This window comes from Bradyrhizobium retamae (assembly GCF_001440415.1).
Lineage (GTDB): Bacteria > Pseudomonadota > Alphaproteobacteria > Rhizobiales > Xanthobacteraceae > Bradyrhizobium > Bradyrhizobium retamae.
Genome location: NZ_LLYA01000173.1, coordinates 1 through 57,671 on the forward strand (window position 1 = coordinate 1; position 57,671 = coordinate 57,671).

The 57,671-nt window shown below is 59.9% G+C and carries 51 protein-coding genes and 3 pseudogenes (1 of these 54 running past the window's edge); 19 read left to right on the forward strand and 35 right to left on the reverse strand.

Going from position 1 to position 57,671, the window contains the following annotated elements:
- From CQ13_RS27345 to ku, 8 genes and pseudogenes are all read right to left on the reverse strand, one after another.
- Positions 1-377, reverse strand: a 377-nt coding sequence (locus CQ13_RS27345) for a branched-chain amino acid ABC transporter permease (protein ID WP_245309348.1), incomplete at its 3' end; no start/stop codon positions are given.
- Between the two features lie 77 nt (positions 378-454).
- Positions 455-634, reverse strand: a complete 180-nt coding sequence (locus CQ13_RS41565; protein ID WP_082637663.1) for a DUF2934 domain-containing protein — start codon at positions 632-634, stop codon at positions 455-457.
- A gap of 1,862 nt (positions 635-2,496) precedes the next feature.
- A pseudogene (locus tag CQ13_RS41570) lies at positions 2,497-2,882 on the reverse strand (DUF1194 domain-containing protein); the annotation flags it as partial.
- Between the two features lie 152 nt (positions 2,883-3,034).
- Positions 3,035-4,089: pseudogene (locus tag CQ13_RS27360) on the reverse strand (DNA topoisomerase IB).
- Between the two features lie 156 nt (positions 4,090-4,245).
- On the reverse strand, positions 4,246-5,271 hold the full coding sequence (locus CQ13_RS27365; RefSeq protein WP_197427450.1) for a Ku protein: 1,026 nt from the start codon (positions 5,269-5,271) through the stop codon (positions 4,246-4,248).
- Positions 5,272-5,514: 243 nt separating this feature from the next.
- Positions 5,515-6,132 (reverse strand): hypothetical protein, encoded by a 618-nt coding sequence (locus tag CQ13_RS27370; protein ID WP_057845946.1) that lies wholly within the window; start codon positions 6,130-6,132, stop codon positions 5,515-5,517.
- 22 nt (positions 6,133-6,154) lie between these two features.
- A complete protein-coding gene (locus CQ13_RS27375) occupies positions 6,155-7,060 on the reverse strand; it encodes a ribonuclease Z (RefSeq protein ID WP_057845947.1) in 906 nt (301 codons plus the stop codon).
- Between the two features lie 83 nt (positions 7,061-7,143).
- On the reverse strand, positions 7,144-8,058 hold the full coding sequence (ku, locus tag CQ13_RS27380; RefSeq protein ID WP_057845948.1) for a non-homologous end joining protein Ku: 915 nt from the start codon (positions 8,056-8,058) through the stop codon (positions 7,144-7,146).
- A gap of 1,420 nt (positions 8,059-9,478) precedes the next feature.
- Here ku and CQ13_RS27390 point away from each other — a divergent pair.
- Complete coding sequence (locus tag CQ13_RS27390; RefSeq protein ID WP_082637666.1) at positions 9,479-10,060, forward strand: TerB family tellurite resistance protein; 582 nt, start codon at positions 9,479-9,481, stop codon at positions 10,058-10,060.
- Between the two features lie 3 nt (positions 10,061-10,063).
- A complete protein-coding gene (locus CQ13_RS27395; protein ID WP_057845950.1) occupies positions 10,064-10,783 on the forward strand; it encodes a tellurite resistance TerB family protein in 720 nt (239 codons plus the stop codon).
- Positions 10,784-11,124: 341 nt separating this feature from the next.
- Here CQ13_RS27395 and CQ13_RS27400 read toward each other — a convergent pair whose 3' ends face one another.
- From CQ13_RS27400 to CQ13_RS43495, 5 genes are all read right to left on the reverse strand, one after another.
- Positions 11,125-11,421 carry an HU family DNA-binding protein gene (locus tag CQ13_RS27400; protein ID WP_057845951.1) on the reverse strand — a complete coding sequence of 99 codons (297 nt, stop codon included), beginning with the start codon at positions 11,419-11,421 and terminating at the stop codon, positions 11,125-11,127.
- Between the two features lie 1,115 nt (positions 11,422-12,536).
- Positions 12,537-12,770, reverse strand: a complete 234-nt coding sequence (locus CQ13_RS27405) for a hypothetical protein (RefSeq protein WP_057845952.1) — start codon at positions 12,768-12,770, stop codon at positions 12,537-12,539.
- A 95-nt stretch (positions 12,771-12,865) separates the two neighbouring features.
- On the reverse strand, positions 12,866-13,090 hold the full coding sequence (locus CQ13_RS27410) for a DNA-directed RNA polymerase subunit alpha C-terminal domain-containing protein (RefSeq protein ID WP_197427451.1): 225 nt from the start codon (positions 13,088-13,090) through the stop codon (positions 12,866-12,868).
- A 7-nt stretch (positions 13,091-13,097) separates the two neighbouring features.
- The gene (locus CQ13_RS41585; RefSeq protein ID WP_082637667.1) at positions 13,098-13,289 is read right to left on the reverse strand and encodes a hypothetical protein; all 192 of its coding nucleotides are present in this window, start codon (positions 13,287-13,289) and stop codon (positions 13,098-13,100) included.
- A 66-nt stretch (positions 13,290-13,355) separates the two neighbouring features.
- The gene (locus tag CQ13_RS43495) at positions 13,356-13,538 is read right to left on the reverse strand and encodes a hypothetical protein (protein WP_156433945.1); all 183 of its coding nucleotides are present in this window, start codon (positions 13,536-13,538) and stop codon (positions 13,356-13,358) included.
- A gap of 300 nt (positions 13,539-13,838) precedes the next feature.
- On the opposite strand from CQ13_RS43495, the gene CQ13_RS43500 reads away from it, so the two are divergent.
- From CQ13_RS43500 to CQ13_RS46515, 3 genes are all read left to right on the forward strand, one after another.
- Entirely contained in the window at positions 13,839-14,129 is a 291-nt protein-coding gene (locus tag CQ13_RS43500) for a hypothetical protein (RefSeq protein WP_156433946.1), read from the forward strand.
- Between the two features lie 31 nt (positions 14,130-14,160).
- The gene (locus CQ13_RS27415) at positions 14,161-14,604 is read left to right on the forward strand and encodes an NlpC/P60 family protein (RefSeq protein ID WP_063800158.1); all 444 of its coding nucleotides are present in this window, start codon (positions 14,161-14,163) and stop codon (positions 14,602-14,604) included.
- A gap of 253 nt (positions 14,605-14,857) precedes the next feature.
- Entirely contained in the window at positions 14,858-14,989 is a 132-nt protein-coding gene (locus tag CQ13_RS46515) for a hypothetical protein (protein ID WP_283807526.1), read from the forward strand.
- Positions 14,990-15,363: 374 nt separating this feature from the next.
- Here the strand turns inward: CQ13_RS46515 and CQ13_RS27420 are convergent, their stop codons facing one another.
- Positions 15,364-16,158: an adenylate/guanylate cyclase domain-containing protein gene (locus tag CQ13_RS27420; RefSeq protein WP_057845954.1), complete on the reverse strand. Its 795-nt coding sequence runs from the start codon at positions 16,156-16,158 to the stop codon at positions 15,364-15,366.
- Positions 16,159-16,741: 583 nt separating this feature from the next.
- Here CQ13_RS27420 and CQ13_RS43505 point away from each other — a divergent pair.
- Complete coding sequence (locus tag CQ13_RS43505) at positions 16,742-16,879, forward strand: hypothetical protein (protein WP_156433947.1); 138 nt, start codon at positions 16,742-16,744, stop codon at positions 16,877-16,879.
- A gap of 167 nt (positions 16,880-17,046) precedes the next feature.
- Here the strand turns inward: CQ13_RS43505 and CQ13_RS41595 are convergent, their stop codons facing one another.
- Positions 17,047-17,442, reverse strand: coding sequence for a metallophosphoesterase family protein (locus CQ13_RS41595; RefSeq protein WP_347337061.1), 396 nt, complete (start codon positions 17,440-17,442; stop codon positions 17,047-17,049).
- Positions 17,443-18,972: 1,530 nt separating this feature from the next.
- Between CQ13_RS41595 and CQ13_RS27430 the strand changes: the two genes are divergently transcribed.
- Entirely contained in the window at positions 18,973-19,323 is a 351-nt protein-coding gene (locus tag CQ13_RS27430) for a DUF1007 family protein (protein ID WP_057845956.1), read from the forward strand.
- A gap of 9 nt (positions 19,324-19,332) precedes the next feature.
- Here the strand turns inward: CQ13_RS27430 and CQ13_RS27435 are convergent, their stop codons facing one another.
- The 5 genes and pseudogenes from CQ13_RS27435 to CQ13_RS27455 form a co-directional block, all read right to left on the reverse strand.
- Complete coding sequence (locus tag CQ13_RS27435) at positions 19,333-19,620, reverse strand: nitrate reductase (protein ID WP_156433948.1); 288 nt, start codon at positions 19,618-19,620, stop codon at positions 19,333-19,335.
- A 103-nt stretch (positions 19,621-19,723) separates the two neighbouring features.
- A complete protein-coding gene (locus CQ13_RS27440; protein ID WP_057845958.1) occupies positions 19,724-20,704 on the reverse strand; it encodes a CobW family GTP-binding protein in 981 nt (326 codons plus the stop codon).
- Positions 20,705-20,715: 11 nt separating this feature from the next.
- Positions 20,716-21,438, reverse strand: a complete 723-nt coding sequence (locus tag CQ13_RS27445; RefSeq protein ID WP_197427452.1) for a GTP-binding protein — start codon at positions 21,436-21,438, stop codon at positions 20,716-20,718.
- 4 nt (positions 21,439-21,442) lie between these two features.
- Entirely contained in the window at positions 21,443-22,714 is a 1,272-nt protein-coding gene (locus tag CQ13_RS43510) for a PepSY domain-containing protein (RefSeq protein WP_197427453.1), read from the reverse strand.
- 14 nt (positions 22,715-22,728) lie between these two features.
- Positions 22,729-25,079, reverse strand: a pseudogene (locus tag CQ13_RS27455) (TonB-dependent receptor).
- Positions 25,080-25,336: 257 nt separating this feature from the next.
- Here CQ13_RS27455 and CQ13_RS27460 point away from each other — a divergent pair.
- From CQ13_RS27460 to CQ13_RS27470, 3 genes are read left to right on the forward strand one after another with little or no spacing between them, the layout of a single operon-like run.
- Positions 25,337-26,041 carry an ABC transporter ATP-binding protein gene (locus tag CQ13_RS27460; protein WP_057845961.1) on the forward strand — a complete coding sequence of 235 codons (705 nt, stop codon included), beginning with the start codon at positions 25,337-25,339 and terminating at the stop codon, positions 26,039-26,041.
- 1 nt (position 26,042) lies between these two features.
- Positions 26,043-27,440 carry an ABC transporter permease subunit gene (locus CQ13_RS27465; RefSeq protein ID WP_057845962.1) on the forward strand — a complete coding sequence of 466 codons (1,398 nt, stop codon included), beginning with the start codon at positions 26,043-26,045 and terminating at the stop codon, positions 27,438-27,440.
- 8 nt (positions 27,441-27,448) lie between these two features.
- Positions 27,449-28,924: a DUF3526 domain-containing protein gene (locus tag CQ13_RS27470; RefSeq protein ID WP_082637673.1), complete on the forward strand. Its 1,476-nt coding sequence runs from the start codon at positions 27,449-27,451 to the stop codon at positions 28,922-28,924.
- Positions 28,925-29,089: 165 nt separating this feature from the next.
- On the opposite strand, the gene CQ13_RS27475 is transcribed toward CQ13_RS27470, so the two are convergent.
- The 5 genes from CQ13_RS27475 to CQ13_RS27500 all read right to left on the reverse strand — a co-directional run bounded on the left by CQ13_RS27475 (position 29,090) and on the right by CQ13_RS27500 (position 34,439).
- Positions 29,090-29,482 carry a Fur family transcriptional regulator gene (locus CQ13_RS27475; protein WP_245309349.1) on the reverse strand — a complete coding sequence of 131 codons (393 nt, stop codon included), beginning with the start codon at positions 29,480-29,482 and terminating at the stop codon, positions 29,090-29,092.
- A gap of 506 nt (positions 29,483-29,988) precedes the next feature.
- Positions 29,989-30,762: an SDR family NAD(P)-dependent oxidoreductase gene (locus CQ13_RS27485; protein WP_063800159.1), complete on the reverse strand. Its 774-nt coding sequence runs from the start codon at positions 30,760-30,762 to the stop codon at positions 29,989-29,991.
- Entirely contained in the window at positions 30,759-31,559 is an 801-nt protein-coding gene (locus tag CQ13_RS27490; RefSeq protein ID WP_245309351.1) for an SDR family oxidoreductase, read from the reverse strand. The genes CQ13_RS27485 and CQ13_RS27490 overlap by 4 nt, the downstream gene beginning before the upstream one ends.
- Positions 31,560-31,584: 25 nt before the next feature.
- On the reverse strand, positions 31,585-32,958 hold the full coding sequence (locus CQ13_RS27495; RefSeq protein ID WP_057845968.1) for a transaminase: 1,374 nt from the start codon (positions 32,956-32,958) through the stop codon (positions 31,585-31,587).
- Entirely contained in the window at positions 32,955-34,439 is a 1,485-nt protein-coding gene (locus tag CQ13_RS27500) for an aldehyde dehydrogenase (protein ID WP_057845969.1), read from the reverse strand. Before CQ13_RS27500 ends, CQ13_RS27495 begins: the two co-directional genes overlap by 4 nt.
- Before the next feature lie 265 nt (positions 34,440-34,704).
- On the opposite strand from CQ13_RS27500, the gene CQ13_RS27505 reads away from it, so the two are divergent.
- Genes CQ13_RS27505 through CQ13_RS27515 form a run of 3 tightly spaced genes read left to right on the forward strand, consistent with a single transcriptional unit; the run spans position 34,705 to position 38,000 of the window.
- On the forward strand, positions 34,705-35,967 hold the full coding sequence (locus CQ13_RS27505) for a Tm-1-like ATP-binding domain-containing protein (RefSeq protein WP_057845970.1): 1,263 nt from the start codon (positions 34,705-34,707) through the stop codon (positions 35,965-35,967).
- Positions 35,964-36,629: an HAD-IA family hydrolase gene (locus CQ13_RS27510; protein ID WP_057845971.1), complete on the forward strand. Its 666-nt coding sequence runs from the start codon at positions 35,964-35,966 to the stop codon at positions 36,627-36,629. Before CQ13_RS27505 ends, CQ13_RS27510 begins: the two co-directional genes overlap by 4 nt.
- Positions 36,630-36,647: 18 nt before the next feature.
- The gene (locus CQ13_RS27515; RefSeq protein WP_057845972.1) at positions 36,648-38,000 is read left to right on the forward strand and encodes an aspartate aminotransferase family protein; all 1,353 of its coding nucleotides are present in this window, start codon (positions 36,648-36,650) and stop codon (positions 37,998-38,000) included.
- A gap of 2 nt (positions 38,001-38,002) precedes the next feature.
- Here the strand turns inward: CQ13_RS27515 and CQ13_RS27520 are convergent, their stop codons facing one another.
- The 7 genes from CQ13_RS27520 to CQ13_RS27550 all read right to left on the reverse strand — a co-directional run bounded on the left by CQ13_RS27520 (position 38,003) and on the right by CQ13_RS27550 (position 46,124).
- Positions 38,003-39,580, reverse strand: coding sequence for a gamma-glutamyltransferase family protein (locus CQ13_RS27520; protein WP_057845973.1), 1,578 nt, complete (start codon positions 39,578-39,580; stop codon positions 38,003-38,005).
- A 27-nt stretch (positions 39,581-39,607) separates the two neighbouring features.
- The gene (locus tag CQ13_RS27525) at positions 39,608-40,507 is read right to left on the reverse strand and encodes an ABC transporter permease (protein WP_057845974.1); all 900 of its coding nucleotides are present in this window, start codon (positions 40,505-40,507) and stop codon (positions 39,608-39,610) included.
- Positions 40,507-41,451 carry an ABC transporter permease gene (locus CQ13_RS27530; RefSeq protein ID WP_057845975.1) on the reverse strand — a complete coding sequence of 315 codons (945 nt, stop codon included), beginning with the start codon at positions 41,449-41,451 and terminating at the stop codon, positions 40,507-40,509. The genes CQ13_RS27525 and CQ13_RS27530 overlap by 1 nt, the downstream gene beginning before the upstream one ends.
- Positions 41,452-41,464: 13 nt before the next feature.
- Positions 41,465-42,964, reverse strand: coding sequence for an ABC transporter substrate-binding protein (locus CQ13_RS27535; RefSeq protein ID WP_057845976.1), 1,500 nt, complete (start codon positions 42,962-42,964; stop codon positions 41,465-41,467).
- Positions 42,961-44,052 (reverse strand): ABC transporter ATP-binding protein, encoded by a 1,092-nt coding sequence (locus tag CQ13_RS27540; protein ID WP_063800161.1) that lies wholly within the window; start codon positions 44,050-44,052, stop codon positions 42,961-42,963. The genes CQ13_RS27535 and CQ13_RS27540 overlap by 4 nt, the downstream gene beginning before the upstream one ends.
- Positions 44,049-44,993 carry an ABC transporter ATP-binding protein gene (locus CQ13_RS27545; RefSeq protein WP_057845987.1) on the reverse strand — a complete coding sequence of 315 codons (945 nt, stop codon included), beginning with the start codon at positions 44,991-44,993 and terminating at the stop codon, positions 44,049-44,051. Before CQ13_RS27545 ends, CQ13_RS27540 begins: the two co-directional genes overlap by 4 nt.
- A gap of 297 nt (positions 44,994-45,290) precedes the next feature.
- Entirely contained in the window at positions 45,291-46,124 is an 834-nt protein-coding gene (locus CQ13_RS27550) for a helix-turn-helix transcriptional regulator (RefSeq protein ID WP_245309352.1), read from the reverse strand.
- A 97-nt stretch (positions 46,125-46,221) separates the two neighbouring features.
- Between CQ13_RS27550 and CQ13_RS27555 the strand changes: the two genes are divergently transcribed.
- Together CQ13_RS27555 and CQ13_RS27560 are read left to right on the forward strand one after the other, a co-directional pair.
- Positions 46,222-47,394: a serine hydrolase domain-containing protein gene (locus CQ13_RS27555; protein WP_245309354.1), complete on the forward strand. Its 1,173-nt coding sequence runs from the start codon at positions 46,222-46,224 to the stop codon at positions 47,392-47,394.
- 41 nt (positions 47,395-47,435) lie between these two features.
- Positions 47,436-49,022, forward strand: coding sequence for an ABC transporter substrate-binding protein (locus tag CQ13_RS27560; RefSeq protein WP_057845979.1), 1,587 nt, complete (start codon positions 47,436-47,438; stop codon positions 49,020-49,022).
- A 50-nt stretch (positions 49,023-49,072) separates the two neighbouring features.
- On the opposite strand, the gene CQ13_RS27565 is transcribed toward CQ13_RS27560, so the two are convergent.
- Both CQ13_RS27565 and CQ13_RS27570 read right to left on the reverse strand, forming a co-directional pair.
- On the reverse strand, positions 49,073-49,327 hold the full coding sequence (locus CQ13_RS27565) for a hypothetical protein (protein WP_057845980.1): 255 nt from the start codon (positions 49,325-49,327) through the stop codon (positions 49,073-49,075).
- A gap of 813 nt (positions 49,328-50,140) precedes the next feature.
- A complete protein-coding gene (locus tag CQ13_RS27570; RefSeq protein ID WP_057845981.1) occupies positions 50,141-51,022 on the reverse strand; it encodes a LysR substrate-binding domain-containing protein in 882 nt (293 codons plus the stop codon).
- A 244-nt stretch (positions 51,023-51,266) separates the two neighbouring features.
- Between CQ13_RS27570 and CQ13_RS27575 the strand changes: the two genes are divergently transcribed.
- Both CQ13_RS27575 and CQ13_RS27580 read left to right on the forward strand, forming a co-directional pair.
- Positions 51,267-51,794, forward strand: coding sequence for a nuclear transport factor 2 family protein (locus CQ13_RS27575; protein WP_245309356.1), 528 nt, complete (start codon positions 51,267-51,269; stop codon positions 51,792-51,794).
- 25 nt (positions 51,795-51,819) lie between these two features.
- Positions 51,820-52,656 carry an MBL fold metallo-hydrolase gene (locus tag CQ13_RS27580; RefSeq protein ID WP_283807528.1) on the forward strand — a complete coding sequence of 279 codons (837 nt, stop codon included), beginning with the start codon at positions 51,820-51,822 and terminating at the stop codon, positions 52,654-52,656.
- Between the two features lie 364 nt (positions 52,657-53,020).
- Here CQ13_RS27580 and CQ13_RS27585 read toward each other — a convergent pair whose 3' ends face one another.
- Complete coding sequence (locus CQ13_RS27585; protein ID WP_197427454.1) at positions 53,021-53,758, reverse strand: filamentous hemagglutinin family protein; 738 nt, start codon at positions 53,756-53,758, stop codon at positions 53,021-53,023.
- A 220-nt stretch (positions 53,759-53,978) separates the two neighbouring features.
- Here CQ13_RS27585 and CQ13_RS27590 point away from each other — a divergent pair, with 220 nt between their 5' ends.
- Positions 53,979-55,133 (forward strand): mannosyltransferase family protein, encoded by a 1,155-nt coding sequence (locus CQ13_RS27590; RefSeq protein ID WP_197427455.1) that lies wholly within the window; start codon positions 53,979-53,981, stop codon positions 55,131-55,133.
- Between the two features lie 92 nt (positions 55,134-55,225).
- On the forward strand, positions 55,226-57,671 hold the 5' portion of the coding sequence (locus CQ13_RS27595) for a spermidine synthase family protein (RefSeq protein ID WP_245309358.1). The gene runs 11 nt beyond the window's last position; only the first 2,446 of its 2,457 coding nucleotides appear in the window; its start codon is at positions 55,226-55,228; its stop codon lies beyond the right edge, outside the window.

The following is a 57,671-nucleotide window of genomic DNA, read 5'->3' on the forward strand; positions in this document are numbered from 1 at the left end:
CGGATGTAGTGTGCATAGAGGCTGCCGGCCGCCCCCGCGATCCCGGCCGAGATTACCGCCGCCAAAGTGAGCGTCTTGGTTACATCAATGCCGACCGACACCGCCAGCGTTTCGTTTTCCATCAGTCCACGCATGGCGCGGCCGAAATGGGAATGAACTAGGCGCGAGATCAGCACATAGGCTGCGACCGCGACCGCGACCGCGAGCACGAGATAGTAGTTCTGCAACTTGGTGCGAAGGGTCAGACTGCCAAGCTCCGGCAACCCGATTGTAATCGACGGAATGTTGGTCAGCGCCAGCGGACCCTGCGTGAGCTCGACCCAGTTGAGCGCAACCAGCCGGACGACTTCGGCAAAGGAATTTTGCCAGCGCGTCATGCATGAGGGCCAAACGTCATCACGTCCCGCCCTGTTCCGGCCGGATCAATGCAGTTTGCGGCCAGTCTAAGGTAAAGTCATAGCCGCCCTTTACTATCCAAAGCTGGATTGTTGCCTTCATTGGATTTGTTGGCACCTTCGTTAAGTTCTCGCGCGGCCTCGCGATAAAACTCTTCGTCTCTACCTTTCGGCTCGCCTGCTTGCTGCCACAGCTCGTAAGCTCTCCGTGTGATCCTCATTTGTTGGCAATCATCCATGATATCTCTCCTTCCGAGGCGCTCGCGGAGAAACGAAATTATGGATACCTCTTAGACGCTCTGCTATCGAGCTTGTCGCTTAGGCGTTGACGCATCCGTACGCGAGAATATGTTGACCTTGCACAACGATCATCAACGAATCGCGGGCCCGTGTCAGGAAAAACCTGTCGGAGGCGCAATATGCAAATACACCCGTTGTGCTTGATCAGGCGCTCTTACCGAGTCGCTAGCTGGCATTCGCGCACAAGCCGACGGTCTTTGTGGGCCATTTTGCTCATTTTGGTGTTCCCCGCCTACTGCCTAGCCGGTGGAGGGAAATCCATCACCATCACCGTGGCGGCCGACCACACGAAAGCCAACGGAGAGCCCTGGGACGGCATTCCGGGCCTTGGCGGGGGACGTGGTCGGACGGCCATTCCCCTCCCCAACAAAAATGCGCCGCCGGATCTGGCTGTCTGCGTCGTTCGTTTGGAAACGCCTCCGGAATGCAGCATGCGGTATGTGAACTTGAAGCAATATTCGCTTTGCCAGAACAGCTTTGCCTGCGTTTTCAAGCGGGTGAGCATCCCCGATGGTCCTTTCGGGCTCATCATTCTGGATTTGGACTTACGGCGGCATGACCTAGTTAGTTTCCTTTTGATCACTGCTGGAAAGGCGCTTACTCCTGACCAGCGAGCCGCTTTGGAAAGTGAGATTCGGAGAAGAGCCGACCAATTAGCGCCCCCTTTTTTACAGGGAGAGAAGCAACGCAGGTCGAGGGAGATGCTTGTTGTTTCGGTGGATCGCTGCGCCGAAGCCAAGGGATGCAGGCTTGTCCCCGTCGCCACGTCAAAGGTGGACACGGGCGGCAAGCCGCCTTTGACGTGCCGCCCTGACAGTGCAATGGGCCGGCCATCGCCGATGCCCAGGGCTCCGCATTGCCCGTGGCTTGACCCGGAAACCGCGCTAGTAGGCTTCTAGAAGCCTGGATATCATCCTCGAGCTGATCTTGAAACAGGCCGGTGCTCTCCGGATTGTCGTCGGCGAAGCGCCTGAGGTCGTTGCTTTCACACCGCGCTTGCCGTGCTCGCTCGTGATCGGCGGTCAGCCCAAGATGTCCTCTCGTGTCTTTTAAGCGATGTACCGACCAGTGCGGCCAGCACTTCGCCCACTTCGTGCGTGGTGTCCGCCGCCGAGGATTTAAAATCGCCCCCAAGCTATGTGGTCTCGGCGAACACGCTCAGCATCTTGAAGGGGCCGCCACGCGTGAGACGATCGAGAGCCGACGCAATGACGATATCGCCTGGCCGCAGTCTGCAGAGAAGTTGGAACGCGGCGATTATCCTCAGTGCTACTTTCCTTTTTCACAAGAGACCCGCTTCGAGCCGCGACCAGACGCGGCCACGGCTGTCGCACAGGGGGTTAAGCGACGAACCATGGCGCTCCGGCCGGAGGAGAGGAACCGATCCTCCTGGTTTCTTCACAGCGGTGCGGAGCCTCTCGCAGCATATTTCACTTGCCGGTATCGCAGGCCTTGCTTGGCGATTTCGTCTGAACTCAGCTCCCGCTCTGCTTTCACCCGCCGAAGATCGATTTGCGAACTCAGGCTGCGGCGCACTGCGTCCACTGCCGATTGCCTAGTCGGATGCCCCACATAGAAGAAGCAGTACTCAAAGAATACACCACCTCTTTGGCGCCGTCCGATGCTTACGACCCACGCCTTTCTCGCGCATTCTTCCATTCGATCGCCCTGTCCCTAGATCCCACCAATCGAATCGTTCCGTGTTGTACCCGACCTTGGCCTCCGCTTGCGTCAGGATATCCCCGACAAAAGAATGTGCGCCCCTGTACCACCCCCAGCGGTGTTGATGCGCGACAGACCGTCACCGACACCGATCGTGGTGCATTTTTTCTCCGGCCAACAATTCACCCGCAGCTCCTCAACTACCGGCACCGTCTTCCACTCTGGCGTCTGACTGGAGACTTCGAGCACGAGCTTGGTGCGAATCGCTTCCTTGATTTGACAGCGATCCTTGATCGGCACAACGAATGAGCCAGGCCCTCCGATGATGCAGTTCTCGTAATGGGCATCGAGGTTCCTACATCCGTCGACGACGAAAAGGACGGCTCTTTCATCATGATCGGTAGGCCATTGATGGTTACACCCTTTGCCAGCGCCTCATCGCGAACGCCTGTCACAAGGGACCATGTTGTTCGGGCCATCATCCGAAATGTCGAGGATACGCCGCAACCCGGGAAAGGGATTTTCAGCGTGAGCCCGTCCTCCACATCGGGCGCTTCGGCAACGAGAGCGAGGTCGCCCACCAGTTCGCTGGCGGTAGGCGATCTCTCCCCCCGCATCCTGCTACCGATCTGCTAGAAGGAAGTGTATCCGTAATCTCCAGTTAACTATGGTCCAACTCAAGCAGCGTGCGCCCGCCGCTTGCTAGACGACTCTTTGATATCGGCTCCTTGCGACTGCTCTGCCTTTTTGGTGAGTCGGCCGCGAAGTAAGGCGAGCACAGCTGCTTCCTCCGGCTTCATATTCTCAACAGCGCTCCGAAGCTCGCTCTCGACTTGTGACTTGATCTCGAGAACCAGGTTTCCGTCCATATACGAGTTAAGTACCTCCGGATGGATGTAGCACTTCCTGCAAATCGTCGGCGTGTTGCCGAGCCACGCGGGAACTTTTTCGATTGCACTGCGAAGATTGCGCTTGGCCTGTGCCGCCTTGTCGAAGCTCTGAAGTTCGCTGAGGGTCATGGCCGACAGCAGTGTTCCTGCCCAAGTCCGGAAATCTCATCGAGGTATTGAAGCAATTCCTGTTCGGGGAGCTCCTGACAGGCTCTGATGATCTTGGCGATGCGCCGGTCTCGTACGCGCAGCGACCATTGTTTGCCTCCTTTGCCCGTGAATAGAAAACGAACCTCGTTTCGCTCTACCGCCACGTGTCGGCTCTTCAAGGTGGTCAAGCCATAGCTGTTGTTCTGCCTGGCGTAATCGTCATTACCTACGCGTATCAACGTGGTCTCCAGGAGATGCACGACGGTTGCCAGAACTTTTTCACGCGGCAGGCCGCGCAATGCCATGTGCTCGCGCACTATTTCCCGAATGGAAGGAAGCGCGTCGGCAAATGCGACCACATGCTCATTTTGTGCTTTCGCGCACTTCGCGGAAGCGGGCATGGTAGCGATATTGCTTACGCCCTTTTGCGTCACGGCCGGTTGCTTGGATATGGCCATTTGGAAATGGGCAGATCTAGACGTCGGTCCATGCTGGCGGAAACGCGAGTGCCTTGATCCGTTTCAGCGCGTCAGGTCCGATCAGCTTCGAGCCGTCGGGTCGTACGTAGCTGAATCCTGTACCCACCTTCTGCGTCGAATACCGGGCCGTTCGTCGGACACGTATCTCAGGCCGACAGATTCGGCCGCATCACGCGGATCGACGATCGTCTGCGCGGCTTCGGGTGAATCGATCAGCAACACACCGCCTCCTCCTGTCAATGAACTTTCCGATCAAGGGCAGTTCCTAAGAAGGCATAAAGTGCCGAGCTGTCGCGCATCCCGAACCAGACAAGCCGCAGGTGAGCTCGGGGCCCAAAGGATTGGCCGTGGCGCGATGATCGGGTTGGATCACCCGGTTCTGCGGTGGCGCGCGCCGCGCCCCGTGGTGGCCGGCTTTCCCGAGCGGCCGCGGGTAGCAGGCTTTGCCGAGCGCTCGGCTGCAATGCTTCGCCGGAGCGCATCCATGAGGTTGATGACGTTCTCGTGTGAGGGCTTGATCGGAGGTACCTTTGCTGGACGTTTCGCCTTCTTCCTACGCAGGACGCGCACGAGCGCGCTGCGATAGTAATCCTTGAGCATCGCGGGATCGAAATCAGCTGATTTCGTCCGGATAATGTGCTGCGCGAGTTTCATCATTTCGGCCGGCAGCTTCATCTCGGGAATCTCGCTGAAATAATCCGACTCATTTCGGATTTCGTGCGCGAAGCGCAGCGTTACGCCGCGAAAGCCTCGGCCCATCGGCTCAAGCAGAAACGGCCGCTCGCGTGAGGACAGCACGATGCGAGCCAAGCCGCAAACGGCCTCCCGGCTCATCGCATCTCGGATGACCGCAAAAGATTCCTGGCTGATCTCCTCGCGAGGCAGGATGTAGTACGGCTTTTCGAAATACCGCGCATCGACCTGCCCGGACGGAAGGAAGCGCTCGATTTCGATTGTGCGCGTATTCTGCGGCCGCGGGAAAGCGACGGCTTCCTCCTGCTCCTCATCTTCATCATCATAGTCGGCGCCGCCGTCTTCGGCACCCTCGTGATGACGGCTGGCGGGGACGGTTGGCGGACTTTCACGGTGCGGGGGCGTGACAATCTCCACCTCACCTGGTGCCCGCCGCAGACGTCGCGCTTGCTCAAGGTCTCGGTCCTCGACCAGCAGAAACTCGTTCTCGGCGACCTCATAGCCGCGCGCCTTGTCGCCTGCGTCTACGGCTTGGCCGGTAACGGAATCGAAGAGTTTCTGTTTGAGGCGATGGCCCGTTCGCCGGTTGACCTGCCGAAAGTAGATCCGCTCCGCCGCCGAGATTGCGGGATAGAGCGCGATAGGACACGACACGAAGGACAGTTTCAGATAGCCCTTCCAGTATGGGCGGGATGCCGGCACCGGAAACTCCAACGCAACTGGGTAAAAGGGCCAAGCCGGAGCTATGGCCGGGGAGTCAACGGACGTAAGGAGCGGAAGTTTCAGGGACGGCCTGCGTTCACAAATCCGCAGGAATGCTCCGAATGGCCCTTCGGCGAACAAGCTTCTTCCGAAATTGTCGAGCATGCGCTGCAGCAGGGCTTCCGCTGCCGAAGTCGATATCCCGCCTTTTGTCCAACAGTGTCCACCTAACGGAGTGGCTGCTTACCCTCGCGCCCGTCGCAACGCAGCTTGCAGTCGCGTCATCTCCTTCTCCCAACGCCCCTCTTCGGCCTGCGACTCCTCCTCGAGAGCCTCCAGCTCGGCTCGAATGCCTGCTACTTTCTCTTCGTGCTTCCGACGGGCTGCGTCCAAGGCGCCTTGCGCCTTGTCGATGGCATGCTGCCGCCGCTCGCGCTCCTTCTCCAGGGCAGCTTCTTCCTTCGCGCGCTCGCGCGCGCGGCGATTGTGCTCCTTCTCGAAAGCGAGTGCGGCCCTCCGATCGGCCGCCTGGTCGTTGCCTCGCCTCGAAGGCTTCTGTGACTTACGGCCTTGCGACTTGCGGCCTGACCTCTTCGAGCCGCGGTCGCCTGCGAGATCGGTAGGTAGTTCGGCGTGCTCCTTGAAGGGCCCGCTTGACCCAACGGACCGTTTCAGAACGACGCCCGGCGCCGCCATTGTCGCTGCGATAACGTCGGGATCCTCACTTTGCTTCGCCACTCCCTGGTGAAAAAGATTGCTGTCCGCGCCCCAGGCTACCAAAGCCGCCTTCATTGAAGGCGCCGCTATCGCCAGGTCGAAAAAGCCTAATGATGTCTCGTAGGTCTTAAGCTTCTTCGCCATGCCTGTACTCCGCAGCGGCCGATTAGAACACGATATGATCGAAATCCATCGCAATCCGGCTGTTTGGAAAGGTCTTCTTCGCCTCCGCCAATAGTTCCTCATCGGTATAGCGGCCGGAAATGTGGGTCAGGACGAGCTGCTTCACGTCGCACATAGCCGCAAGCGTGGCCGCTTCACCCGCGGTGATATGTCCGTAGTCGCGCGCAATCGCCGCGTCGCGGTCCAGAAACGTGGCCTCGATGACTAGCAAGTCCGCGCCGCGAACCAGTTCGGCCAATCCCTCGGTGGTTTCGGCATCGCCCACGATGACGAGCTTCCTGCGCCGCTCTGGCGGACCGAGGACGCCTTCGGGATCAATTGTCCTACCGTCCGCGAGTGTCGCCGATCTTCCTTCCGCCAACTCTTTGCGCACCGGACCGTCGGGTACACCGAGGGCGGCGAGGCGGTCCGGCCGAAGGTGACGGCGAGCCCGACTTTCAAACGAGAAGCCGAAGCTGTCGGTATCGCGGTGGCGAACCGGGAAGCAGGCAATTGTGAACTCGGCTCCGTCAATGAGCTGACCTGCCGTCAGCGGAACAAGCTCGAGTGGGATGGGTGCCCTTCCCTCGCCCCAGAGGCCGCCGAGCATCCCGACGACAATTTCGAGTGTGGCTGGGCTTGCGTGTATCGTCATGACGTCAGCGCTCTGTCGCAGCCGCAGAGTCGAAAAGAGACCGGGAATGCCAAGCACGTGGTCGAGATGGCCGTGGGTCAACAAGAGCCGATCGAGCCTTCGAAAGCCCGCGCCGCTGCGTAGCAGCTGGCGCTGCGTCCCCTCTCCGCAATCCACCAGAATGCGGTGACTTCCGGCCTCGACGAGGAGACCAGGATGATTCCGTTCGGCCGACGGAATGCTTGCCGAGGTCCCTAGGAATGTGAGCGCGAACATCGTAGGCCGGCTTTCCCCTCTTTCCGGATTTGACAGCCGAGAACGCTCACGCACTGATTTTCGCCGATCACACGGTCTCCCAATCAGGCAGACTTGCGCTGCGGCCTGGCTGCCGACTTCTTCTCCGCCGTCTCCTTCGGCTTTTTGCCGGCGATCGGCATTAACATTTCCTTCTGTCCGGCTGCGGCCTTGCGCGGCTTCTTCGTGGCCTTCGTTTCGCCCGCAGCCCCGCCGACGCTTCGTCGCAATGCCTCCATCAAATCGACCACGTTCTCGCCGCGCGGCCGCTCCTTTGGCGTGATCGGCTTGCCGGCACGCTTCTGGTTGATGAGATCAATAAGAGCGGTTTCGTACTGATCCTCAAACTTGTCAGGTTCGAACCGACCTGATTTCTGGTTCACAATATGCTTGGCCAGGTCCAGCATGTCCTTCGTAACTTTGCCGTCCTGGATTTCGTCGAAATACTCCTGCTCGGAACGCACTTCGTAGGGATACCGCAGGAGCGTCCCGACCAAGCCTTTGTCCAGCGGCTCAAGCGCGATGATGTGCTCGCGATTGGTGAGCACGACCCGGCCAATCGCGACCTTGTTCATCTCGCGGATGGTCTCGCGGATGACCGCGAAGGCGGCGTGGCCGACCTTCCCATCCGGACGCAGATAGTAGGGACGGATCAGATAACGTGGATCGATCTCGGACTTCTCGACGAACTCGTCGATCGCGATGGTACGTGTGGACTCCAGCGCGATCTCTTCGAGCTCTTCCTTGGTCACCTCGATGAACTGGTCTTTCTCGAGCATGTAGCCCTTGACGATGTCCTCGTTCGGCACCTCATCACCGGTGTCCGCGTCGACCTTGAGGTATTTGATGCGGTGGCCGGTTTGCCGATTGAGTTGGCTGAACGAGATTTTTTCGGACTCGGAGGTGGCCGGATACAGCGCGACCGGGCAAGTGACGAGGGACAGACGCAGGAAGCCTTTCCAGTTGGCGCGGGGGGCCATGTACGCAGAACTCCGTTTTCGGGGCGGCTCGGATTCAAGACGATCGAAAGGGGCTGGTTCCGACAGGCTGTCAAATTGGGACGTGGCCGATCGCAACCACGAAAATCCGTCACGCCCTCCGTGGTCGGACTCGACTTTTGTTCTTGATATGTTCTAATTGTGCCATGAATGATCGACCGCGAGTTGGCGGATGCCTACCCCGAAACGAATAGAAAAGCTGGCCGCCGCTTCGATTGGAGGTAAAGGCGGGGCGCGCGCCCTTTCGGCCCACAGGACGAGATGCCGGACGAATATTAGCAGTCCGTGCTGAATGACGCCTATGTTGGCAACAGACCTTTGGGACAACCGAGCGCAGGGCAGCGCCTCTCCGAAATCCCCCAGCATGTCCTGCGGGTGTCCTGTCGCCGGTGCGAGCGCATTGTCGAGAGCCAGAAGGTTGACGCCATCCGCCTGTATGGCCAGCAAGCCAGTTGGAGGGAGGTCGGGCAGCGACTGCTAAACAACACCTGCCAGAGCCGGACTGGTCGCCATGAGGAAGACGGCTGCTGACCGGCCTTCGAGCCCGTTTGATCACAGCCCGGCGTAGTTCCGGATGGCCCCCAGCATCACCCGACGCCTCTGTCCGGCGGAGACCGCAAGGCCTTGAAGAAGGAGCTCGGCAAGGCGCGGTCGATAACAGGCATTTTGGCCTCGCAGTCGATCAGCAACCTTGTTATGGTCAATCAAGTAAAGCTTGTCCGACCTAGTTTCGCGCTCCTGGTTGCTCTGAAGCGCCTACAATGCCGCGCCGTAGCCGCCAGGGCCAAGGCACTGCCATCTGCCAATAGCCTGCGTGAGAGGTGGACGATGCGCGGCCACTCTGGCCGCAGCAGCCGCAAGGTACTAGCGATATCCTCTGGATGCGGCTCGGCGGAGTCCGGACGAGCATTTGTGAGCCGTTCGTTGTCATACATAGTGCCGACTCCCCCGTCCCTTCTGACGATCCACCTTTTGCGGGTTGTCTCCTCCCAATCTCAGTTCTGCGGCTGCAAACAGGCGATGCATGGTGGCGAGCGGCGTGCACTTAAAGCTATCAAGCTGAAGAAATGGAGAGCTAGTGCTGGGCCGCATGGGAGAGAGCTGTGCCTTTCTCAAGAACGTACGTCAGTGTGGCTTGCGACATTTTTTCCGCGACAGGTGGTCGCATTCCTCCGCCTTGATTCCAGCTGTCCAAGTTCTACCTGATTGCAGAGCTAACAATCGAATCCGGGCCCCTCTGGCGAGGACGCCGCTTAGGTCGGCCAACCTCGTGATGTCGGATCACCTATCCTGCGCCAGACGCGCTGGATCGGCCGACCACAGGGCCCAAACAATTGCATTCCCTGATCAGGCGATTCAGAGCTCCGGCGCGCATAAGCAGCCTACGTCGAGGAGCAACTTTATGCCTAGCAGGGAACCGCGTGCCGATACCCGAGGCGAGATCATCGGGCCTTCCGAGCGTGACCAAAGGGCTGCAGCCGCCCTCGTGACAGCAGGCGCTCTCGTCGCGATTGCCGACAAGCAGGCAGACACGACGGAACGCAAGGAGTTCATGCGCTACATCAACGATCGGCAGCTCGTGCCCACGATCGCAGAGCCCGACGTCGCCAAATTGTTCGACGAACGCGTACGCCGCCTCGAGCAGCCGGACTTTGCGAACGTGGCTATCGAGGCGCTTCGGCCCGTATCAGAACTGTCTCTCGCGCCGGACATCATCGAGCTTGCGGAGCGAGTGGCCGCAGCGGACCGTTACATGCATTCGCACGAATGGCAGGCGATCAGGCTCATCAGGCTGATCACGATGTCCCTTCCGCAGCCGAAAGTGATGATTTCCTCGCCCGGATCACCGAGAACTACGCCAGCCCCTCGTGAAGTCGACGAGGACCGCACCTGTCGCGAACCGAACGCGGTGTTGAGGCGCCGATCCCGCGTATTCGTGCAGACGTGCTCCCTCACATCATCAACTGATCACAACAAGGAGTAGAGAATGGACCCGACTAAACTGCTCGACCAATTCCTCGGCGGCAATGCGCAGGGAGTGCTGCATCAGACTGGCGGCAAGGCCAGTCAGGCAATGGACCGCATAGGAGGCCTTGGCGGGGTGGCCGGCGGTGCAGCAGCCGGCGGCCTGCTGGCGCTGCTGCTCAGCAACAAGAAGGCGCGCAAGATGGCAGGTGGTATCGTTGGCTACGGCGGTGCTGCAGCGCTGGGCGCGCTCGCCTACAAGGCCTACGAGAACTGGAGGCAAGGCCAGAACGCTGCATCGGCACCGGTCGCTACACCTTCCGAGATCCAGCAGGTCGATCCCGCGTTCCTGCCGGCGGCCAGCCCCGCCGCGAACGGCCAACCCTTCGAACTCGCGCTGATGCGCGCGATGATTGGCGCCGCCAAAGCCGACGGTCATGTCGACGGGGCGGAGCAGAGGCTCTTGTTTGAGCATGTCGAAAAGCTCGACCTCGACGCCGAGGCGAAAGCCTTTGTCTTCGATACATTGGCCAGGCCGATCGACATCGGGGACATCGCTGCCGCCGCGAAGAGCCAGGAACAGGCAGCCGAGCTCTATCTCGCTTCGCGCCTCGCGATCGATCCCGACCAAGCGGCTGAGAAAGCTTATCTGGAAGCACTGGCGCATCGGCTGAAGCTGCCAGCTGAGTTGGTCAGCCATCTCGATCGACAGGCCGTAGCCGCGCTGCCGGCACCCGCCTGAGTCAACGTCGAGGCAGGCGCCTAAATTAATCGCCCGTGCCGAACTCGTCACGGGCCGACTGCGCCGTTCTCGGCCCATGCCGGCGGCGCGCCTGAGTCATTAGGAAGTTGCGCTGCTGCAAAAGGAGAAGCGGCCGTTCACCCAGGGCCCTATTTTCCGGTCAGACAAAAAAAGACAAAAGGCACGCGGGCATTACACCGCATGGCCTTTGCGAGACTATCCCCCTAGACTCTCTAGAGATTCCGTCTTGGACGCATAGAGTGTGGGTGGAGGTGCCTTCTAGGGTGTGATGGAAGCACCCAGAGTTCAGGCGAACGAACACGGCCTTAACCAACTCCGCTTCAAACAGCGTCTTTAGCAACCTTCAGGGGTGACGCCTTGACCGACTTGCTGGCCGGCTTGGCCGCGAACTCCATAGGCTCCTTCGTAAAAGGATTTACACCGCTGCGGGCTTCAGTAGCAGGCTTGTTCACGACCGACATTTTGACGAAACCGGGAATGACGAACTCGCCAGATTCATTCAGCTCCTTATAGCCTACAATCGCCATCTGCTCGATGACGGCCTTTACGTCTCCCTTGGAAACCTGTGTTCCGTCTGCAATTGCATCAATCAACTGGTTCTTGGTCATCTTGGCCATGATGGATTCCTTTGCGAAGGCTCAGAACAATTTAAAGCGCATGAGCTACGCGGAGTGCGTCACTCTATCTAAAGCGCGACAAAGCCACGCAGCTCGCTTCTCGTTCATGCCTATGGTCATGAAGTCACCGGGCTTAAAACCCATCGAGGCGTAAAACGCAAGGAGCAGCTCGGCGTGTTCCATACCTGGCTTCTACTCACCTACGCTTTCCTTTGATTGAACCATCGCCCAAATCTCCGCTTCGAACGAATGGCCCACAGGCGCGGCAATGCAACTTACTGCAGGTACCGTTGCGCGTGCTAGGCGAACCGAAGGGATTACACGGTACGTGTCAAATCGCTTCTCTTAGGGCCTAGCAAACTGATCGAATGATGTTGCCCGTTGGCACTAGCTGATACAGCTCTTCCCCGAACGTCCGCATTGCGCCGATATTGTTGAACACTTTCTTCAGGATGGCCGACGAAACTCTTAAGCGCGCTGGTGCGTTTGGCTTGCGACGATGCGAGGGATCCACATCGATCCACACAACAGCGGCCGGAGCTCTCGTACCAGCGCCTGAAGTGGCTCGTAGCTCAAAAAGATAACTAATGGAATCACTTGGCGACGCTTTCCGAGTTGCTCACCTTCTTTGGGTCATCTTTGCAACAAGGTCACTGAATGACTTGCAGGACTGCTTGGCAAGATCGCTGTACAGAACGCCAATCGATGAAGTGGATATCTTCCGGGCTGCAAGCGCCGGTTTAGGATCCCGGCATGCTCCACGCCCTCGATGGCCGTGTGCGGATCTGGGAAGACCGCTGGTGAATCCGAGGCGGGCCCTTAGGCGACCCCACGTGCGTTGGGGCCGTGAGACCGGGGCGACGACGAACGCGGAGCTCTAACCATGAGCACTATTCCTCTTCACCTTCAAAGAAAGTTTGAGCAGCGGTGGGCCGCTAGATTCGTCTCGCCGCTCGCACCGACCCAAAAGCACCGACTTGAAAGGTACGGTCAACGACTTGCCGCGGCCCGCAAAAGCAAAAGAGCAAAAAGACGCGCGACGAAATTCTCAAGACGCTTTACAATGAAGTTGAGCGGAGCCCGAGTCGGTAGCCTCTTCGGCAGCCACCAATTCCTTAGGCAAGGCCGCGCCGAAAATCACGCTCCGCTGTTTCCATCAGCCCGGCCACCAACTCTTCCGGCACTCCGTCGACCGCAGCATCTTGATAGACTTCGGAGTCGACTGAATAAGTGAAGCGATTTGCCGGGATGCCCTCGACGAAAATGCGAACCTTCCAACCGTTTAACGTCGGGATCGCGCGAACTTCGTAGACTTTGCCGCCGTGCTCGAAGGTCGTAGCCTTATGCATCCCACTCTCCAACTGCCATGGCGGGCACCGCGCAAAACGCACCAAGCTCCCCAGTGGGGAATCGCCAAATCGGCAAGATCAGGCCGGCTTTTTGCCTAAAGCCTGACCCCATCGCACGACGGAAGACCCAGCGTCCCGCGAAGATGGGTGACAGAGGCCTTCCCTAGATCCTGGAAGCTCAGCAGGATTTCGTCCGACGTCTCGCGCACTTCCCCGACCGTTTTCAGGCCGGCGGCCGCCAACACGTTGCGAATTCGTGCCGGAAATTCATCATTGCTGATCGGCGTATCGTCCGGTAGCTCTGGCGTCGGATCGAGCATGTTCGGCTCACTTTCCCTTCGCCTTGGCTGCATCTCGCGCAAGCCGTTCCGCCTTCAATCGTTCGCGATTTTTGTGAAAGGTCTCTTGCGCCTTCTCGTTATCAGTCAGCGCTTTTGCTGCTTCAGTGGTTTTGAAGTGCTTGTTCGCTTCTCGACCTGCCGCAGAAATACCAGAATTTGAAAACGTCCTTTTGCTCATCTTATCGCCTCCACATTGGCGACACTCGTTTCGTCTTGCACACCGACGCGCGACCAGCGTCGAGCCTTAGCGGGCAGCGTAAGTTGCGGGATCCGAGCCTTCTGGCAGTGGTGCCTTTTTTAATAATTCCTCGGCCCATTCTTCGATGGTTTGCCGCTCGCTTTTATTCCAGCGCGGGACGTCGGCGCCGCGCTGTAGGCGGTCAGTCATCTCGTTAGCGATCTTAGCGTGGTGCTGTCTCTCCGGCATGTGATGACCTCCTGCGGGGCGGTCATCTTTTTTCCCGAAGCAATGGTGCGCACTGAAAACGTCCAGAAACGAATGGATTGGCAGATCAGTGTGATGCAACGTAAATTGGGGCGGAAGCTTAGCTTATGCTACGAGCACTGCCGCCATTGACCAAAGCGCGGCATCCCATTCTCTTAATCGAACCTGGTCCATTTCCATCTTCGACATTGACACGTCTCCGATGATTCGAACGCCGTAGCCTGATTTTGGTTCCGATCGAGCGTCCAGCCAAACAAAAAGACGCATTCGGGCGGTCCTGCTTTGAAAGCAGCTACCCCTCGGCTAACCTACTACTTTTTGATTGCTTATGGCGCGCTCTCGATTTGCTGCGTCATTCTTCAGCGCTGCGCTATAGACTTCGCTGAGCTGCCGGTCGATCGCCGCGAGTTTTGGACTGCTGCACCCCTAGTTTCATTCCCGCTTGCGACGGCGATAACGCGTTCGATGTCATCGCCGCGCACAGCTATGGTCGCTTCTTTCGCGATGCATTCGGCCAAGAGTTTTATCTTCGCCGTCCTTCCCGCTGGCTTTACTGTCGCCGCCGAATATTGATGTTTGTTGGCTCATGGAACGTGAGCCATCTATGCCGCTCTTCGTCGCAGATATCGTCCCCGACATTCCAGATCGATTTTGGAAGATACCCTACGACATTGCCCACGACCGCGACTCGGCGACGCTGATGGGAATTGAAACCGGCGCCAATTGTCAAAACTTTGCCTACGAATTGCTACGGCACTTTGGCCGGCAGGTACCCTATTTCCGATCAAGCAATTTATGGGACGATACCGAGCACACGATCACCGTTGATCAATATCAGCCGCTTGATCTCCTGCTCTTTAGTCCAACCCACAATGCCTGGGGTGCGCATGTTGCTGTCCACGTTGGCAACGATCGAGCGATCCATTTAAGTCGCCGGGTCGGCCTCGCCGCTGTATGGCCACTCGCTCAGTTCGCAGAATATCCGCAGTACCGGGTCCTGCTTGGCGGAAAGCGAGCCTTGTTCACCAACTCGGATCGCTCTTTTTGATTTCCGTGGCGAATTCCGGGATGGGTCAAACTGCAAAATGCTCAAACTGACATGGTGGTATGCCTCAGACCCAAACCCCACATTGGGATTAGCGGCAGGAACCGTTACGGTAAGCTTGCACCGGCTGCATTGACCATGCGACACTTGATCTATCTGCCCGACCCTCGGGGAACGTACGCCTCTCGCGGAGCGAACCGGCTCCGGCCAACGGCTGCGTCCCTGCTCTGGTCGCCGCGTATAGAGCCCGGGGCTGATGATGCTGCTGCTGATGATGATGAGCATGATCGGCGCGGAATACGCACCGCCGCGCGAGCGCGACGGTAGATGCGGTTTGATGGGCTTGGCTAAGCGACAGGCCTCCGTTCGCCACAACCGCCCGATCTAAGTTTCGGACCCAGACCAAGCGCACCAGTTTCGCACCAGAAACGAGCTCACCAAAGCACAATGAACGCGGTCGAACGTTAACGAAAATGCAGAAATCAACGATCGCGTCCTTTATCCTGCCGCTCATAACGGTCTGGTTGCAGGTTCGAATCCTGCCGGGCCCACCAAGTAATCAAAGACTTGGTCGGTACAGTTCGGCTGTTCCGCTGAGCTACCGCACCAGAAACGACGCGTGTTGTCGCTCCGCGCTCTTCTTCAGCGGTCATCAAGGTACGACATTCGATCTGACTACGGTCTCTCCTTCTCGATCGTAGATTCGGCGGGGTTATCGCACAAACCATCCAAGCAAAACCGGTGTCCACCTTGCAGAACACCTTAATGATCGACCCGGTACAGGTGCCATCGCTCCGGCACGCCTTTCAGTCGGTGAACGCCGCGATCCTTGAAGCGGATTCCCGACTGTGACATCAGCTCCTTGACCGTGCTCGAGACCAGGACCTCGCCGGCACGCGCTTTCGCGGCGACGCGCGCGCCGATGTGAAACGCGAGACCGACCACCTCGGCCCCGCTCACTTTGTATTCGCCCGCATGCAGCCCCACCCTGATCTCCAGCCCCAGCGTGCGCACGGCCTCGCGGATCGCGGTCGCGCAACGGACCCCGGCAGCGGGCGCCTCGAACGTCGCGAGTAGTCCGTCCCCCGTGGTCACGACTTCCTTTCCGCGCAAGGTCTTCAGCTCTCTGCGGACGGCGGCGAAATAGTGACTCATCACCTGCGTCCAGCGGGCATCGCCGAGCCGCGCGGCTTTTTCGGTGGACCGGACGATATCGACAAACAGGATCGTGGCGAGCGCCTGTTCGAGTTCGGCGCCACCGCCGGCGGATCGGCGCCGGATCGCAATAGGTCCCGCCAGCGGTTCATAGCGATGGTTGCGTCGCCGCGCGATCGCGGCTTTTGCATAGTCTTTGGCACGCTGCGCCGTGCCGCAATGAATTGTTTTCACCCTTGGCGGAAGCGTCCAGTAAACCTTTCGCCCATCTCCGGCGCCATGGACCTCCACGGCGCCCCACTTCAGGAAAACCGCCGAGCCAACCCGTCGAACACACCATGCCTTTGACGTGTATCCGGAAACGTTCGACTGATGGAGTCCGATGCGAAGGAACTTGGGCATGAACGTGCGGCCAATCGAAAGACCGTTTGGGCGTATCTAGGGTAAAGCGTAGTCGTACATTCCTGCGTTGGCAACCGTACTCCCGATCGAAGATTCAAAGCGGAAAGGCCCAGCTTGAGCAGACGATTTCTGCATAGCGTCCGACGAGCTGTTTGGGCCACATTATGCGGGACCACAGGCTCCACGGTTTAGCGGCGGACCGCACCGGTTCGCACCAGAAGCGGCCCGAACGAACGCAACGAACACGATCGAATCTGAATGAAGATGCAAGAAATCAACGAACCTGATCGATGCTCTGCCGCTCATAACGTTCTGGCACCACCCTTCCCGAGTCGCCAGTTTGCCGAACTTCCGCCACGCTCTGATAAACGGGGCGGGGGGATCGTCCTGGAAATGCTTCCAACACCTTACTCTTTCGGGGAGTTCGGCTTTGAGCGATCTCGTTCCGTGCAGCCGTCGATTTTGTCTTCGATTTTGACCCAGCTCTACCTCTCGTTACGACGACATGGATATCACACCACTGCTTGCTTGACCGGGAATCGCAACTCAGATTCGATGCCGCTTTCCCGCACGGAGGACAGCCGTGTCAGACCCTTTCACCGACTTCATGACCGGGCAACTCTCGGAACGCCACGCAGCGGAGGATCGGCGGGTTTTCCGCTTTGTCTACCTCGGCCTGGCCGGGCTTGTTGTTTTAGCTCTTGCCAACCTGCTTATCTGACCGCCCCCTGCACGGACTTAGACCCACGCGCTTCCGGTGGGCGATCAAGAGTATGTTGCTAAAGACACGAGCAGACACACAGACCGACATCTGGATGGAGGCTGTAGACGCTGCTGCGCGCGTCCACCGCCTCAAACAGAGCAGTGCTCCGACGAGCCTCGTCCACATCACTCGGCGGGATTAAGGTCGTGAACGTCCGGCCGAAGGCCGCTTGCGGTTAACTCCAAAGTAGCCAGTGTGATAGGCAGCTTGAAACGCCGTGGCCCGGCGCTTTCAGGATTTAGATAGAGCACACCGTCAATCGTTTGGATCCACGGTCGATGCGAATGGCCGGAAACGACCACGTCAATTCGGCAAACTGTTGGATCGAACTGCAGTTCCTGAAGGTCGTGCAAGACATAGAAGGCGTGCTCGCCGAGCCGTACCAACTGAGTGTCGGGATAACCTTTCGCCCAGTCGCCAGTATCGACGTTTCCTTTAACCGCAGTGACAGGCGCAATCCGACGGAGTCTGGCGAGAACGTCCGCGCTACCAATATCGCCAGCATGGATGATATGCGCCACCCCGGCGAGCCCTTGCTCAGCCTCCCCCGTTGCAATGATGCTTTATTTTCTGGTGAACCAGCACAGCTGGGCAAGAGAGGCGACGCTTTGCCTCCGACAACAGCGGCGCTCGTCCCCACACGCAGCTCCAGGCGGGTCTTTGTCGTCCATCTCGCCCAAATCACGTGCCCTGCCCACTTCAGAGCGCCGGCTCACATTGGCTGTCGCAAGGTTTTACTTGATCTCCCGGTGCACACGTCGTGCACACGTGGTCCTCTAACTAATTGAAGTTCTTAAACTCTCGCTCCAATCCATCATGGGCGCGACGGAGAACAGAAAATCGTATGATTTCGTAGTTTTTTCGGCCATTTCAGTTACTTTCGGCCATTTCAGTTACTTAGTGAGATTTCTGAATTCTCCATTGTAGCTCGTTTTTAGCCATTTTCCTCCATTTTGGTACCTTCGGAACTGCGGCGCAGTACCGAAGACGTCCATGCAGTACCGGTGATGGGGAGCTTTTAAGACCATCCGTACCACGCAAGCGAAGCGATGGCTCTACAGGATACCAAGCCCAGCTCCTCATCAAGCGAGCTGGTAAGATCGTTCATCGACAAAATCGGACGTTCGATCGACAGCAGGCTGCCTTTGCCTGGCTCGAAAAGCGGGACAAGTAGCTGCCGTGTCGGGTCATCGTTCCCGGTCAGGTCTCAACCGCTACACGCACTTGCGCCAAACCGGCGACAAATATTCTGGATGGAAGTGGTTCTCAGTGCTGACAAGCTCAACCAGTTCTGTCCGTCCATTACCGAAGTACGCCTTTACTCAGGACTCACGTCCACGAGTTAGATCCCACGCCTGCGTAACGCGGGCTATGCGGACTTGCCAATGAGCGACCAAGGCGAGAATTGGAGCAGGTGAAGCGCTCCGACTCAAATTTCTCTGTCGATTTTTTCTAGTTAGCCAATTATTTACGCTTGATGGGCAATTTTCGTGTTGGACGCTCTGTTGGACGTTTCACTGCCCTGCTTCGCCGCTCAACTTTGGCTCTCAGCTCAAAACCCGCTTTCTGCCCCCTATGGAAATTCGTGAAGTATTGGTGGTAACGCCTGTATCAACAACACGGCGCTTCCACCCAGTACGCTGGCGCCCACGACGAGCAAGGGCAGGACACGCTCCCAGAGCATCTCACTGCTGACGACGTCATTCGAATTTGGCATCTGTGTGCACCCGCTTTTTCGTGCGACGGGGACGTCATAGACTGAGTCGACGTGTCGCCGAGCGGCGAAATTTACCTGAAAATTAAAATTAACTCATGATTCACCGACTCGGTCGCCCTGCCCCGATGCGCGTTGTTGTCGATTTTGACCACGTGCGATTCGCTACCTGAGCCAAGCGCTTCGAGCGAGGTGCTTCCTTGCTCAAATCGGTCGGAGCCCCGATGCGAGCGGGTCCTCCCGGATCAACAATACGCCGGCGCGGGAACGTAGGATTGCCCTGCAGCAATTGCTCCAGGTCCTGGCCAGCAATTAACTCCCGTTGTCTCGACGTCGAATGCCGCAGACGGCAAGAAGCTGGAAGTTTTCAGACCCGGCTGATCATTGGCTCGAATACAAAAACGACGCTCTCACCCTGCATTTCACCTTGCCTTTGAAGACTGCGGTGACGGCAAAGGCCGTGCAAATCGAAATCTACGATCCCACGATTTTCGTCGATCTCGAATTTGCCAAGCACAAGCGGGTTTCCCTGCGCGACGCGCCTCTCCAATGCCTGCTGACCTTCGATCTGCCGCATCAGCCGACTCCGGCCGAACAATTGCGGCTCGGCCAACTCGGCAACGCTCCGCTCGATACATCGAGCTTCGGGGAAATTTTCGCCAACAAGATCCCGCTGAAATGTCCGTGAAAGCGCGCTTTAGGTACCAAGCCTCAGATCAAACGCTGCTTTCAGTTCATCGAGAGTGACATCGGGAATCGATTTGTGGATTCTTGCGATCATTGGCTTTTCCCCGTCTCTTAAGATCGCGACGACGGTTTCCACATCGGGACATCCTGGCTCTCGACAGGTCAACTCGCTAACCGAGACAGTCACGTCATTCGACAAACCCAACAGCTTCTGCGTTTGCAGCTTTAATTCCTGAACTGCCTGAGGATAACGGGTTCTTTGGACCCGCCGCCCCATAGGTAAGGCAATCTTTGGCATGCTTTTGGCGTCCGAATGGATTTGCGAGGGCTGTCAGCCTCAGCATGGCAACGGACAAACTCCGCCGCCGTGCTGCAGCTTGGTGCATCACCCGTGCCTTCAATCAGTGACTTGAGCCCTGACACTGCTCAAAGCCTGCCTTCAAGACGTCCTCCGGCAAGTCGCGCCCGATGAAGACCAGACGGCTTGTTCTGGGCTCATCGGGTTTCCAGGGGCGTTGATGGTCTCCTTCGAGCAACATGTGCACTCCCTGAATTACAAAGCGATCGGGATCGTCCTGGAATTGGATGATCCCCTTCAGCCGCAGAATATCGGTCCCGAACTGACGAACGGTCTCCTGCATCCAGGGGAAAAATTTCTCAGGAATGAGAGGTGTCTGCGTCGTCAATGATAGGCTCTTAACGTGACTGTCGTGCTCATGGTCGTGAGCTTCACTGAGAAAGCCAGGCTCGAATTCAAGGACCCTGTTGAGATCGAACGCATTCCGATCCAGGACTTTTTCGAGGTCAAGCGCGCAACGTTCAGTGCGATGGATCATCGCATAGGGATTAATTGAACGGATCCTTGCCTCGACGAGCTTAAGGTCCGCCTCCGAGACCAGATCGGTCTTGTTGAGCAAGATAACGTCGGCGAATGCGATCTGCTCTTGCGCTTCGTGCGCCTGGTCGATCTCTCCGAGGAGGTGCTTTGCGTCGATGACCGTGACGATGGCATCAAGTTTCGTGTTGCGACGAACGTCGTCATCTACAAGAAAGGTTTGCGCTACCGGCGCCGGATCGGCAAGCCCGGTGGTCTCCACGATGATCCCGTCAAACTTACCGCGCCGCTTCATAAGTCCTTCGAGAATCCTGATGAGATCACCTCTCACCGTGCAGCAGATGCACCCGTTGTTCATTTCGAATATTTCTTCGTCCGCATTGACGATCAGATCATTGTCAATTCCGACCTCGCCAAACTCGTTCACAATCACCGCATAACGCTTACCGTGGGTCTCGGTCAGGATACGGTTCAGCAAAGTCGTCTTCCCTGCGCCCAGGTACCCGGTGAGGACGGTGACCGGTGTTTGTGTAATCACATTGTTCATGCTTGGCCCTTTCAGCGTTGAGGTCTCGTTGCGCTCTGAATCACAGGCGGGGGTTCAAACTGGGCAGTGGCGCGCTCGTGAAGCAACAGCAATAGCCCTGCGACAAACGCAAAGCCGAGAACGCTCAGACCCGCGACCGTCAGCACCAATTGCGCCTTTGTGCGCGCTGAAATGCCTGTTATCGCCGTGAACAGATTCTTGACGACCGCTTCATCAAGGCCGTGAGCGATGACGACCATTCGCGTGCGACGATCGTCCGATGGCCAGGCCGGAAGCCGGTACTGTTGAATCGCATGCTGAACGCCGTGCACGACAAGAGGCCGCTCCGGGTCGTCCTCCAGCCCAACAAGCCCCTTCAGACGGAGCAATTGCGGACCGCCTACGGCCTTGAGCAGTTCGATGAATGTGGCGAGATTTCGCGGCGATACGGGCCGGCTTTCGAGCAATGCCAGACTCCGGATGCCAGCCGCCGCATGGCGGCTCGCGCCTGTGGCATCGTTGTGAGTTTGCCCTTGCTGGGCCAACGCCACCTCCAAGGCCAACCACCCCTCGACATCGGCCCCCTGTTCGGAGGGAACGTAGCGACGCGGAGCAAAGACCGCTGCGAGATCGAAGTCGTTCCCGTGACGGTCCACGATGGCCGCGGCAGCGTTGATCTGCCGGATCTTCGGCAGCAGGCCGGAGAGACTGGGAGCCGCGGCGGCTTCTGCACCAAGATCCGTCTTGGTCAGCACAACGCTATCCGCAAACGCCACCTGCTTCATGCATTCGAAGCAGGTTGGCGCCGCTAGCACCATCGATTTGGTACCAAACGTCCCCGCATATGGACCGATATACGGGAGCCGGTGCAACTTCAGATGCAAGGAAGTAGTAGTCATCTGGCGCGACGGCCGAAGTGCTCGAGCAGCTACCGACAGCGTGCGAGATGACGACATTGATCTGATCGGCTTGCAGGAACGGGAAAGCAGGTGCAGTAGACGCTGGAACGACGACGGAAATCTGCTGCGCGTCAACTCCCGTCCGATTACGTTGATGGATGCGGCCGCCGAAAGCGAACCACTCGATTTCACGGGTAGCCGGTGAAAGCGATGCGGGCACTGTCGCGGTCAGTTCGACCCATGCCGGCGTCCCGGCGATCCGGTCCGCTTCCGATCTGGTAGGCGCGCCAGTGGAAAAGAGACGGCCATGATCCATCGATAGCCATCCGCTAACAATCCACGTCATCACGAAGGCAGCGCACGCCAATCCGAGCCGGTGGTGCCAAGCATGCCAATTTCGGAAGGGAGATACGATACGGTCTCGCACGCGCCGGAGACGAAACAGGCCTACCATGAGGCCCGACAATGCCGCGATGACGGCGGCAAGGGACAACCACCAGACCGTGACGTTCCAGGCCATCCAGTCTTTGCGCAGCGTGGTCGGATAGATCCAATGCGCGACGCTTCCAACGTAGTTCCATGCGCGTTCACTGCGCGTCGTATCTCTCACGATCTCGCCGGTGCGGGACGAGACGTACAGCTCGGTTCCCGCAACATCGTTCAGAGCAATGCGATAGAGAGATCGGTGTCCGTCGAGGTCGTTCGGGACCGTCCATTGATCATACTCCGCCAGTTCCACGAAAGTGGCCGCAGCAGGATTCAAGCCGCGCAAGCGCGCATGCTCGGACGCGATGGCGAGTGCCACTTGCTCGGAGCCGATATCGGCCGTGCGCAAATCGTCAGCATGCAGGGCATTCATGCCGGAGGCAGTCGACACTACGTACACGGGACCGTCGGTGCGCTGCCACAGACGCACCCGCGTGACGCCTTTGAGCCTGCTCGCCGCGACAGCCTCGGCGGGACCGTGCCTCACCTTGGAAACGTCGAAGACGGACAATCCTCCGAAGCGCTCAGCTTCGGTGAGCGCCGGAAATGGCACAAAGTGCATCACGATACCAGACGCAAACCACATCACGAACAGCAGGCACAGCGGGATGCTCAGCCAGCGATGGATAAGGACCAGGACCCGCAACGGGCGAACCACCATCAGAATTTGAAGGACGCCCCGACCTCGTAGGTCCGCGGTGCCCCAGGATGATCTGATCTGGATAGAATGGAGAGCTCCATGCCGCGTACTTCGCATCGGTGAAGTTACGTACCCGGAAGGTGACGCGCGTGCTGTCGAAGGTCGGAAACATCGCCGACTTGGGAATGTCGATGAAAGCAAAGGCATCCGCTGTCGTGTAGGCAAGAAGGGTCACTGTGTTGGCATCAGTGCTGTACCGGTTACCGACATGGCGGACCGAAACCCCCAGTTCGACAGGCAGCCAGCCCGGGTTGGCGAAGCGATAAGACGCTCCACCGTTCACCACGACCGCGGGTATATTCGGCGGCGTGTTGCCGGAGAAAGATCCGCCGGTGAACTCGTAATCGGCATAGCGCGCGTGGACATAGGCGATATTACCCCAGAGCTTGAGCTCCGGAATTGGCCGTGCCGCCGCGGCGAACTCCACGCCCTGTGACTTGACCTTGCCGGCGAGATTGAGGGTTTGACCGGCCTGCGCCGAGTACACATTGCTGCGCTCGATGTCGAAAGCCGAGAAGGTCCATTCGGCGCGGCCATTCCACAGCAGGTTCTTCACGCCGGTCTCGTAGCTGCGAGCCGACGTCAAGGTCAGCGGCTGCGTCGGGCCCAGCAAGAAAATGCTGCCGGCCGACAGGTCGCTCGCCGTCGCGTATTGGCTATAGAACGTCATTCCCGGAATGGCTTCCCAAGTGTAGCCGATACGACCTGTCACCGACTGAAAGCTTACCGAATAAGGAAATCCGACCCTGCTCACGCCGCTGACATTGATCGATGTTCGATCGAGCTCGAAGGGATTATAGCGAAGACCGCCAATCAGAGCGAAGTTCTCCGTGATCTTCAACCGGTCTTCGAGATTGATCGCGAAACTGTCGATGGTCGCGGTCTGTCGTTGCGTCGTCAGCAGTCCGTAGTAGCCGCGAAAGGGATTGACCAGCGTGACCTGATCGGAGGGAAAGTTAGCCGCGCCAGGTCGCGAGAAATCCAGATGATAGAATTCGAGAGCCGCTACCATGCGGTTCTCCATGCCGAAAATGCTGGAGTTCCACGTAACGTCCGTATTGTTGCCGACCAAGTTCTGGTTGTGATGGACATAGAACCGCTCACGATCAACCAGGTTGGTGGCGGAGTTGAAGGCGCTTACCTCATTGTTGTACCAGTCGCGGCTGGCATTGTAGTTATAGACCTGACTTCTCAGAGTGACGTTGCTCGTTAGATCCCACTCGAATCCTCCGCGCGCCCATGACTCCTTGATGGTCTTGTGATTGTCGAGCACGTTATAGTTCGTTTTCAGCGTACGGCTGTCGATGGTGACAGGCCCGAGATTTGTCCCGTTATAATCGGACACTTTCGTTCCGGACACGATGCCCGTGGTCGCGAAGGGCCCGCTAAAAGCGACCGGGACCAGCGGCGTGCCTTCATAGACCCGCGCATTGTAATCCTTGTATTCGGTCGCGACGAAAACCTTGAACGCGTTCGTGAGGCGATAATCCAGTTGCCCAGATACATGCAGATTCTTGGTGTCGGTGTCATCAATGAAGCCGTTCTGCACCGATCGGCTGATGTCGAACCGGTAGTCGAGGCCCTGGATGTTGGTGCTGCCTCCTGAGCCAATGCCGGTGCGAACACTGCCGAAGGAGTCGAAACCGACGAACGCTTCATTCCTGATCGGTCCGGTATGAGGTGCCTTGGTGACGTAGTTGATGGCGCCGCCGACCGCGCCCTGCCCTGACATCAGTGAAGATGGCCCCTTGAGAAATTCGACCCGATCGAGGTTGAACGTCTCCATGGTCAGCGCCGTGAAGCCCGTCGGGCCGATATTGACGCCATTGTAGGTCACGTTGACCTGGTCGCCCTGGAAACCGCGCATCGAGAACGACACGTCGTTCGGCGCGTCGCTGGCGGTCACGCCGGTTACACCTTTCACTGTATCGATCGTTGTGTGGTAGCCCTGCTCCCGGATCGTTTCCGCTCCGACGACCTCGACGGTTGCGGGAATCTCCCGCGGGGTCAGCCCCAGCCGGCTCGCGCTGGGCGTAACCACATTTGTGTTGAGCGGCGTCGCCGGCACCTGCTGTTGCCCTTGCGAATGCGGTGACGCCTCGGCGATGGCTGAGGGTCGCGGATTTCTGTTTGTCCGGGAGACACGGCCTCTTTGCGAATTCGACCGCGTCGCCACGCTCGCCGTTGGTCGCCGCTGCGGCGCATCAACGGTTATAGGCGGCAACGAGCTCGCCGGCTGGTTGGGTGATGACGAAGGCGTCTGAGCTTGCGCTTCAGCCAAGCCAAAAAGCAGAACGTCTGCCGCTATCAAAAGAGTTGATAGCGAAACCGAACACAACAGGTAACGCACGCTTGCCCCCACCCTCGCGAACCGCCTCGTACCCCACGTCAGGGCTTCACAAGGCGTGTGTAATGTTATAACGTTACATCAGTCAAGGCATTCAGCAAGGCCTCGTCATGCCGCCGCGGAGCGTGAACAGCCGAATTCGCTACTCTCTACTGCAGGCGTGCCGCACTCGGGACCTTCGATGAGCGGCCGACGGGGCCAGTGGAGGTGTACGAGAATCCATGCTCGATGCGATTGAAGTGACGAAGCAGTTTGGCGCCAAGCGCGCTCTGGATAATGTCTCGCTCAGCGTCCTGCCTGGCGAGATCTATTGCCTCTTGGGGGCTAACGGCGCGGGCAAGACGACGCTGGTCAATCTGTTCCTGAATTTTCTCCAGCCGACATCCGGCAGCCTGCAAATCGGCAAGCTCGACGTCGTGCGTCAGCCGCTGGAGACGAAGCGGCTCCTTGCATATATCCCCGAACAGGTCACGCTCTATGGCGTGCTCTCAGGTCTGGAGAACCTGGCATTCTTCTCTTCAATCGCAATCGGAGAGCATTTGCCGCGGCAGCGGTTGCTTGAACTGCTCGAGGCGGCAGGTCTCCCTCGTCAAGCAGCCGATGACAGGGTCGCGACCTACTCGAAAGGCATGCGTCAGAAGGTGGGAATTGCCATCGCGCTGGCCAAGAATGCCAAAGCTCTTTTGCTCGACGAGCCCACCTCAGGACTTGACCCGTCCGCGGCCAACGAGTTCTCGGAGCTTCTCGTCAAGGCCAGCAACGACGGCGTGACCGTCTTGACGACAACACACGATCTCTTCCACGCGAAGCAGACCGGGACCCGTATCGGCATCATGAAGCAAGGGCGGCTGGTGGAAGAGCTCAGGAGCGAGGAGGTCAGCCATGCCGATCTTGAAGCGCTGTACCTCCAGCACATGAAGAGTTGACGTGTTCGCGATCATCGCTGCCAAAGATCTTCGCGAGCTGACCCGCGACGGGCGTCTGCTCTGGGCCGGAGGGCTGGTCGTCATGCTCATGCTGCTGGCTCTGGGGGCCGGATGGAATCGGCAGGTTCAGCTGAACAGCGAACGGTCGGCAGGCCAAGCCCTCGACTATGACGCCTGGCTTCACCAAGGCTATCGGCACCCGCACGATGCGGCGGAACAGGGCATGCACGTGTTCAAGCCTGAACCATCGCTTGCCGTCTTCGATCCCGGCATTGGGCCGTTTGTTGGCTCGACTGTCTGGCTACAGGCGCATCGCCAGAGCGAGGTCAAGTTCAGGCCGGCCCAGGATGCAACCGGTTTGCAGCGGTTCGGCGAGTTGTCGCCAGCCTGGCTTCTTCAGGTATTGCTTCCCCTGCTCATTATCGTCATCGGCTTCAACTCTGTGAGCGATGAGCGCGAGCGCGGAACGTTGCGCCAGTTGCTGAGCCTGGGCGCGCCTGCGCGGAGCCTTCTTTTCGGCAAAGCGGCGGCGCTTGCGAGCTGCGTTGGCATTCTGATTGCTCCAGTCGGCCTTGCGTTTGCAGTACTCATCGTTGTTCACCTACCCGCTGGAGAACGCGTGGACGTGGTCTATCGGATCGCGTGGCTCGCGGCGGGATACGGCCTCTATCTCGGCTTTTTCGTGTTTCTGACCCTGGCAGTATCAGCCCTCGCGCGTTCATCGCGGGCCGCCCTGGTCTTGCTCCTGGGCTTCTGGGTCGCAGCAACGCTGATTGCTCCACGTACCGCCTCCGAAGCGACGAATTTGCTCTATCCCACGCCGTCCCGGCTCGACTTTGACGATCAACTCGCGCGAGATGTGGCAGACGCTGGCCGCAAGGCCTGGTCTACCCATTTCGGTGCGCGAACGCAGTGGGATCCATCGGTTCCGCTCAGCAAGTGGGGCGCGGCGCTGAAAGTTGATGACGAGGCAGGTTACGGCGCACTTGATGAAAACTTCGGCAGGCTTTGGGACACATTCGAGCGTCAACAGCGCGCGCAAGGGTGGGTCGGCCTTGTTGCCCCGGTCGTTGCACTCCGCGGCTTCTCCATGGGCCTGGCGGGAACGGACTTTTCCCAACATCGCGACTTCTCAACCGCGGCCGAAGCCCAACGGCGGAAGATTCAGAACATTGTCAGTGAGGACCTGATCGAACACGCCGATCGCCTGGGTAATGCGCATTTCACTTACAAGGCTGGCCCCGAGCTGTGGGCAAGCGTGCCGCAATTCAAGTATCAACTTCCGTCTGTGTCGTTTGCCTTGGCACACCATTGGGCAAGCCTTGCGCTGCTCGCCGTGATGTTCTGCCTCTCCGTCGCGCTCGCGCAGTATGCGCTCTCCCGTCCGCTGATGCGCTAACTAGTCGAATGAAGACAATGCAGCCTCGCCCGCTCCCCACCTTGTCGCTGATCGTACTGCACGAGGCCCGCATCCTTGTCCGCGATCGCACGCTGCTGCTGGTGTGTTGCGTTCTGGCTCTCATGGTGGGTTACGGACTATTTGTGGGACTGGCGCAAGCAACGCTCCGCGACCGCATGGTCGCTCAAGTCCTCAAACACGAACAAGAGACCCAAACGGCAAATAGCGGGATGCTCCAATCCGTTCTCGCTGGCCAAACCGCGCTGATACCGTTCTCCAATCCCGCGAACCCCGCCGCCATGGCAGGCACCTTGTCCGGGCGTTACGCCACGATGCTTAACGCGCCGCTCGCGGCGCTGGCGATCGGTCAGTCGGACATGATGCCCAATTATTACCGCATCACCTATTTGAGCAAAGTTCAGTTCATGTACGACACGGAAATCGAAAATCCCTGGAATCTGCTCAGCGGTCACTTCGATCTCGCTTTCGTTATCGTATTCGTACTGCCTCTGCTGGTTACGACGCTCGGGTATAACCTGCTGTCGGCAGAGCGCGAACATGGCACCTTGCGCCTGCTGTGTTCGCAACCGCTTTCCATCGCAACGTTGATGACCGGGAAAGTCGTCGTGCGCATGCTTGCGCTGCTGGCGATCGTTATTCCCGTGCCGCTCGTGGTCCTGCTTTTGATCCGTCCCGAAGCCCGCGGCGCGGAGCAACTGGTCTTGATGCTGTTGTGGTCGGCGCTGGTGGCGGCATATACCTTGTTCTGGTTCGCGGTCGCTGCCTTGGTCAACACCGTTGGCCTCTCATCTTCGACCAATGCGTTGATCATGGTAGCACTCTGGACGATTCTTGTGCTCATCTTGCCGGTGACAATGAACCTTGCCGTGGGATTGGTTAGTCCGGCCCCCTCCCGCACCGAATTGGCCAACCGCACGCGTGTCGCAACCGCCGAATCGTTGCGCGAATACGAGGACCTCTATAGCGCGGATTATCGCTATGCCTCAGATCCGGAAGCGCTGCTGGTAAAAAATGAACGTATCGAAGTGCCTTCGCGCATGCGTGCATTTTTTCTGGCCAAGCAAAAAGTCGACGAACGAATCGAGCCGCTCTTGAAGCGTTTTGATCAGCAACTGCTGCAACAACAAAAACTTGTCGACAGGCTGAGCTTGCTATCGCCTGCGATTCTCATCAACGAAGCGCTAACCTCTATCGCCGGCACCGATTCACACCGTTTCCTCGCCTTCAAGGATCAGACAGAGGCGTTTCACCAAGAATGGCGGCAGTATTTCTCTCCCAGAATCCTGGAGAGCCGCGCCATGACCATACGTGACCTGTCATCATTGCCCCGGTGGCATTGGATTGAGATGCCGGCAAGCGAAATTAGCTGGAGCATCTGGTGGCGGGTCATATTGATGCTGGCGCTCGCGTCCGTGCTTGGCAGCCTCGCGCTTGCGCGCTCGTCCCGCCTATCGATCGAGTAACTGTCCAAAGCGTTTCCGATCAAGATACCTCTCGTACGGAGAGTCGCCAAAGCTATCGACAACAGCAGTGAAGCCGAGACGGGGTATGACGCTTGCCGCTGCTCGCCGGCAAATACTCCTTGAGCCTAGCCGCGAGATTGACCGATCGTGCCGCAAGCCATGGGGTTAGCGTTCAGGCGTACCCGCGCATTCCGCGCACTCGCCCTCCACCTCGATCATCGGGTGCCGGGGCCTGAAGCCGGTTGTTTTCGCTGCGCCCCGCAAGCCGCGCGCCACCAGCTCTGAGGCCGCCTCCTGAACCGCGCCACATTGCGCGCAGACCATGAAGACAGCCGTTTCACGTTCTCCGTGCAGATGATCGCAGGCGAAATAGGCCGAGCGGGACGCCAGCCGATGGACGCACCCTGCCTCCTGCAGGAATTCGAGCGCACGGTAGACCTGCACGGCTTTGAGCTTTCGCGCATCGCTCACTTTCTCTGCAATCTCGTAGGCGCTCATCGGCTTGCCGGACGCCGCAAGCAAGGCAAGCACGCTTTGGCGCATCGGCGTGAACGGCACCCCTTTCGATACTGCATACGCGCGGGCGCGAGACTCAACTGCGTCGCCATCGACGGGGCGACCATGCGTCTCTTCGTGCGCGCAAGTTCCGCGCGGATCTGGATTGCGATGCATTCCATCTCACCTTGACGGTGTAACAGTATAACAAGTATTGTACTGTTACAACATTACACCCTTGATCGTTCAAGTCCCAAACGGGGACGACGCCCTGCTCCCCGTCTCTGCTCCGTCCGGATTCGGTAGCGGAAAGAGGGTCATGGGCGAGGTCATTTTTGGGATTGACTTGAGGTCCAAGCGCCGCGAGCGAATTTACGACGCAGACAAGGTCTGGTCCGGAGAACATACAATCCTGGATTACACAGAGATCTAGCTAGGCATTAGTGGCTGAATTTTAAGACTCTGATGACGGCGGTGCTGCGTAAGGCCTTTGCGCAGCCGTCAGATAAATCCAGCCCCCCGCAAGCTACGAGCGCTGACAGCACGCTGCCGCCACCATGCGCTCTGCTTCACACGGCCCTGCTCTGCGTCGGTGCACGGCCGCCGCCGTCGGCGACCAGCACCGCGCCGGTGACGAAGGAAGCTTCATCGGACGCTAGGAACAGACAGCAGGACGCGATCTCCGACGGCTCGGCAATTTTGCGCAATGCGATGCGCCCCTTCAGCGCGTTGAATTCGCCTTCCAGCGTGCTGCCTTTTCGTTCCGCAAGGAGGTTCATCTCATGCTCGCTCATCGGCGTCCGTACCCATCCCGGTGCGACGGCATTCGCGCGAATGCCATCGCCGCCATGGGCAAAGGCGAGCGAGCGCGTGTAGGAAACAACCGCCGCTTTGCTGGCAGCATAACTTACGCTCTCGGGGCTCGAATTGAATGCCGCAACGGAGGCGATGTTGACGATCGCTCCACCGCGCTGCCTGAGCCGTGGCAGGGCCGCCCGGCAGACCCGCATTGTTCCCGTCAGATTGACGTCGAGCGTTGTCTCCCAGCTCTCGTCAGTGACGGTTTCCGGTTCGTCCGGGATGATCAATCCGGCAGCATTGAGTACGACATCCAGTCTTTCGCCGCACGATTCGACAGCGGCGGCGATATCGGCTTCATTCGTCACGTCGCCATGCACCGCAACGCCGCCGGTTGCATGGGCCGCCACATCCAGGGCCGGTCCGCCCAAGCCGAACAGAACAGTGCGAGCACCGTGTCGCGCAAACAGTTCAGCAGCCGCGCGCCCGATTCCGGTCGCAGCCCCAGTGATCAGGGCGGTGCGTCCTGCCAGACGACCGTTCATTCGATCCCCCATTGCTGTTCGACGGCAAATCCGGTTTCCGGCAGCGTCGAGCCGCCGTCGACGGCGATCGTCTGTCCGGTGACATATTTCGCCTGTTCCGATGCGAGATAGAGCATGGCGTAGGCGATATCGTCGGCCTCGCCCATGCGGCCGACCGGAATGAACCGGCCGATCCGCGCCATATTCTCTGGCGTGCTCAGGGTGCCGCGACCGGGCTTTGCGATGAAGCCGGCTTCGACGCCGTTCACCGTGATCCCGTCGCGGGCGTGCTCGAATGCCGCGCCGCGAATGAACGCATTTACGCCGGCCTTCGCGGCTGAATAATGGGCGCCGCCTCCCATCGCGACCCGGGCCGAGACCGAAGACGTCACCAGGATTCGCCCGAAGCGATTTTCCCGCATATGCGGGATGGCCGCCTGCGCCAACCAGAAACAGGCGTTGAGATTGAGCGCCAGCGTTGCGTCGAGTTTTTCCTCATCAAGCTTTTCGAGCGAAGACCACAAACACCCCCCTGCGTTGTGAACCACGATATCAAGCCTTCCGTGCTCGCTTGCGATCCCATCGACTACCGCACGCAGGCTGGCACGATCGAGCGCCCCGAAGGGGACGCCAAGCGCGCGCAGCCCGCGGCCTGCCAGATGTCGTACCAACTCCTCTGCGACATCGAGGGTACGATTGGCGACGACAACGGTCGCACCGGCTTCCGCCAAGCGCGTGGCGATCGCAGCGCCGATACCACGGCCTCCGCCGGTTACCAGCGTCACTCTTCCTGCGAGATCGAAGGGGGCTTTTGTCACGGGATCGAACCATTGCGGCATCGGGTCATGGCAGTCCGGCCTCGCGCAGGAGAGCGATGAAGCGTTCGAACACGCTTGTATGCCTGTCGACATCTCCGGGCGTCGTCGCCGGACACATCAACAGCATGGTATGGAACGGTGTCACCAGGATGCCTTCGTTCATGTAGAAGGCGTGAAGCAGCATCTCGAGATCGCCGTTGCGCTGCGCAATCACGTCGGCGCCGTTTCGCGGCGGCTCCGGCATGAACATGATCTCGGCGCGCGCCCCGATCTGGGTGACATGCCAGGGCAGACGCTGGTTCGCGATGAGCACACGAACCTGCCCAGCGAGCCGTGTCGCGTTGGCAATCATGTGCTCGTAGTTTTCCGCCGTCAGCACACTTTCGAGCACCGCGCGCATGGTCGCGACCGTGAGCGCATTGCCCGCCAGCGTACCACCGATGCCGAGATGGGCGGACTGGCGTTGCCGTGGATTGGCGAAGGGAACGAGTTTCCACATCCGTTCCGCCATCTCGGCGCTGAGGCCAAAAAGGCCCGCGGGGATGCCGCCAGCGATGGCCTTGCCGGCGACGAGAATGTCGGGATCGAGGCCGTAAAGCTGCGTATATCCGCCCGGGCCGCTGGATAATGTATGCGTCTCATCGATGATCAGGACGGTGCCGGTGCGCCGCGTGATGTCGCGTAGCGCTTCGTGGAATCCAGGCGCGACTGGAATCATCCCGAAGTTCGTCATCAAAGGCTCGGCCAATACGCAGGCGACGTCGCCGTGCGAAAGCGCTGCTTCCAGTCCCCCGACGTCGTTGAACTCGACGATCCGGCTGACGGCAGCGTGGTCGACGGCGTTCGGATGGATCGAATTACGCATACCGACGCGGCCGTCGCGGATCTCGATATGGGCTTCCTCGATGCCCCCGTGATAGCAGCCTGAAAACACCAGCACCTTCGGCCGTCCCGTGATCATTCGCGCGATGCGGATCGCGCCGCGGTTGGCGTCGGTCGCCGACGTCGTCAGTGTCCAGTACCGAGGGCCAAAGCGGCGCGAGAGTTCGGCGCCGACCCAAAGGCTGTCTTCAGTCGGCAACATCGTGGTCGCACCGCGTTTCAATTGCCGCAGTGCAGCTTGGGTGACGGCCTCCGGGGCGTGGCCGCACATGGCGCCGGTGTCGCCTAGGCAAAAGTCCACATAGTCGTGCCCGTCGATATCGCGGATGTGTGCGCCGCCGGCGTCCTCGACGTAGACCGGAAAACCGCCCGCCCAGCGCCGCATCCAGTGCGAGGGACCGCCGTAGAGGAAATGCTGCCTGCCCTCCGCCCACGCCTTGGCCGAGCGCGGATGAAGTTTCAGGAAGCGGTCCTGCTCACGCGCGATCAGCGCATCCAGTTTTGCGGCGTTCGTCACAGCGCAATCCAGGCGGTCTTGAGATCGCAATATTCATCAAGCGCGTGAAGCGACTTGTCACGTCCAAATCCCGATTGCTTGAAGCCGCCGAGCGGCACCGTGATGTCGGCACCGCCATAGGTGTTGACGTGTACGACGCCTGCGTTGATGGCGCGCACCATACGGTGGGCGGTCGACAGACTACCGGTCCACACCGCCGACGCCAGGCCATAGCTGGTGGAATTTGCAAGCCGCACGGCCTCGTCCTCGCTGTCAAACCGCGTCACCGCAAGCACCGGTCCAAACACCTCCTCGCGCGACAATTTCATTTCGGGCGTGACATCGGCAAAGATGGCCGGCGACATGAAGGTCCCGCCGGTGTCCTGAAGGATCTGTTCGCCGCCGGTCAGACGTGTCGCACCCTCACGCTCGGCGAGTGCCACCGCCTCGAGGTTTCGTTGCAACTGGGCCTCGCTCGCCACCGCGCCGATGTCTGAGGTCAGACGCAAGGGGTCACCGATCTTGAGCGAAGCGGTCACGTTCAACAACTCGTCCATGAAGCGATCGTAGATCGAGGATTGCACGATCAGCCGCGATCCGGCGACGCAGACCTGTCCCGAATTGCGAAAAATGCCGTTGGCGGAGACTTTTGCGGCCTGCCTGAGATCGGGTGCATCGGCAAAGACGATGTTGGGTGATTTGCCGCCGAGCTCGAGATAGACGCGCTTCAGATTTGACCGCGCGGAATATTCCAGCAACCGCCTGCCGACCGCGCCTGAGCCGGTGAAGGCAATGGCATCGACGTCGCCGTGAAGTGCGAGCGCCTCGCCCGCAATGGCCCCGCGGCCGGTGACGACGTTCAGGACGCCATCCGGAAGCCCCGCTTCGCTGGCAAGTTCGGCCAGCCGGAGTAGCGTGAGCGAGGCGAGTTCCGGCGGCTTGACCACGACCGAATTGCCAGCCGCAAGCGCCGGCGCGAGCTTCCACGCGCCGATCATCAACGGGAAGTTCCAGGGCACGACAACGCCGATCACGCCGAGCGGCTCGCGATGGATCAGGGCAAGGACGTCCCGCCCGGTCGGCGCGATCTCACCATAGACCTTGTCGACCGCTTCGGCATAGAAGCGGATCGTTCCGGCCGCCGACATCGGTTCGGCCTTGTAGGCCATGTTGATCTCGGTGCCGTTGTCGCGCACCCCGAGCACGGCGAGCTCGAGGGCATGGCTTTCAATCAGTTCCGCCAGCCGCAGCAGGATCTTCTTGCGGTGAGCAGGCGCCGCCTTCGACCACGCGCCCCGTTCGTAGGCCTGTCGGGCGGTCCGCACCGCCCGATCGATGTCGTCGGGACCACCATCGGCGATACTGGTGAACGTCCCGCCGTCAATCGGAGAAGCCACGTCGAGCCGCTCGCCTCGCACGCTGCGAACATGCGCGCCTGCGATAAACAGCTCCCTCGGAGTTATCGCAGCGTCTCTTAGCCGATCGATCTGCTCCTGTTGCATTGCTTCAAGTGCCTCGTGAAGACAGCTTGCGCACCCCCACGTCCTCTCTCCAAGAACTCTTTTGCACGGGGAATAGGCGCTCTCGGCCCCTTCCGTCGCAATCAACCGATAGGTGGATGCTGCAATAACCGCCCAAAGCCCGGCAAACTTGAAAGCCATCAGCTTTCGACCTACCACTTTTGCCGTGCCGTGCCTGAGCGGCCGATCGGATGCGGGCTCCTTGGGCGGCGCGCAACCGAGGGAAATGTTGGAGCACCCATCGACCATGACCAAACTCGCGCATCCCCGAATCCTGGTCATTGGGACAGGCGACACCAAGGCGGATGAACTGCACTTCATCGGAGACTGCATCGCGGCGGCTGGCGGCGAAGCCATCATGATGGATGTGAGCGTGCTCGGCGATCCTCCCTACGCACCGCACTACGACAAGCACGTGGTGGCGCAGGCGGCCGAGACAACGATCGAGAAGATCGCCGATAGCGGCGACGAGAATTCGGCGATGTCGCTGATGGCGCTCGGGGCGAAGCGGCTGGCGCGGCGTCTGTACGATAGCGGCGACTTCGACGCGATGCTCGCGATCGGCGGCACCATGGGAACGGATCTCGCACTCGACGTCGCGCAGGCGTTGCCGATCGGGGTGCCTAAATTCGTGGCCTCGACGATCGCCTATTCGCACCTAGTGCCGCCGGAGCGCATCGCAGCCGACTTGATGATGATCCTGTGGGCCGGCGGCCTCTATGGCCTCAACAGCACCTGCAAATCCGTGCTTTCCCAGGCCTGCGGGGCGGTCGTGGGCGCCGCGAGAAGCGCGATGAAGCCACGGTCGGACCGGCCCGTCGTCGCCATGACCTCGCTCGGAAAAAGCTGCCTCAGCTACATGGTTGAACTGAAGCCCGAACTGGAACGGCGCGGCTATGAGGTCGTGGTGTTTCACACTACCGGCATGGGCGGCCGCGCCATGGAATCGATCGCCGCGAAGAAGGGTTTCGCCGCCATTCTCGATCTCAGCCTGCAGGAGGTCGCCAACCAATTGACCGGCTCGGTCGTGAATTCCGGCGCCGACCGGCTGGAGAACGCCGGCAAGGCCGGGATTCCGCAGATCGTGGCACCGGGCGCCATCGATATGGTGGATTTTCCGGCCTGGCTGCCGACGCCGAACGAATTGCTCGAACGTCCTTATCACGCGCATAACCGGCTGCTGGCGTCGGCGACATCGCGGCCGGACGATCGGCGCAGGATCGCGCGTGCGATTGCCGACAAGCTTGCGTCGGCTCAGGCGCCGGTGGCCTTTGTGCTCCCTGCCGGCGGCATCCAGCAATGGGACCGCGAGGGCGAAGCGCTGCACGATCCCGAAGGGCTTGCGGCCTTCGTCGGCGAGATGCGCTCGGCCATTAAGCCGCCGGTCGAGCTTCACGAGATCAATGACCACATCAACAGCGCGGCATTCAATGCCACCGTGCTCGGAATCTTCGACCGCTGGGTAGAGGCCGGCATCGTGCCGGCCGGCCGGGCATCGGCGGCAACGTGAGTTCCCAGCGCGCAAAGGCCCTGGTGCTCGATTTCGGCGGCGTTATTTCGAAGACGCTATTCGAAACTCACGGTCTCACCGAAGCAGCCCTTGGCCTCGCACCGGATACATTAGGTTGGCGCGGCCCGTTTGGGATCGAGACCGACCCGCTTTGGGCGTCGATGCAGCGCGGCGAAATCACGGAACGTGACTATTGGATCACTCGCAGCCGCGAAGTGGGACGTCTGGTCGGCGAAGACTGGAACGACATGGAGACGTTCGTCAAACGGGCACGCGGCGCTGATCCCAAGGCGGTCATCAGGCCCGAAGCCGACCGTGCGGTCAAAATGGTCGCGGACGCCGGCTTCAAGCTTGCGATCCTCTCGAACGAACTCGACCTTTTCTACGGTACGGAGTTTCGCGGAAGATTGCCGCTATTGGCGTATTTCGAGGCGATCGTCGACGCAACCTACACCAAGATATTGAAGCCGGATCCCCGCGCCTATCAAATGGTGCTTGACGCCCTGTCGCTCGACGCAGGGGTTTGCGTTTTCGTCGACGACCAGCACCGAAATATCGATGGCGCCAGGGCGTGCGGATTGCATACAGTCCTGTTCGATGTCCGCGATCCCCATTCTGGTTATGCCGCAGCCCTGCGGCCCTTCGGCCTCGAATTCACCTGAAGCAATGGCAGGCAGATCATGCGCGATACCAACTTTCTGATCGAGAATAACGCCAAATCTATTTGGCACCCGATGGCGCACCCGGCGGAAATGCGCGCCAATCCGCCAAAGATCATTATGAAGGGCGAAGGCGTCCACGTCACCGACGTGAACGGGCGCACCCTGCTCGACGCCGTCGGCGGTCTGTGGAACGTCAATCTCGGCTATAGCTGCGACCCGATCAAGAAAGCGATCGCCGACCAGCTCGACGCGCTTCCCTACTATTCCGGCTTCCGCGGCACCTCGACCGGACCCTCGATTGAACTCGCCTACGAATTGACCGAATGGTTCAAGCCCGAAGGGATGGCGCGCGCGTTCTTCACATCGGGCGGCTCCGATTCCGTCGAATCCGCGCTGCGGCTTGCGCGGCAATACTGGAAGATCAAGGGACAGTCGGACCGCACCAAGTTCCTTGCACTGAAGAAGGGCTATCACGGCACCCATTTCGGCGGCGCCTCCGTTAACGGCAACGCCAATTTCCGCCGCAACTACGAGCCGCTGCTGCCCGGTGTGTTTCATGCGCCGGCGCCCTGGACCTACCGCAATCCCTTCAACGAAACCGACCCTGCCCGGCTGGCGCAGCTCTGCGCCGCCGCCATGGAAGACGAGATCGCCTTCCAGGGCGCGGATACGATCGCAGCCTTCATCATGGAGCCGGTGCTGGGCGCCGGCGGCGTCATCGTGCCACCCGACGGCTTCATGAAACTTGCGCGCGAGATCTGCGACCGCCACGGCATCCTGATGATCTCGGACGAGGTGGTCACCGGCTTCGGCCGCACCGGCGCCTGGTCGGGCGCGCGGCTCTCGGGCGTCAAACCCGACATGATGACGTTAGCCAAGGCCATCACCTCGGGCTACTTCCCGCTCGGCGCCACGCTGATCAACGAGAAGATCGCGGAAGCCTTCGAGGGCGATCAAACCACCTTCGGTTCGATCGGCCATGGCTACACCTATTCGGGACATCCGGTGGGATGCGCGGCCGGCATCGCGGCACTCGCCGAGACCAAGCGGCTCAAGCTTGACGAGAATGCTGTCGCGCGCGGCAAGGAGCTGGCACTAGCGCTGGAACAGCTCAAGGTGCGGCACGCCATCGTCGGCGACGTCCGTTACAAGGGACTGATGGCGGGCATCGAACTCGTCTCCGACCGCGACAGCAAGAAGGCGGCCGACAAGAAGACCATGGCGGCGGTGGCGGACGGTGCTTGCGAGGCCGGCGTAATGCTTCGGGTCTCCGGCAACAACCTCATCCTGTCGCCACCGCTGATCCTGACGACGGCGGACGTTGCGAAAATCGCCGAGGGCATCGACGCGGGATTATCGGCCGTCAAATAGGTTCAAAAGCCCAGCGCCAGCCCGTCCTTGCGGTGGTCGGACGCGCCGAACAGAACGCCGCGTTCGTGGTCGATGCGGATCGCCTGACATCCGCCGATCGGCTCCTCCGACCAGCGGACATTATGCCCACGCGCGGACAGATCGTCCTTGACGGCGGCCGGTATCGTTGATTCCAGCGAGAGCACGTCATCGAACGAGAAGGATCGCGGCGCCTCCGCAGCGGCCTGGATGTCCAGGCCGAGGTCGAGGATATTCGAAATCAGGTTGGCGTGGCCTGCGGCCTGATAATGCCCGCCCATCACCCCGAACGGCATCACGGCCCGTCCGTTCTGCATCATCATGCCGGGAATGATGGTGTGCATCGGCCGCTTGCGGGGCCCGAGCGAGTTGGGATGTCCCGGCCGGGCGCGAAAGCTCCAGCCGCGGTTGTGCAGTAGCACCCCCGATTTCGGCGCATAGATGCCGCTGCCGAACGGATAGAACAGCGAGTTGATCAGCGAAATCGCATTGAGGTCGCGGTCGACGACAGTGACGTAGACGGTGTCGCGATGCTCGATATCGTCCCACCGCTCGATCGTCGAGGCGCGGTTCATGTCGATCTTGTCGCGGATCACGCCGATGTAATCGTCCGACAGGAACGAGGCGCTGTCGATATTGCTGGTATCGGGGTCGCAGAAGTAGGCGTCGCGGGCCCGATAGGCGGCCTTGGTTGCTTCCGCCAGCAAGTGTATCCGGTCAGCCTCCGTCAACTTGCCGACATCGAAGCCGGCAAGCGTCCGCAGGATGATCAGCGCTGCAAGGCCCTGCCCGTTCGGCGGGCATTCGGTAATGTCGTAGCCGCCGTAGCTTGCCGAAATCGGCGTGACGTAGTTCGATTTCTGCGCGGCGAAATCCTCAAGGCTGTGCGCGCCGCCGAGCCCACGCAAAATGCCGATGACCTCCTCGGCGACAGCACCTCCGTAGAATGCCTGGCGCCCGTCCCTGGCGATCCGGCGCAGCGTCGCGCCCAGCGCCGGCTGGGACCTGATGTCGCCGACGGTCGGCAGACGCCCTCCCGGAAGATACTGCGCGGCGGCGGCAGCGTTACCCTCGAGGCGAGGCCGAAAACGCTCCCAGTCAGCGGCGACGCGCGGCGTGATGCAAAAGCCCTGCTCTGCCGCTGTGATCGCGGGCCGGAATATCTCCTCCAGCGATTTGCTGCCGTGGTCGGCAACCAGCGTACACCAAGCGTCGATCGCGCCGGGCACGGTGACGGATTCCGGCGACGTCGGCGGGATATCGCGCGCGCCGGCGCTGGCATATTTGTCGGCGATCGTATCCGCAGGCGTGAAGCCCGATCCGTTGAGAGCGATGGGCGCGCCGGCTTTTGGCGAATAGAGTGCGAAGCAATCGCCGCCGATTCCCGTCATCTGCGGCTCGACCACGCCCTGCACCGCCACCGCGGCAATGGCGGCATCGACGGCATTGCCGCCCGCTTTGAGAATTTCAACTGCGGCAAGGGTAGCTTGCGGATGCGATGTCGCCGCCATGCCCTTCTCTGCAACCGCGACCGAGCGGGCGACGGCCATAAAATCTCGCATAACAATTCCTCTCGTTGAATGTTGGCGTCAGCCCGCTACGCGCGGCCGCGACCTTGGATCGAGCACATCCTGCAGGGTGTCACCAAGAAGGTTGAAGGACAAAGCGGTGAGAAAGATCGCAGCTCCAGGCCAGATCGCCATCCACGGCGCTTCCTCGAGATAGTTTTTGGCCGTGGTCAGCATGTTGCCCCAGGATGCGCCCGGAGGCTGCTGGCCGACGCCGAGGAACGACAGGCTCGCTTCCGCGATAACCGCGAACGCCATCGTCAGCGTCGCCTGCACGATCAGCGCCGGCACGATATTGGGAAAGATGTGCTTGAGCACGATCCGCCAGCGAGGATTTCCGACGACATAGGCGGCTTCGACATATTCCTCGAACTTCACGCCCATCGCTTGCGCGCGGCTGAGGCGAATAAAGACGGGAATGGCGGCCACGCCGATTGCGATCACGGCATTGATCAGGCTGGGCCCGAGAAACGCGGCCAGCGACACCGCGAAGATCAGTGCCGGGATCGCCAGCATCGCATCGGTGAAACGGGTGATGACGCCATCCACGATGCCGCCGAGATAACCCGCACACAGTCCCACGGGAACGCCGATCGCAAACGCGATGCTGACCGATATCACGCTCGCCAGCAACGATGCCCTCGCGCCATAGATCATTCGGGACAGGATATCGCGGCCGAGATCGTCCGTACCGAGCAGATGCGCGCGGCTGGGGGCTTCGCGCAGCGCCGACCAATCTGCCGATGCCGGATCGAACGGGGCGATCAGTTCCGCGCCGACCGCCAGCACGACGACGACAAGGACAACTGCCATTGCCAGCATGGCGACGGGCTGCCGCGACAACGACGATATGGCCAGCCCCAACGGGCTCCGCAGCGCCGTCGACGGACGAGCCTGTCGGATGCTGAGCGCGACGGACATCACCGTCCCCTCAGTCGTGGATTGACCGCGGCATAAGCGAGGTCGGCAAACAGGTTCAGCAAGAGGAAGACCACCGCCGTACACAGCACCGCGCCCTGCACCACGGCATAATCGCGGTTGAACACGGCATCCACCACGAGCTTGCCGAAACCCGGCATCGAGAACACGGTTTCGGTGAGCACGGTTCCCGAAAGCAGTTGCCCGAACTCCAGCGCACCTAGCGTAATGACCGGCAGCGCCGCGTTGCGCAGCGCATGCACGAAGATGACGGTCGTCTCCGAAAGTCCCTTGGCCCGCGCGGTCCGGACATAATCGTTCGACAGAACCTGCAGCATCGCGCTGCGCGTATGCCGCATGATCACGCCGCTTACCGCAAGGCCGAGCACCGTAGCCGGCATGATCATCGAGCGCAGGTTTTCCAGCGGATTTTCCGTCAGCGGCACGTATCCGGAAGCCGGCAATATCCGCCATTTCACGGCAAACAGCAGAATGAAAAGGATGCCGAGCCAAAACGCCGGCATCGAGATTCCGAACAGGGCAATGCACCGGGCAACGTAGTCCATCGGGCCCCCGCGCGAGATCGCGGCCAGGATACCCATCGAGATTCCAAAGGTCAGCGCGATGATCATCGCCAGCGTCGCCAGCTCCAGTGTCACCGGGATCTTCTGGGTCAGGAGCTGAACGACGGTCTGCTGCGTCCGCAGTGAGATTCCAAGATCGCCCTGGGCGATTCCGGCCACCCACTTGCCGTAGCGGACCAGCAGGGGATCATCGAGATGATATTTCGCGCGGATTTCGGCGATCAGGGCGGGAGACGCCTCGTCGCCCGCCATCGTCAGCGCGGGATCGCCAGGCAGAAGCTGTTGCAACGAAAAGACGATGACCGAGACGAAGAAGATCGTCGGGATCATCAGGCCAATTCGCTGCAACAGGAAGCGCGTCATGGAAAGCAGCCGCTCAATTCAGCTTCAGATTGGTGAAGCGGACCAGCCCGTCGGGATAGGCCACGAAGTTCTTCATCTCCTTCTTCCTTCCCCAGAAATACTTGCGATGGAAAGCGAACAGCATCGGCCGATCCTTCAGGATGAGCGCCGCCGCCTGCGCCCAGGCCTTGCGCCGGGCTTCGGGGTCGGCAGTGCGCCGCGCCGCCTGCAGCGACGCGTCGACGTCGGGATTGCAATACTTGCCGATGTTGAGCGGCGCGTTGCAGGCGGTGAAGTTGTAGATGTTGCCGTCGGGATCGGTGCGGCCGCTCCAGAAATAGGTGAACATCTCGAAATCGCCCTTCTGGGTGATGTCGAGGGCAGTCGCAAATTCGGTCGCCTGGATCTTCACGTCAAAACCGGCGTCGCGCGTCATCGCCTGGATGATCTGCGCGAACTGTACGGTCTCGGTTTGCGTCGGCGTGACGAGCGTGACCACGGGATTTGGCTTGCCGGCGGCGGCGAGTAGCGCCTTTGCCTTGGCGATATCGCGCTTCTGGATTGGAAGCTGCTTGTCGTAGTAGGCGTTCGACGGCGAAACCCACTGGTTGCCGGGCGTGTACTGGCCCTTCGACATCGCCTGTACCAGCCCGTCACGGTCGATCGACAGCTCGAATGCCTCGCGAATGCGCGGATCGGACCCCATTGGTCCCTTCGCCTTCTCGCCGGCGCCGACATTGTAGAGCAGGCCGTTCCAGCCCAGCTCGGTGTTTTCCTCGACCGCGAAACGACCTTCGGATTTGACGCCGGCAACATCAATCGGCGCGATGCGTTCGATCAGGTCGAGTTGCCCGGACCGGAGGTTGGCGAGGCGAACGGTCGGATCGGGTAAGGTCCGGAACACGATCTGGTCGAGATGGATGTTGTCCTTGTTCCAGTACTTGTCGAACTTGTCGACGACGATACGGTCTTGCGCCACCCTCTCCTTGAACTTGAACGGGCCCGCGCAGACCGGCGCCGTGGTGAACTTGTCGCCGAGTTCCCTGGCCGCCTTCGGCGACACCATCATGCCGGCGCGGTCGGACAGATATCCGACCAGCGGCACAAAGGGCGCAGACAGGTTGAGCTTGACGGTGAGGCTATCGACGGCTTCCACCGACTTGAGCGGCCCGAGTTCGGCCTTGCGCTGCGAGCCGGTCATCGACTGATGACGCTCGATCGAATACTTCACCGCTTCGGCATTGAACGGCTCGCCGTCGTGGAACACGACGTTGGGACGCAGCTTGAGGGTCAGCGACAGATTGTCGTCGGACCACGACCACGAGGTCGCGAGCTGCGGCGTGAACTTGAGGTCCGGCGAGATATCGATCAGCTTGTCGCACAGCGCGCTGAAGATCATGCGCGTGGTGAAGCCGCGGCTCAGCGTGGGATCGAGGACATCGACATCCTCGTTGAAGCCGAAGCGCAGCGACTGCGCCTGGACGCCGCTCGTCACCGCGAGCGACACCAGGGAAGCGAACAATAATCTCTTCATGATCTCAACTCCTGTTGACCGGCGGCCGAGCCCGCCTTGTCCTGAAAAAACCCGAGAAGCCGCTGAATGCGCGCGGAGTGGACGTCGTCGGCTGCCCTGCCCGCTTCCGGCATCGGCTCGACGTCGCGCCATCGGTGGCAGCCGACGACATGTCCGGGCGCAATCGTTTCCATCGCCGGATCGATGCGTGCACAAATATCCGTCTTCATCGGACAGCGCGTATGGAACCGGCATCCCGATGGCGGATCGATCGGACTGGGAACATCGCCGCCGACCGTGGCTGCGCGGACGCGGCCGAAAACCGGTTGCGGGATCGCCCCCAGCAACGCGCGGGTATAGGGATGTCGCGGGTTGGCGAACGGCTCGGACGCCTCTGCAACCTCGACCAGGCGGCCGAGATACATCACCGCGATCCGATCAGAGATGTGCTTCACGACGGCAAGATCATGTGCGATGAACAGCAGGCTGAGACCGAGCCGCATCTTCAGCGTCTTGAGCAGATTGAGAACCTGCGCCTGCACCGAAACGTCGAGCGCAGACACCGCCTCGTCGCAGACGATGAAGGAAGGTTCGAGCGCCAATGCGCGCGCGATTCCAACGCGCTGCCGCTGTCCTCCGGACAGCTCATGCGGATAGCGGGCCGCGAACGACCGCGGCAATCCGACCATTTCCAGCAGTTCAGCTACCCTCGTCCAGCGTTGACGCCTCGGAACCATGTTGTGCAGCGACAGCGGTTCACCGATTGCCTCGCCCGCAGTCATCCGCGGATTGAGGGACGCATAAGGATCCTGGAAAACGAACTGGATGCGCCGCGAAATCCTCAACGCTTTCCGCCGCGATCCCGCGCCATATTGCCGGCCTTCGAACTCGACATGCCCCGACGACGGATCGATCAACTGGACCAGCATCCTTCCCGTCGTCGACTTGCCGCAACCGGATTCCCCGACGAGTGACAGCGTCTCGCCTTTCGCGACCTCGAAGCTGACGCCGTCGACCGCGCGCAGCAATGTCTGCGAACGCCCAAACCAGCGGCTGCCGACCGGATAATGCTTGGCAAGGTCAACCGCCCTGAGCACCGGCCCGGTCATAGTGGCGCCTTCCAGCATGCCGCGCGGTGACCCGCGCTCACCTCGGCGAGATCAGGGCTTTCCTCCCGGCATTTATCACCTGCGAACGGACAGCGCGGCTCGAACCTGCATCCCGGCGGCGGATCGGAGGCAAGCGGCAGCGTGCCGGCGATCGCGGGCAGCCATTCACTGGTCGTATCGATCCGCGGGATCGATCCCATCAAGCCGATGGTGTAGGGATGCTGCGGCTGCTCGAACAGCGAGCGCGTCGGCCCTTCCTCGACCAGGCGTCCGGCGTAAAGCACGGCGACGCGGTCGACATTTTCGGCGACGACGCCGAGGTCGTGCGAGATGAAGATCATCGCCGACCCAAGGTCGTCCTTTAGCTCGGCAAGCAGATCGAGGATCTGAGCCTGCACGGTGACGTCGAGGGCCGTCGTCGGCTCGTCCGCAATCAGCAGCGCAGGCTGGCAGATCAGCGCCATCGCGATCATCACGCGCTGGCGCATGCCGCCGGAGAGCTGATGCGGGTATTCGTCGAACCGTCGTTCGGCCGCAGGCAGCTTGACCTTGCGCAAAAGTTCGATCGAGCGATCACGCGCTTCGCGGCGATCGCAGCCGCGATGCCGTATCAGCCCCTCGGCGATCTGATAGCCGACGGTGAGCGTCGGATTGAGGCTCGTCATCGGATCCTGGAAGATCATCGCGAGGCGGTCGCCGCGCAGATCGCGCACGGTCGCCGGTGCCAACTTCAGGAGATCGGCGCCCTCGAATTCGACCTGACCCGATACCGACATCCCGGGCGGCAACAACCCCATGAGCGCAAGCGAGGTCAGCGATTTTCCGCAGCCGGATTCGCCGACGATGCCGAGCGTTTCGCCCCGGTTAAGCGTAAAGGAAACGCCGTCGACCAGCGGATAGCCGCCGCTGCTGGTTACGCGCAGGTCGCGTACATCCAGCAAGAATTGCGGTGGGCCTTCGGACTGCCACGCCGTCGCCTTGCCGGATGCCGTACGCGGCTCTATGCGACCGGCCTGCTGCGCAAACAGTAACGTCTTCCCAGTCTTCGCAGGAAGCGGCCCCCTCGCAAACGGATGGATACAGTCCAGCACATACGGTGACATCGCAAGTAAAGACGCCGATCCCTGAAACACCAATCAGGGAACCGTGATCCGGCGGCTATGCCGGTTCAATCAACCGAACGGTGGATGCGTGATCATAGCGCGTTGGCGCCACGGTATCCGTGGCGCGCTGGTCCGTCAGTGCAGCCGCGACATCAACGCGACAACCGCCGAGCGCGTCTCCACACCGAGCTTCTCGAAGATATGGATGAGATGGGTCTTGACGGTGGCGTGACCGATTCCCAGGCACTCGCTGATTTCGCGGTTGGTCCGCCCGCAGCAAACGAGCTCGATCACGTCGAGTTCGCGGGCGGTCAGGCCGTAACGCGCGGCCTGTTCGCTCGCTGATGGCGCGCGTCCGACCAGATTGAACTCCAGATAGTCGTGAATCTTCTCGGCGATATTCGTGGCATCGCTGGGAATCTTGCATCCCGGCATCCAGATGACGCTCATGCCAGCGACGATTCTGTCACCTCGACGGAAGAAGAACTCCATCATATCGGCGATTCCGAACTGATCTGTAAATGATCGGTACGCCGCCGTTTCCGCATTGAAATATTGCGTCGACATGACGCTCAGCCACGCAAATGGCTGTCCGGCGGCGCGCTTGGGATGAAGCGGGTCGAACTGCCCCATCCGCTCAACATACTCGCGATGAAATCCGAGCGGAACTCCGCTCAAGAGAAATCGATTCTGGTTGAGACCATCATCGACGCCGTAAAACGCCATCGCTGACGCATCGAACATCCCTCTCGCAAACTGAACGGCCTGTTGGGTAGCCGGGTCCGAGCGGTTCGTGATCATGTGCATGGCCAAACCTCCCAAGTTGCTTCCCTGAAACCGGACATCGAGCGCATCCGTCTCGCTCACGCTGGGGCAGGCACACCTCTCAGTCAAGCAAAATGCGGGCCAGCCTGCAAAAACGCGATTGAAAACGGGCTTCCGCCCGGCACCGGCTTCAGACAGCGCCAACTCGTATCCACCATCCGGTGGATTGCTGCCGCGCCGGCGGCCGCGATGATCCAGCTACTAGGCTCGATCCCCCAGGATGTTTGGCGCTCAAGATATCATGTCGATTGTCCCGGCTGACGAACGTCAGATCACGCTCGCCAACTGGCGCCAGCATCCGCAGATGGAGTGGAGCTACCGCAATGTTCGGGAATTGCTTCCCACCGCGAACATTGCGCGATCGAGCACGCCGGTGGCGCTGCCGCGGTCGCTTGGCTATCTCGACGATATCGCCTTTGAGGACGTGAAAGGCGAAACGACGACGGTCGCCGACGCGCTGCGCTCAACCTATGTCGACGGTTTTCTGGTGCTTCATCGTGGCCGGATCGTCACGGAGTGGTATGCGCACGGCCTCACGCCCGACGCGCAGCACCTGATCTTTTCGGTCAGCAAATCCATAGCCGGCACGATCGGCGGCATCCTGACCGGGCAAGGCCGGCTCGATCCCGATGCGCCGGTCGTCCGCTATCTTCCCGAGCTGAAGGCTTCGGTGTACGGCACCTGCGCCGTCCGCCACCTTCTCGACATGAGCGTTGGCATTCGCTTCGACGAGGACTATGACGACGGTGAAGGTGACGTCATACGCTACCGGCGCGCGGCCGGCTGGGATCTTCCGCCGCCCGGCGCGCCTGCCATCCATCTGCGCGACTATCTCGGCACCATGCGCCCTGACGGCCAGCCGCACGGCCATGCCTTCCACTACGTCTCGCCCAACACCGACGTGCTGGGATGGGTCTACGAGCGCGTCTGCGGCATGCCCTATGCGAACATCGTCGCGGAGAATCTCTGGGGCCCGCTCGGCGCCGAGAACGACGCCTATATCACGGTCGATTCGCAGGGCGCGGCACGGGTCGCCGGCGGAATCTGCGCGACCTTACGGGACCTCGCTCGCTTCGGCGAGATGATGCGCAACCACGGCGTCAGCAATGGCCGACAGGTGGTGCCAGGCCGGTGGATTGACGACATCAGGAAGAACGGCAATGCCGACGCATGGTCGCGTGGCGACCTCGTGATGGTCTTTCCCAACGGGAACTACCGCAACAAATGGTACACGGTCGACCGCGACCGCACCGCGTTTGCCGCGGTCGGAATTCATGGGCAGTGGATCTATATCGATCCCGCCGCCGAAACCGTGATCGTTCGCGTCTCCTCGCAACCCACGCCAATGGATATCGAACTCGATCGCATGTGGTTGCGCGGCTACGCCGCGATCGCGAGCCATCTCGCGAGCTAACTCGAGAGAGTAAACACGTTAAACCCAGGGGGAAACCGGCCATGCCTATCACCAGACGACAGGTTCTCGCGACCGGCGGCGGCGCGCTGGCGTCGCTGGCGATGCCGCATTTCGCCTGCGCCCGCGGCGCAAAGACGGTCTACGCCGTGATGCATGCGCCGCTGCGCGCGACCGATCCGATCGTCACGACGGCCTGGACCGCGCGCAACCATGGCTACAAGATCTACGACACGCTGTTCTCGACCAACTCGAAGTTCGAGATCAAGCCGCAGATGGTCGACAGCTACGAGATATCGCGCGACCGGCTGACCTACCGGTTCCAACTCCGCTCCGGTCTGAAATTCCACGACGGCAGCAAGGTCACCTCGGCCGACGTGATCCCGTCCCTGCAGCGCTGGGCCAAGCGCGACAGCATGGGCCAGAAGCTGTTTGAATTCGTTGCCGAACTGAAGGCCGCCGACGAGCGCGCGTTTACTCTGACACTGAAGGAGCCGTGCGGCTTTGTTCTGGACGCGCTCGGCAAGCCGACTTCCAACGTGCCCTTTATCGTCCCAGCGCGCATCGCCGCCACGCCCGCCGACCAACTCATCACTGAGCACATCGGCTCCGGCCCGTTCCGCTTCGTTGCTTCCGAATTCCAGCCAGGGACCAAGGCCGTCTACGAGAAAAATCCGGACTACGTTTCCCGTGACGAGCCCTCGGACGGCACGGGCGGTGGCAAGCTGGTCAAGATCGATCGCTTCGAATGGATCAGCATGCCTGATTTCCAGACAGCGACGAATGCATTGATCAACAACGAGATCGACTATTTCGAAGTCCCGCCGCACGACCACATTCCCATGCTGTCGCGTGCGAGCAATGTAGAGCTCACCGATTACAACGTACTCGGTTTCTCCGGCATGTGCCGCATGAACTGGCTTGCCCCGCCGTTCGACAAGCCCGCAATCCGCCAAGCCGTATTGCACGCCATGAACCAGAAGGACTGGCTGGACACCCAGATCGGCAATCCCGACTATTATAAGATCACGCCGGCCATGTTCATCGCCGGTACGCCCTTCGAGAGTAGCAGCGGCTGGTCGACCAAGGCCGATATCGCCAAAGCCAGGGACTTGCTCAAGCAAGGCGGCTACAATGGCGAGCCGATCGTGATCCTGCATGCGACCGACGCGCCGATCCTGACCGCGCTCAGCACGGTGACCGCGCAGGGCCTGCGCGCCATCGGCATGAACGTCAATCTTGTATCGATGGACTGGGGCTCGGTCGTCGCCCGGCGCGCAAAGCAGTCGCCGCCTTCGGAAGGCGGCTGGTCGATCTATCATTCCAGCTGGGCAAGCGCCGACCTGATGAATCCGATCGGCAATGCCTGCGTCAATGCCAAGGGCAAGGACGGCGGCTTCTTCGGCTGGGCAGCCGATGCGGAGATCGAAAGGCTGCGCGACGATTTTGCGAGAAGCGCGACACTGGCCGGACAAAAGGACCTCGCGAACAAGATCCAGCAACGGGCCTATGAGGTCGTCACCCACATCCCGACCGGTCAATACAATCAGCCGGTTGCCAACCGGAAGCAGCTGCGCGGGATCCTCAAGGCTCCGGTGCCGCTGTTCTGGAATGTCGAGAAGCTCGGATAGTCCGCGCAGGCAACAACGGCGCTAAACCAGCCTCCGATGTTCGGTTCGACCTACGGGGTGTCGGCGGGCCTGATAAAGCCTCCCAGCTCCCGATGCAGGAGCTGTGCGAACTTCAGCGTTGTCCGGTCTCCGAGATAAGGACCGGCTATCTGTGCGCCCGCGGGCAGCCCGCCCACGAGGCGACGCGTTGGGATCGCCGTCGCCGGCAGATTGGCGACAGTGACGAGACCCGGCCACGCAAGATTGTCCATATAAGGCACCGGCGCGCCGTCGACCACAAGGCTGCGTTTAAACTGCGCCGCCATGTCCGCGCGATGGGTGTCATGCCACCGTTGCGGCTCTCGTCGGGCAGGCCATGGATCTTGGAGAACCTGGAAAGGACGTCGTCTACGGCAACGGTCTCGTGCAGTTCGGCTCCGCGTGTCGCTCCGAAACCTCCTCCGCGCAATGAAGGGACGACTCCGGCGGTCATAATGAAAAGCCCAGCGTAGGATTTCGTAGAGTATCGTACCATTGATAGCGGGGGAGCGCTACCAACCCACGCCAACATCTTCTCCAACCTTTATCGTGAAGTTCACGGCAACGTCGGCCGCTCAGATTCGCGGACACGACTACTCTCCGCGGCCGCCGTACAATTTTGTTCGCCAAAGAGAAATCGTCAGTCGGACTGTACAGCATTTGGTACAGCATGGCTGGCAACGACCGCGCCCAAGTGCTGATCGCGCTTCACTTTTTGAGATGTCCCGGTCCAATCCATCATGGATGCGACGGAGAGTTTCCATTCCATCGCAATTGCTTAACCGCAACACCGGTTCAATGAAACTTGATGCTTTTAACCCTGCCCGTCCGCGGAGCATGTCCGACCCAACTAAAATATCGAAAACAATCCCATGCAAAGTAGCATCGCGGTTGCAAGGACGCTTCGGGCGACGCGAAGACGTTTGACACGTCGCGCGAATCAACGTCATCGCCGCGATGCTCGGTTTCGCTTGAGTGCCGGGGGTTCGAATTGGCGGTCCGCTTCACCGTCAATGTGCTGCGAGACGCCCTCGCGATGACCACGCTCCACGTGTCAGTTCAGATCACAACGATCACCTGTCGTCGCGAGCCAACTATTGTTAAGAAAGCCGCAGCGCGTTCGTTAGTGCAGAAAGCGCGGCCGGTTGATGCTGACGACTGGGGTAATACATGAAGAAGCCAGGAATTGGCGGCGTCCAGTCTTCTAACACGCGAATAAGGCGACGCTTCGCGATATACTCCGCGACTTGCTCTTCATATGCGAGGCCTAGGCCGGCTCCAGCGAGTGCGGCCTGGATAACCAGATTGGTATCATCGATTATGAGTGGGCCGTTCACGCCGATCGTAACCGCCTTTCGTCCTTGCTCGAACTCCCACCGATACGGACCGCCCGGAAGACGCAAGCCTATGCATCGATGATCATTTAGATCCTTGGGCTTCCGAGGAATGCTTCGCGATGCAAAATAACCAGGAGATCCGACCACCGCCAATCGCAGCTCCTTCGTGACCCGCACCGCGATCATGTCCTTTTGAATATACTCGCCGAGTTGAATACCAGCATCGAACTCACCCGCAACGAGGTCTACAGGGCCAGTGACAGTGACAACGTCAAGAACGATGTCGGGATAGGCCTCTGCGAATGCCGTCAGCCGTGGCAACAATACCATCACAGCAGCCGAGCGGGACATTACAATACGAAGGCGCCCGGCAGGTCGGTGCCGAACGCTTCGGGCATTGTTGATAGCACGCGCAATTTGGTCGAGTGCCGGAGACAATTCTTTCAAAAGAGCGGCCCCTGCGGCGGTTGGCGCGACGCTCTTGGTCGTCCGAGCAAGCAGCTGCAACTCGAGCCGCTGCTCGAGTCCCCGAATCGTGTGGCTCAGGGCAGACTGAGACACACCAATCTTTGCCGCAGCCCGCGTAAAGCTTCTTTCGCTGGCGACGATCGCAAACGTAGCGAGTTCGTTCAGTTCGTTTTTCATGATTTATGAATATTGCTCATAACCCCATGCCATGCAACACGACTAGTTTCATAGATCACTTTGTCCTACGTTTGGCCAACAACGAGAAGGAGCAACTTTCCGCACCTGTGGCCGGCTTGACGCTCGACACGGGAACACTGGGCCTAAGAGCTGTTCGTAGTAACAACCTGAGCGTTTGTACCGGGCGGCTTCAGTCTTCATCTGAAGAATGCAAACTTAGCTCGTGGACTTTTGGGAGAGCAGAATGTTCAAAATGGATCGACGAGCATTTTTGAGTCGATCTGCCAGCGCAGCTTTTGGAGCCACGCTCGTCAGCGCTCCTGGTTTGATGCTTGGAGATCGGTCGATCAGCAATGCGCGATCTCCTGCCGTTCCAAATAACAACCTCATGGATAACAACCTTATGGATACCGATGCTCGTGCCTTGCGCGCTCTAGCGCAGACCTATTTCGACGGGGCCTATGAAATGGATGCAGACAAATTTGCTACGATATTTCACCCATCCAGTTCCGTGACCAAGGTCGGCGACGACGGCAATGTGAGCGTGACGCCAATTGCGACGTGGCTAGCAGCCGTCCGGAACCTGAAAGCTCCGAAACAACAGGGCCTAGAGCGCAACGATCAGCTCCTATCGATAGACGTTGAAGGAGAGCTCGCACTCGTGAAGTTGAAATTGCAGATTCCGCCACGTTACTTCACCGACATGTTGTCATGCTTAAAGGTCAACGGAACCTGGAAGATCGCTCAGAAAGTGATGACTTCGAAAACGTGACGGCTTCGGTGCCGTTTTTAAAAAAGTGAGTCACACGCTTGGCAGGTTGTCCCTGGAAGTTATCTCACAAAGCGCCAACACCTTGGGCTGCGCTTCGGGATCATGGAGGATCTGGTCAGTCTCTGATGGATATGTCGACCTGCCCGCCGAAACCCTCAAGTATCCTAACAACAAAATATGCAGGCAGGCCGAATCGCCTCAGCGGAACGATTCGCTAGTTCGATTGCCGGTCAACTGCTTCCTATTTGATCGCTCTGGCATGGACCGCGTTTTGATTGATTGTGGAGCTGGCGGGAGTTGGGACCCGTCCATGGGTCACCTCGTGGAGGCGATGGCGGAGGCAGGCATCGACACGTCATCGATCACTATGATCGCCCTCACTCATGCCCATGGCGACCACATCAATGGTCTCCTAATGCCTGACGGTCGACGAGCATTTAACGGCCTGAGGAAGATTGTGATAGGGCAAGACGCCGTTGAGGAATTCCTTGCCGAGCCAGCGCTAGAGGAGTTTCGTCAACTCCTTGCCCCAATTAACGGAGGAGACTGGCTGGCCGATCATTTACTGGCGGTGGCGATACCTGGGCATGCTCGGGGCCATATGGGTTATCTCCTTAACACTGACGAGGACGATGTCCTATTCTGCGGCGATCTTATCCACGTTCCCGCTGCACAGTTTTCCTGTCCCGAGCTTACCTGGGCCTACGACGATGACGAAGCCACGGCGAGAGCTAGTCGGATCAAGTTGCTCAAAGACGCCGCGCACGCGCGTACATGGCTGGCTGGCGCTCACCTTGATCGACCAGGCATTGGTAGAATAATTGCGGAAAGGCAGGGATTTGCGTTCATTCCGATCGTGTAGCCGCAGTGAGCCGGCCGTCGCTAGTGCCGGCTCGACACCTACGCTGACCGCCGGGCGCATGATCAGATCGGGTTTAGCTTTGCAGTCGAAACCCTGCCCCACACAAGACAGCTAACGAAGGCTCGTCAACCGCGCAACATGTTCAAATCGCGGACACGCAAACCACCGATACCGACATTCGTTCATGGTGGCCGTTTGAAACGGACAGTCCCCTGCGTCCCGAACGTAGTGAACATCTTTCGCGCCTCATCGCCGTCCGGAGACGCGACGGCGCTCGGCTATCACCTGCCTGGCCTCGTCCGCCGTCATTTGGCAGCGCCCGGAACCTGGTAGGCGCTGTCCGGATTCTGAGACCGTTGCTCATTCACACCGCCTCGCCGCTCCTGCTGCTCGTCTTGATGGACCGGAGCGTCGCCACCGCCGCCGCCGAAGCCGAGCACCTCGACGATGATGATGGAAGCCTGCTGGCCTGCACCGGTTGGCGTTCAGCAAAAGAGGGCCGCAATATTGAGATTGCCGCTACCCGCACGCCGGCATCGCCGGCATTCACCGTGCCCTCTGGCGCGATCAAATGGACGTCGCCCTCCTCCACGCCGGTGAAGCCAACGATGGTGCCGATGCCACTGCCGGAAATGTCGGCTTTCTCCAGAATGCGCGTCACCGCGTCGATATCCGTCAGGACCTCCGGCGCGGACGGCACGCGGGCGGTCTTGCCGCCGCGGCCGGCGTCGATATCACCCACCGTTGACCAGATGATCTCGTCACCACCGCCAAAGGTGAGAATGCGCGAGCGGTCCACAACGACATTGTTACGGGCGAAGATATTGATGTCGCCATAACCCAAAGTCACCAGGCCGTAACCCGAAGGGGCGTCCTTGCCCAACGCCGCCACCTGCAAGCCACCGCCGGGGGTGAGCACTTCAACGTTGCCACCCGCCATGGTGCGGAACAGGGCGTTGCCGATCGCAACATCACCCTTCCAGTCATTGCCGGGGAACAACGTCTGGATCGCCGTGTAACCGCGATTGTAACCGCCGTTGCGCGGCAGACCGCCCGTGCCCGCCTCGCCCTGATCCTTACCGGCTTCGCGCAACTCCTGCATGTAGACTGGCCGCCGCCTCTCCAGCTCCGGCCACATTGGACGCCGTCAGCGTACCGCCGCCAGCAGCGGACATTCCGGTGATTGACAAACGCCGGCGTCATGACCGACGCGCGGACCTGGGTCGGCACCTAGTCTGCCGCGTCATGCCTGCCTAATGTCAAGGCGGTACACTTGGGGTAATTGATCTTGGGCTCTTACCGAGCGACAATATGGAATGGAGATGCGCTATCACACATGGAAAGATCCTTCCTGGCTTCCCTATTGTTTGGCCATCCTGATATTTTTTTGTTCGCGGGTGGTGGTCGCACTCGGACTGGTATTCTCCCAAAAATACCTGCCCTCCGGGCCAGATGTCTGGTCTGCGGGACCGATCTGGTACCACCAACTGCTGCAATGGGATTCGGAATGGTATTTCAAGATCGTCACAGATGGCTATCAGTATAACGGAGATCCGACTGTTCAACAGAACATCGTATTTTACCCGCTGTATCCGATGCTCGCACGGGGCTTGGCGACGATTAGCGGTCTCACGCCCGCGGATGCATTGCTGTTAGTATCGAACGTCGCGGGATTGCTTGCGATCGTCGTCCTTTTCAAGCTGGTCCGCGAGGAATTTGGTGATCAACTGGCTCTCGCTACAACGGCGCTGCTCAGCTTTTTTCCCGCTTCGGTCTTGCTATCGGCCGGGTATACCGAGCCCTTGGCACTGCTGCTAATCGTCTCGTTTTTTCATGCTTTGAAACGAAAGTACTACTTGTCGGCAGCACTGCTTGCAGGCTTGGCAGTCTCTACTCGATCGACGGGCGTCGTCCTATTGCCTGTCCTTCTTTGGGAGATGTGGGCCAATCGCGATCAGACGAAGTTCCTTCTTGCCCTCCTGCCATGCGTCCTTCTTGCGACGTCGGGCATCTGGCTATTCATGATCTACCTCTGGAGCGCTTTCGGAACTCCGTTTGCTTTTGTGGATGGGCAGGCGGCTTTCCATCAAGGAACGGCGCTAGCGACAAGGTTAATTGCGGCACTAAAGCTTGAGCCGTTCACGCGAATGATGCTCAATGACTGGAATCCTTGGGGACAAGCTAGCTGGTTTACATTATTGTTCATTGTCCTGATTGTTTTGGGCTGGTCGCGACTGCGCTCAAGCTGGACACTGTTCGCCATGGCTGTCCTGCTCCTGCCATATCTAACACTCAGCGGTGGGCCAGCAGGCTTCGTCTCCATGAGTCGATTTAATCTCGTTTCATTTCCCCTGTTTGTGACGTTGGCTGATTTAGGATTGCGAGCAAAGTGGCTTTTGGCAGGAGTGATAGGACTCTTCGGCGCGTCCTTGTTCATGAACACCGCCTTGTTTGCTCGTAGAATTTGGATTGGTTGATCGCTACAAGTACTTAAGCGGCGATGCAGCGCGAGTTGGTCAAAGCGCACCCAATAGAGCCCCCATCAGGGCTCCACTGAGAGGGTAGCTCATTGCAATCCATATCCAAGATTCACGGTCGCTATTATCTGGCAATCTTTGTGCTGGCGTTCGCGACGCTTTCCTACCAGATCCTGATAACGCGATTCTTCAGCGTTATGCTCCATTATCATTTCGCATTTGCCGCCATTTCACTTGCCATGCTCGGGCTTACGCGCGGAGCGATGAAGGTCTACGGCAAACCCGCCCGTTATGCCGCCGATCGGGTCGGAATCGAATTCGCCCGCCATGCATCATGGTTCGCGCTCAGCAGCGTAGGCGCAATGATCGTCTTCCTGTGCGTGCCGCTCGCTGTATCCGCAGACAATGTTCCCCTCGTCCTGGCGCTTGCGATTATCGCCTTCGTGGCTCCGTTCACGGAAGGCGGGATTTGCATCACGCTGTTGCTGACGCGTTTGCCATATGGCGGCGGGTGGCTCTATGCAGCCGACCTCCTGGGCGCCGCAGTTGGATGTCTCGGGGTGATCTTCATACTGCTGGTGATTGATCCCGTAAGCGCCACTCTATGGATCGGAGCTCTTGCTGCCGGCGTTGGCTGGATCGTCGCGAGACGCAGCGAAGACGTCCGCAGTGTGCGTTTGAGCGGGGCTGTCGCGCTAACACTGGCCGTCGCCGCCACCGTGCACTCCGGCCTTGACCTGACCGGTCGAAGCCATCTCGGTGTGTTCTGGGCGAAGGGCGCCGAGCAGACCGGCACGCTGTTCGAACGCTGGAATACCTACTCGCGGGTAAGGGTGCGCGAATTGGCCGGGAAGGTCCCGTTTGGCTGGGGTCTGGTACGCGCTCCTGATGCCCGGGTCGACCAACACTATCTCGACATCGATGCCGATGCAGGCACGGTCATCACCAGGTATGACGGCGACATCGGAAAGCTCGGCTACCTGAAAGACGATGTCATCAATGCAGCCTACCTCGTGCAGCCGGCGGCCGACGTCGCTGTCGTTGGCGTCGGCGGCGGCCGTGACATCCTTTCCGGTCTGCTCTTCGGCGCCAGCCGGATTCGCGCAATTGAGATCAACCCGGCGATCTTCGAAGTGCTCACCGAAAAATTCGCCGATTTCTCCGGCCATCTCTATCGCCAGCCCGGCGTATCCTTGGTCAATGCCGAGGCGCGAAGCTACATCAACCACTCGCCCGAGCGGTACGACCTGGTGCAGATTTCACTCATCGACACCTGGGCGGCGACGGCGGCCGGTGGCCTGACGCTCACCGAAAATCGTCTCTATACCGTGGAGGCGTGGGATGATTTTTACCGGGCGCTCAAGCCTGGCGGGCTGTTGTCGGTATCACGCTGGTACGATGCCGAGAAGCACCGTGGCGAGCTATACCGACTGATCGCGATTGGCGCGAGCGCGCTGCAGCGTAAGGGAGTGTCGGCCGGGGAGCTGCGGCATCACGTCGTCGCGGTCAACGTCGGCGGCATCGTGACGGTCATTACCCGGCCTGACGCGTTCAGCGACGCAGAATGGCAAGGCGCGCGCGAGAGACTTCAGGCGCAGGGCTTCAAGATATTGTTGGGGCCGGACATCACCTTCGATGCCGTCACCTCAACCTTGCTGTCCGACAAGGCGGACCAGGCTTTCTTCGATTCGCTGCCGGAAAACATCGCTGCTTCGACGGATGACAATCCGTTCTTCTTCTATACGTCCCGCTTCAGCGATTTCCTGAGCACGCAAAGTTGGGACATCATGAGCAATAACGTAGCGATCGGCATTACCGGCTTGCTCATCATCGCAGCGCTCTGCGCTTGCGGATATTACATCGTGCTGCCCTTCCAACGTCTTGCGAGGCGAATGCCAATGGCGACGCTGGCGCCGCCCGTGATCTATTTCAGCGCGATCGGCATGGGCTTCATGCTGATCGAGATATCGCAGATGCAGCGCCTCATGGTCTTTCTCGGACATCCCGTCTACGGGCTGAGCGTCGTGCTATTCACAATTCTTCTCTTTAGCGGGATTGGCAGCGCTACGGTCGGTGCGGACACCTCCTCCCGATCACGCGTCACCGTGTTCAGGATTGCCGCCCTGCTCACCACGCTCGTGGTGGCAGCGCTGCTGACGCCGCTGGTCACCACCTGGGCGCGGTCGCTGTCAACCGACATGCGTATTCTGGTGTCCGTCCTGCTGCTGGCTCTTCCTGCATTCTGCATGGGGATGATGTTCCCGCTCGGCCTCGGTGTGTGGCGCCGCCATCATGAACTACTGCCGTTCTTCTGGAGCACCAACGGAATTACGTCGATGCTGGCGTCGGTGCTGGGTGTGGCGTTGTCGATCCAATTCGGCATCGCCAAGACGTATGCGCTGGGGGTGTGCTCTTATGCGGTCTGCGCCATCGTGATCATTGCAAGCCGCAGGGTGCAGTCCATCGACATGTCCGCCGCGAAGGAGGCCGTGAGCCCCGGGGCTTGTATCTCAGGAAAGGACGGCACGATTCGGCGGC

Excerpts from the sequence above, each read along its gene's own strand:
- CQ13_RS27430 (WP_057845956.1), top strand. The coding sequence starts at position 18,973 with ATGCCGCAGACGGCAAGAAGCTGGAAGTTTTCAGACCCGGCTGATCAT.
- CQ13_RS27585 (WP_197427454.1), bottom strand. The coding sequence starts at position 53,758 with ATGCAGGAGTTGCGCGAAGCCGGTAAGGATCAGGGCGAGGCGGGCACG.
- CQ13_RS27535 (WP_057845976.1), bottom strand. The coding sequence starts at position 42,964 with ATGAAGAGATTATTGTTCGCTTCCCTGGTGTCGCTCGCGGTGACGAGC.
- CQ13_RS27570 (WP_057845981.1), bottom strand. The coding sequence starts at position 51,022 with ATGAAAAACGAACTGAACGAACTCGCTACGTTTGCGATCGTCGCCAGC.
- CQ13_RS41585 (WP_082637667.1), bottom strand. The coding sequence starts at position 13,289 with ATGAGCAAAAGGACGTTTTCAAATTCTGGTATTTCTGCGGCAGGTCGA.
- CQ13_RS27515 (WP_057845972.1), top strand. The coding sequence starts at position 36,648 with ATGCGCGATACCAACTTTCTGATCGAGAATAACGCCAAATCTATTTGG.
- CQ13_RS27505 (WP_057845970.1), top strand. The coding sequence starts at position 34,705 with ATGACCAAACTCGCGCATCCCCGAATCCTGGTCATTGGGACAGGCGAC.
- CQ13_RS27390 (WP_082637666.1), top strand. The coding sequence starts at position 9,479 with ATGCCTAGCAGGGAACCGCGTGCCGATACCCGAGGCGAGATCATCGGG.
- CQ13_RS27555 (WP_245309354.1), top strand. The coding sequence starts at position 46,222 with ATGTCGATTGTCCCGGCTGACGAACGTCAGATCACGCTCGCCAACTGG.
- ku (WP_057845948.1), bottom strand. The coding sequence starts at position 8,058 with ATGGCCCCCCGCGCCAACTGGAAAGGCTTCCTGCGTCTGTCCCTCGTC.
- CQ13_RS27540 (WP_063800161.1), bottom strand. The coding sequence starts at position 44,052 with ATGACCGGGCCGGTGCTCAGGGCGGTTGACCTTGCCAAGCATTATCCG.
- CQ13_RS27565 (WP_057845980.1), bottom strand. The coding sequence starts at position 49,327 with ATGGCGGCGCAGTTTAAACGCAGCCTTGTGGTCGACGGCGCGCCGGTG.
- CQ13_RS43495 (WP_156433945.1), bottom strand. The coding sequence starts at position 13,538 with ATGCCGGAGAGACAGCACCACGCTAAGATCGCTAACGAGATGACTGAC.
- CQ13_RS27500 (WP_057845969.1), bottom strand. The coding sequence starts at position 34,439 with ATGCAACAGGAGCAGATCGATCGGCTAAGAGACGCTGCGATAACTCCG.
- CQ13_RS27470 (WP_082637673.1), top strand. The coding sequence starts at position 27,449 with ATGAAGACAATGCAGCCTCGCCCGCTCCCCACCTTGTCGCTGATCGTA.
- CQ13_RS27530 (WP_057845975.1), bottom strand. The coding sequence starts at position 41,451 with ATGACGCGCTTCCTGTTGCAGCGAATTGGCCTGATGATCCCGACGATC.
- CQ13_RS27460 (WP_057845961.1), top strand. The coding sequence starts at position 25,337 with ATGCTCGATGCGATTGAAGTGACGAAGCAGTTTGGCGCCAAGCGCGCT.
- CQ13_RS27405 (WP_057845952.1), bottom strand. The coding sequence starts at position 12,770 with ATGCATAAGGCTACGACCTTCGAGCACGGCGGCAAAGTCTACGAAGTT.
- CQ13_RS27575 (WP_245309356.1), top strand. The coding sequence starts at position 51,267 with ATGTTCAAAATGGATCGACGAGCATTTTTGAGTCGATCTGCCAGCGCA.
- CQ13_RS27370 (WP_057845946.1), bottom strand. The coding sequence starts at position 6,132 with ATGGCGAAGAAGCTTAAGACCTACGAGACATCATTAGGCTTTTTCGAC.
- CQ13_RS27375 (WP_057845947.1), bottom strand. The coding sequence starts at position 7,060 with ATGTTCGCGCTCACATTCCTAGGGACCTCGGCAAGCATTCCGTCGGCC.
- CQ13_RS27560 (WP_057845979.1), top strand. The coding sequence starts at position 47,436 with ATGCCTATCACCAGACGACAGGTTCTCGCGACCGGCGGCGGCGCGCTG.
- CQ13_RS27520 (WP_057845973.1), bottom strand. The coding sequence starts at position 39,580 with ATGCGAGATTTTATGGCCGTCGCCCGCTCGGTCGCGGTTGCAGAGAAG.
- CQ13_RS27440 (WP_057845958.1), bottom strand. The coding sequence starts at position 20,704 with ATGAACAATGTGATTACACAAACACCGGTCACCGTCCTCACCGGGTAC.
- CQ13_RS46515 (WP_283807526.1), top strand. The coding sequence starts at position 14,858 with ATGATGCTGCTGCTGATGATGATGAGCATGATCGGCGCGGAATACGCA.
- CQ13_RS27415 (WP_063800158.1), top strand. The coding sequence starts at position 14,161 with ATGCCGCTCTTCGTCGCAGATATCGTCCCCGACATTCCAGATCGATTT.
- CQ13_RS27420 (WP_057845954.1), bottom strand. The coding sequence starts at position 16,158 with ATGCCCAAGTTCCTTCGCATCGGACTCCATCAGTCGAACGTTTCCGGA.
- CQ13_RS27400 (WP_057845951.1), bottom strand. The coding sequence starts at position 11,421 with ATGGCCAAGATGACCAAGAACCAGTTGATTGATGCAATTGCAGACGGA.
- CQ13_RS27395 (WP_057845950.1), top strand. The coding sequence starts at position 10,064 with ATGGACCCGACTAAACTGCTCGACCAATTCCTCGGCGGCAATGCGCAG.
- CQ13_RS27525 (WP_057845974.1), bottom strand. The coding sequence starts at position 40,507 with ATGTCCGTCGCGCTCAGCATCCGACAGGCTCGTCCGTCGACGGCGCTG.
- CQ13_RS27435 (WP_156433948.1), bottom strand. The coding sequence starts at position 19,620 with ATGCCAAAGATTGCCTTACCTATGGGGCGGCGGGTCCAAAGAACCCGT.
- CQ13_RS27485 (WP_063800159.1), bottom strand. The coding sequence starts at position 30,762 with ATGAACGGTCGTCTGGCAGGACGCACCGCCCTGATCACTGGGGCTGCG.
- CQ13_RS27590 (WP_197427455.1), top strand. The coding sequence starts at position 53,979 with ATGCGCTATCACACATGGAAAGATCCTTCCTGGCTTCCCTATTGTTTG.
- CQ13_RS27410 (WP_197427451.1), bottom strand. The coding sequence starts at position 13,090 with ATGCTCGATCCGACGCCAGAGCTACCGGACGATACGCCGATCAGCAAT.
- CQ13_RS41565 (WP_082637663.1), bottom strand. The coding sequence starts at position 634 with ATGGATGATTGCCAACAAATGAGGATCACACGGAGAGCTTACGAGCTG.